The organism is Salarchaeum japonicum, from assembly GCF_020614395.1.
In the GTDB taxonomy this organism is placed as follows: domain Archaea; phylum Halobacteriota; class Halobacteria; order Halobacteriales; family Halobacteriaceae; genus Salarchaeum; species Salarchaeum japonicum.
The window spans coordinates 484,719-538,697 of sequence record NZ_CP085324.1; the positions used below are offsets into that span (position 1 = coordinate 484,719).

Consider the following 53,979-nt stretch of genomic DNA (forward strand, 5'->3'; position numbering starts at 1 on the left):
GCATCCTCGACGAAGCCGAATCCCGCGGCATCATCGACCGCGACGCCAGCGAACTCACGTTCACCAAGGGCGGCTACGGCGGCTTCGACCCCGACATCGTCACGAAGGACGGCGACTTCACGTGCCGGCGCTGCGGCACCGCCATCTCCACCGGCTACTTCCTCGACCTCGACACGGGCGAACTCGGCCCGTTCGGCTCCTCCTGCGTCCGCAAAGTCACCGGTCGCGAATAGTCTCCCGCAGGGCCTCGATGCGCTCGCGCTGCTCGTCCAGCAACTCCGACTGCCGCGCGACGAGCGCCTCCTGCTCCGCGATGTACTCCGCCTGCTGTTCGACGGTCTCCTCCAGGTCGTCCAGTTCCGCCCGGAGTTCCTCCACATCCACCGACGGCTCCGGCTCGGACTCCGACTCCGCCACCTGCGCGCTCGCCTGCCCGCCGTTCGTCTGTCCGCCGTTCGCCTGCCCGTTCGCGTCCGCCTCAGCTGGGGCGTCCACCGGTTCGCTCGCGTCGTCGCGGCCGCCGAGCGGTTCGATGTCGTCGTTGTCGAACGCCACCGCGCTCCCCGGGTCGCCCGCCGGCTGGTCGCTCGCCACCGCGCGCCGGAACTCCTGGTAGGTGTCGGCGTCGTGCGCTGCGAACAGCGCGTCCTCCACCGTCTCCCGCACGTCCCGGAACGAGTCGTTCGGGGCCTTGATGCGCTGCGTGCGCCCCGTCGTTTCGAGGACGAGCTGGCTCGCCACGCTCCCCTCCTCCGTGTCGATGTCCGTCACCTCGTCGAAGACGATTTCCTCGTAGTCGTCGTCCCATACCGCCGCGCCGACGTGCTTCACGAGCCGGTCGCTCGTCACGATGAGCGTGAGTTCGCTGAACCGATACGTCCGCTTCACCGTCTCCCCCGGCGCGGTCACGTCCGCGTGGTTCAACACGCCCGCAATAATCGGGTGGAGCGCGTCGTCCAGCTTCCCCGCCGGCACCGTCAGCGTCTCCTCGCCCTCCAACCCGTAATCGAGGGTCACCTTCGACTTCCGCCGGCCCTCCGACACCGTGATGCGCTCGGCGGCGTGCGGGTACTCCTCCACCGACTCGTCGCTCAACAGCCCGTCCGCCCGGTACGCGAGCGTCCGCGTCGCCGTGACGAACAACGCGTCCTCGCCGCGGAGCGGGATGCGCGCCGCGACGCTCTCACCGTCGAGCGCCGCGTCCACGGCCGCAGGTACGTCCATACCCCCGAAAAACGCACCTGCGGACATAAACCCGGCGGGTCACCCGGCCCAGATGAGAACCTTAATAGGCGACAGCCGTCTACCGGAAACCGAGCCCGGGTGGCTTAGTCTGGTCATAGCGCCGCACTCATAGGGTTCCGAGATTCGGTGCGGCAGCCATTCGGTGGCTGTGCGTGTCCCCCGAGGCCCGCCGAGCCTCGAACCTGGGACATGCGGAGGCCGAGGGTTCGAACCCCTCCCCGGGCACTTTCTGACGAACCGACGAGCGTTAGCGAGTCGTTCGTCGAAACGCCCCGTGAGGGTTCGAACGAGACGAGTCACAGCGACCGACCCGTGGGAGACCGACCGTCTCGGCGTAGTTCAACGCGAGCGGGGTGAGCGTGCAGAACCCCCTTCCCGGGCATTTTCCCGTCGTCGCTCGCATCGGTGAGCGACAGCCCCGTGAAACTAACGGGGTGGTCTCACCGGGTGGGCGTCGGCGGGTGTTTTTATCTGGTGTGGGCGTGTCAGTACGCGTGATGTACGACCGTATCCTCTTGGCGACTGACGGAAGCGAGGCGTCCGCGGACGCTATCGAACACGCTGTGGCGCTGGCGGAGGCGACGGGTGCGACGCTGCACGCGCTGTACGTGGTGGACGAAGACGTGTACTCGGCGTACTCGGGCGACGAGTACGTCCAGGAGCACGAGGGATTGGAGAGCGGGCTGGAGGAGGCCGGCGAGGACGCGCTCGCGGCCGTCGAGTCCGCGGCCGACGACGTGACCGTGGTGACCGAGCTGGTGCACGGGCGACCGTCGGACGAGATTCTCGCGTACGGGAACGACCACGACGTCGACCTCATCGTCGTCGGGACGCGCGAGCGGTCGGCGGCGTACCGGAACCTCCTCGGGAGCGTGACGGAGCGCGTCGTCCGCATCGCGTCGCGGCCGGTGACGGTCGTGAAGACGCAGGTCGAGGACTAGAGTCGCCGGCGAACCGCTGTTTCTATCTGCGGACTCCAGTAGAGGGTGGCGAGCGCGACGACGTAGACGAGGGTGGAGGCGTCCCACGTGTACGCGGTCGCGCCGGCGAACGTGCTCGCGCCGAGCAGGGGGACGAGGAGGCTCATCGTGCAGCCGACGCAGGAGAACAGGCCGAGGACGGCGGACGCGACGATGCGGGTGGCGTCGAGCAGGCGGGCGTAGAGGACGTACGCGAGCGCGAGATACCCGATTAGTTTGAACGGGACGAGGGTGAGTTGGACGCCGAGCGCGCGGGCGGTGACGATGGGACCCCAGCCGGGCATCACCCAGGAGACGGAGAACGCGGTGCCGGCGTGCGGCGGGTTGACGACGGGGAGGAAGAGCAGGCCGCCGACCGCGGCGAGCACGGCGAAGTAGCCCGCGGCGAGCGCGCCCGAGACCCGTCTGGTTCGCGCGCTCGGGTCGCGTTCGCGAACCCAGCGGCGGGTGTGGACGACGGCGAGCAGACCGAGGTTAATCCAGACGAACGGGTAGACGACGTACCGGGGTTCGGTCACCCAGCCCGGCGTAATCGCGAGGTAGAAGACGACGAGCGTGAGTTCCGACCAGACGACGACCCCCCAGGCGGCGAGCGTCTGGGGGTCGAATCGGTCGAGGACGCCGGACGCGCGCGTTGCCATACTCGTGGTTCGCGCTCCTGTGAGTAAAGCGGTGTGGAGTTCAGACCGGGGCCGCGGCGGCGGACGGCCGCACCGCGTCCGCCTCCGCCCGCCACGCGTCCGCCTTCGACGCCGCGATGTCGTCTACGACGCGGTCGATGCGCGCGCCGCCGGTGTGGAACTCCGTGAACAACCGCATCAGGTCTTCCGCGACGTGGTGGGCGTCCGCGAGCGACGGCACCGCGGCTATCTGGATGGTCGTCACGTCCTCGGGGCCGCTGCCGTGCCGGAGGTCGACCCGGTAGCCCTTGTTCGAGTCGTCCACGCGGTCGGGGACGCGGCCGGGCGCGAGCACGACCCAGATGTCGCGGTCGATGTGCTCGTACTCGATGACCGGGTGCGGGTCGTACTTGCGGCCCACGTCCTCCTCGTACTCGGGGTCGTCGTGTCGCCAGTTCGGCGGAACGGTCAACCCATCAGACATGTCTCGTCCTTCACGCGGCCCCACTAAACCACTACCGGCCCCGAACTCCGCGCGGGGCGTCGGCGGACGAGAACGTTCGATAAAACGTCTCGCGCTCGCTCGCCGGCCGATAAAACATCGCGAGTCGCGCTCGTGGAGCGTGTGAAACGTCCTGAAACCACGCCAACGGTTGACCCGTTATATGGGGATGGGTGGTGTAGGACGGGATGTGATGTCGAGCCCTTCAACCGCTCACGATAACAGCCGCGTCGGGTCGCGAACGCTTCCCCTGGGCGTCCCGAAACCCCTCGAAGCCGTCGGGTTCTGGAGCGCGGTCGCCCTCCCCTTCCTCTACGTCCCCCTGTTCGTCGCGGGACTCCCGTCGGCGGACGCGCAGGTCGCGTTCGCCGCGCTCGTCCTCGCGCACGCCGTGACCCTCTTCCTCGGGCACGGCTACGAGGCCTAAGCGAACGTTAGTCTCGCCGCACGGCCGGGTTCGTCACCGCGCCCTGGGCGGCCGAGCCGAACAAGTCCCCGTACTTCCGCAACACGCCGGAGTCGTACTGCTGGTCGGGTTCCTCGCGCTCCCGGACGCGCTCTTCTACCTCGTGGCGGTCGAGGTCGACGGAGAGTTCGCGGTTCGGGATGTCCACCGTCACGGTGTCGCCGTCCTCGACGCCCGCGATTGGGCCGCCGGCCGCCGCCTCGGGCGCGACGTGCCCTATCATCGGGCCGCGGGTCGCGCCGCTGAACCGGCCGTCGGTGAGGAGCGCCACGTCGTCCTCGTGGCCCTGCCCGACGACGGCCGCGGTGACGCCGAGCATCTCCCGCATCCCGGGGCCGCCCTGCGGGCCCTCGTTCCGGATGACGATGACGTCCCCGCTCGCGATTTTCCCGGTCTGGACGTACTCCATCGCGTCCTCCTCGTTCTCGAACACGCGCGCCGGTCCCTGGTGGTAGAGTTCGTCGTCGCCCGTCACCTTGAGAACCGCGCCGTCGGGCGCGAGGTTCCCCGTCAAGACCTTTATCGCGCCCTCCTCGTGGAGCGGGTCGTCCGTCGTGTAGAGGAAGTCCGTCTCGATGTCGTCGTCCGCGGGCAGGTCGAGTTCGTCGAGTTCCTCCGCGATGGTGCGGCCGGTGACGGTCATCGCGTCGCCGTGCATGTACCCGCCCTCGACGAGGCGGCGGACGATGATGGGAACGCCGCCGACGGCGTGGAGGTCGTTCATCACGCGCTCGCCGCCGGGCTGGAGGTTCGCGATTTTCGGCGTGCGGTCGCTGATGGTGTTGAAGTCCTCGATGTCGAGGTCGATACCGGCTTCGGCGGCGAGCGCGAGCAGGTGGAGGACGGCGTTCGTCGAGCCGCCGAGCGCGACCTGGAGCGCGATGGCGTTCTCGAACGACTCCCGGGTGAGGATGTCCGAGGGTTTCCGGTCGTTCTCGACGGCGTCGAGCACGAGGTCGCCGGCGTCCCGCGCCACGTCGTAGCGCTCCTCGGACTCGGCGGGCGCGCTCGCAGACCCGAGGGGGGCGAGGCCGAGCGCTTCGCTGATGGACGCCATCGTGTTCGCGGTGAACATCCCGCCGCAGGAGCCCGCGCCCGGGCAGGCGTGACACGCCATCTCCTCGATTTCGTCCTCGTCCATCTTCCCGGAGGACACCGCGCCGACCGCCTCGAAGACGTTCTGCACGGTGATGTCGCGGCCCTCGTGCTCGCCGGGCATGATGGAGCCGCCGTAGAGGAAGACGGTCGGGAGGTCGGTGCGGATGGCCGCCATCATCATCCCGGGGAGGTTCTTATCGCAGCCGGCGACGGTGACGAGCGCGTCCATGCGCTCGCCGAACGACACGAGTTCCACCGAGTCCGCGATGACCTCCCGGCTGATGAGGGAGGCCTTCATGCCCTCGTGGCCCATCGAGATGGCGTCCGAGATGGTGATGGTGCCGAACTCGATGGGCATCCCGCCCGCGTCCTCGACGCCCTCGTAGGCCGCGGCCGCCACGTCGTCCAGGTGGACGTTGCACGGCGTGATGTCGGCGGCGGGGTTGGCGACGCCGACCATCGGCTTCGAGAGGTCGTCTCGGTCGTAGTCCATCGCGTAGAACATCGCGCGGTGGGGTGCGCGCTCCGGGCCCTCCGTGACTTCGGCGCTCCGAAGCCCCGGGTCTTTCGTGGGGTGGTCGCTCATACCACGAACTGGCGCTCGGGACGAATAAACCCACCCGACCGAACAGACGTTGCCGGACGACCGGAAGCTACACCCGCCGGGAGGTTCGACACCGCAGTATGCACGTCGCGGTCGCACACTACCCGGAGGGCGCGGGCCACGCCACCCGAATGCTCGCGGTCACGCGCGAACTCGAAGCCCGCGGCGCGCGCGTCTCGCTCGCGGGCGGCGGCCCAGGCGAACGCTTCGCCGACCTCCTCGGGTACGACGAGTACGTCCCCACGCGCGTGGACTTCATCGGGGACTACCAGGACGGCGGCGGCCTCGCGGACGTTCTCACCGGCAGTCTCCCGGACAGCGCGCGCCGCGTCCGCGACTTCTACCGCTGGCTCCGCCGCGAGAACCCGGACGCGCTCGTGACGGACGACATGTTCGCGGCGATGGCCGCGCCGATGGCGCGCGTCCCGCTCTACGTCTGCACGCACAACGCGCCCGGCCTCTACGACGACACGGTCGAGCGCGCGGGCGCGTGGGCGCTCACCGCCTACCAGGTCGCGGCGGCCCGCGACTTCCTCTTCCCCGCGGTCTGGCCGCCCGGGGACGCCGACCCGATGGGCGTCTCGCGGATTCCGCCGCTCGCCCTCGACGCGGACGCGCCCGTCGTCGGCGACCCGGACGTGGTGATGGTACCGAGCACGTACTCGGACGAACTCGACGCGGCCGCAGACGGCCTCCGCGAGAACGGGCGGCGGGTCACCGTCGTCGGCGGCGACGGCTGGGAGCCGGTGGCGTCGATGCTGCCGACGCTCCGCGCCGCGAACCTCGTCGTCTGCCCCGGGTACTCGACGGTGATGGAGGCCGCCGTCGCCGGCACGCCCACCCTCATCTATCCGTTCACGAGCGAGCAGCGCGGCGTCGCCCGCCTCGCCGCCCGCGCCACCGGCTTCCGCACCGTCACCAGTTCCGGCGAGGTCGTCGCGGCCGCCGCCGATCCGCCCGACCCGCCCGCGTTCGAGAACGGCGCGGGCGTCGTCGCGGACGCCGTGCTCTCGTAGGCGTTACCGGTGTCGAAACCGGCTTTTCCGTACTCTCCGAGGTGTCCGTATGGCCGTTCGCGTCTCCGCGCCCGCCCGCCTCCACTTCGGGTTCTGCAACCTCTCGCTCGCCCACGAGCGCCTCTACGGGAGCCTCGGCGTCGCGCTCGCCGAACCCCGCACCGTCGTCACCGCCGAACCCGCCGATTCCGTCGTCTGCGACCACCCGACCGCCCGCGAGCACGCCGCCCGCGCCACCAGTCTCCTCGACGTGTCCGGCGCGCGCGTCTCCGTCGAGGACGAACTCCCGCGGCACGTCGGCCTCGGGAGCGGCACCCAGCTCGCGCTCGCCGTGCTCGCCGCCGTCGCACGCGCGCACGACCGAGAGCCGCGCGTCAGGGAGCGCGCGCCGGCGCTCGGCCGCGGCGGCCGGTCCGGCGTCGGCGTCGCCGGGTTCGAGTCCGGCGGGTTCGTGCTGGACGCCGGACACCCGACCGAGCGGTTCACCGCGGAAGCGCCCGACCCAGGCGGCTGGACGGTTCCCGGCGTCGCCGCGCGCCACGAACTCCCCGACGACTGGCGGTTCGTGCTCGCGCTCCCGGACGCCGACCCCGGCCGGCACGGCGACGCGGAGGAGACGAGCATGCGCGCCGCCGTCGAGGACGCCGACCCTGGCGTCGCGGACGCCATCGCGGGCCTCGTCGTCCGACGCGTCCTCCCCGCCGCCGCGGACGGCGACCGCGGACGGTTCGGGCGGGCGGTCGCGGAACTCGGCCGCCTGAACGGGCAGTGGTACGCGGACGAACAGGGCGGCGTCTACCGGCCGCCCGCGGGCGCGGTGGTGGACAGCCTCCGCGCGTCCCCCGCGGTCTCCGGCGCGGGCCAGTCCTCGTGGGGGCCGGCCGTGTACGCGGTCACGGACGCGACGCACGCCGCGGAAGCCCGGCTCGCCGCGCGGGACGCGCTCGACGACGCCGACTGCGACGGCCGCGTGCGCGTCGTCCGCCCCGACGACGACGGCGCGCGCGTCGAATCCAACCCCAACTCGTAAGCACTCCCCCGCCGTCTCTCCCGTATGGCTCGGATTCCGTTCGGTATCTCCCGGCTGGACGACCAGATCGGGGGCGGAGCGCCCGGCGGGAGCGTCGTCCTGCTCGCGGGCGAAGCGGGTGCCGGCGCGCGCGAGTTCCTGTTCACGAGCGCCGTGATGAACGGCCTCGCGTACAACGACACCGACCTCTTCGACCTCCACTACGGCGACGTGGGGCCGGCCGCCGAACTCCCCGAGGAGGTTCACTACGTCTCCTTCACGGCGAGCGGGAACGAACTCCACCGCGAGGTGTCGCTGACGATGGACGACGACATCGTGGACGCCGGCCTGCAGTCGGTTCGGTTCGAAGACCTCTCGCCCGAGTTCTTCCAGTTGAGTCCGGTGCCCCGGGAGTGGTACGTCGGGCACACGCGCGCCATCACGGAACTCGGGAAGGACGCGGAGCGCCGCGACGTCATCGAGGCGTTCGCGGACTACCTCGACGCGAACGCGGAGAACAGCCTCGTGGTCGTGGACTCGCTCACCGACCTCGTGGGCGCGCAGACGGGCGACCTCCCGTTCAGCGACATCGTGTACGCCCTGAAGGGGTTGCGGAAGGCGGCGCGGTCGTGGAACGGCCTCATCCTCATCCACGTGAGCCAGGAGGCCCTCACCGATGTACAACTCGGGAACCTCGTGACGAGCGTGGACGGCACCATCCAGTTCGAGTGGGAGACCGGCGGGAACGAGCGCGTGCGGACGATGTTCGTCCGGGAGTTCCGGGGCGTGCTCTCCCAGTTGGAGGACGACGACATCATTCGGTTCGAGACGGAGATTCACGAGGCCGGGTTCGACGTGAGCAACGTCCGGAAGATTCGTTGACTCTCCCCGACACCTCGCGGCACGAATTTTACTATAGCAGTCAAACACGTTAAGGCATCCGCCCGCCAACTAGGGACGAATGCCCGACGGGACGAGTGAGACCACGGGGGAGGTGTCGGTCTCCGGGGGCGCGGCGAAGTGGCTCGAAGCCCGGGCCGCCGAGTCGAACCTGGACCCCGACGCCTTCCTGATGCGGCTCGTCGCCGCGTTCCGCACCGTCGAGGAGTCCGGAGAGGTGTCCTTTGCGACCGAGAGCGACCTCGACTCGGTCTCCGAGGAAGTCGAAGCGCTCTCCGGGGACGTGGACTCGCTCGAAGACGACCTGGACGCGCTCCGGCGCGAGACCGAGGCCGACGTCGAGGACGTGCGCGAGCGCGTGGTGCAGGTCGCGGAGGCGCTCGACGAGACGGCGGACGCCTCCCACGACCACCCCGAACTCACCGAACGCATGGACACGGCCGCGGAGACGGTGAAACACCTCCGCGCGGAGACCCGCGCCGTCTCCGAGGAGGTCGAAGACCTCCGGGAGTGGGCGACCGAGGGGTTCGAGAACTACGAGGACGTCCTCGAATACCTCACGGAGACGACGGAAGACCTGGACGAGAAGGTCGGGACGCTCGCGCGCGTCCTCGTGGACGTGCGGCGCTCCACGCGCGCGCTCGCCGCCGCGGAGGAGGAGCGCGCCGCCGCGGGCGCGCTGAAGCACATGGCGAACGAACAGGGCGTCCGCGAGGGCGTCTGCGAGGAGTGCGAGAACGCCGTGGACATCGCGCTCCTCACCGACGCGACGTGTCCGTTCTGTCAGAGCACGTTCTCCGGCGTGGAGTCCTCGCGGCGCTTCGGGTTGTTCCAGTCCGCGACGCTCACCACGGGCGAACGCCCCGCCCTGGAAGCGCCGGACGTGGAGGACAGCCTCGACGACGAACTGGAGGAACTCGTCGATGAGTGACGACGAGCAGGCGGACGAGCGCCGGGCGGACGACGACCCCGACGTGAACCTCGTGGACGACGCGCCCGGCACGCGCGAGGACTCGGACGCGGCACGCGAGCGCGAGGCCACCGAGCAGTCCGTGGACGAGGCCGCGCCCGCCGAGCGGGCGTCCGCGGAGCCGACCGCGAGTGAAGAGTCGGACGACGCGGACGACGATGCGCGGAGCGCACCGCTGTCGGAGCTGGCGACGGGCGTGCGCGAACGCGAGGCGTCCCGGGAGAGCGACCAGGAGTTCGACGAACTGTTCTCCGAGGTGGACGTGGGCGAACTGGACGGCGAGCAGGCGTGGCGGGACTTGCTCGCGGAGGAGGAGGGCGAACCGCTCGCCATCGGCGAGCGCGTGCAGACGGACGAGGACAGGGACGTGCGCGTCATCGAGAACCGCACCTGCCACAACTGCCAGTACTTCGGGGAGCCGCCGGAACTCCACTGCACGCACGAGGGCACCGACATCCGGCGGGTCGTGGACACCGACCACTACGAGGTCGTGGACTGTCCGATGGTCGTGGACGAGGAGGAGTTCGACCTCCCGGACGCCGAATAACGAGGATTTTTTCGCCGCCCGCCCGTAGCCGGGGTATGCAGTTCTGCGACGAGTGCGGGTCGATGATGCGCAAGGAGGACGGCGCGATGGTGTGTTCGTCGTGCGGGCACAGCGAAGCCCAGGACGAGGAACTCGCGGCGGCGTTCGTCTCGACGGACGCCCAGGACACCTCCGACGTCATCGAGTCCGACCCCGAGAGCGGCGACGAAGGCAAGCCCACGGCGGAAGTCGAGTGCGACGCCTGCGGGAACGGCACGGCGTGGTACACCATCAAACAGACCGGGTCGGCGGACGAACCGCCGACGCGCTTCTTCAAGTGCACCGAGTGCGGGCACCGCTGGCGGAGTTACAGTTAGGCGATGAGGAGCCAGGCGGCGAACACGGCGACGCCGCCGGCGAGCACGCTGACGACGGCGTGTTTGCGGAGGCGGTCGAGGGTGTGGTGGGCGTGGTCGTCGAGGTCGGCGGCGTCGTGGATTTCGCTCCCGACCTCACAGCGGGGGAGGAAGTCCATGGCGATGTGGAGGAAGATGCCGGCGGCGAACCCGAAGACGATTCCCCTGAACTCGGGGCTGGCGGGTATCTGGAGCGCGCTGGCGGCGATGGCGGCGATGCCGACGCCGGCGGCGGGGAGGAGGAGCATGCTGAGGGGGCGGCCGTTGCGGCGGAGGCGGCCGGCGGCGGCGTAGCCCGCGGGGCCTTTGTGGGAGACGATTGCGAGGCCGAGCAGAAGGCCGAGGTCGGGCATGGAGCCGTAGATGATGCCGATGATCGCGCCGGCGGAGAGCGCGTGCGCGGCGATTTGTGCGGTGGTCGTGTCCAGGGGGAGGTCGCGGTGGGTGAGTTCGTGGCCGACGGTGTGCGCGGCGAACCCGGCGAGGATGCCGGCGGCGATGCCGAACCCGCCGAACTTGGGGTGTTGGCCGATGGCTTGCGGGACGATGAACGCGGCGGCGCTGGCTATCATCGCGCCGGCGGAGAGGCCGTACCCCCAGACGAGCGCGGTGGGGTTGCTGGAGGGGGCGCGGTAGCCGACGGCGGCGAACCCGAGCATCCCGACGAAGGCGACCCAGGAGATGCCGAGTAGTTTGTACGATTCGGCGGTGACGGCGTACGCGGACGCGGCGAGGAACGCGAGGACGCTGAGCGCGCCGAGCACGACCGCCGGACGATAGTTGTGATTCGAGGTGGCTCCGGAACTCATTCATTAACAACATTGGGAGTTGGGTTATTAACATTGTCGATGGCCGCCGGGTAGAAGGCGCTGGCCACCGCACTGTCCGTATGCGCGTCATCGACATGGACTGGGAGCGCGTCTGCTTCGCCAGCTGGCCCGTCGACCCCGCGCTCGTGGAGCGCTCGCTCCCCGACCGCCTCACCGCCGACACCTACGACGGCCGCGCCTACCTCTCCGTCGTCCCGTTCCTCATGGGGCGCGTCCGCCCCCGCCATGCCCCCCGCAGAGTCGGACTGGACTTCGCGGAACTCAACCTCCGCACGTACGTCGAACACGACGGCGAGCCCGGCATCTACTTCTACAACCTCGACGCCGCCGACCCCGTCGGCGTCGCGCTCGCCCGCACGCTCTTCAGCCTCCCCTACTACCGCGCCGACACCAACGTCGAGCGCGCGCCCGACGACGGCACCCGCTTCGAGTCCACGCGCACCCACGGCGGCGTCCCCGCCTGCGAGTTCGCCGCGACCTACCGCCCCACCGAGACCCCCGCGAGGCCCGACTCCGGGAGCCTCACCGAGTGGCTCGTCGAACGCTACCGGTTCTACACTGAGGGCCGCAGTCGGCTCTGGTACGGCGACGTGGAACACCCGCCCTGGCGGGTCGCGGACGCCACCATCGCGTTCGACGACAACGACCTCTTCGCCGCGAACGGCTTCGACCACCCCGGCGGCGACCCCCACGTCGCGTACAGCCCCGGCGTCCCCGTCACCGCCCACCACCTCCGCCCCGCGTAGGCCGTCGCGCTGCCTGTCGTTTTATTGTCCGCGCGCCCCCTCTCTCCGGTATGACTTCCCCCACGTCCGCCGTCGTCGTCGGCGGCGGGTTCGGCGGCCTCTCGACCGCCTGCTACCTCGCGGACGCCGGCCTCGACGTCACGCTCCTGGAGAAGAACGACCAGCTCGGCGGCCGCGCGAGCGTCCTCGAACGCGACGGCTTCCGGTTCGACATGGGGCCGTCGTGGTACCTGATGCCGGACGTCTTCGAGTCCTTCTTCGCCGACTTCGGGCACGTCCCCGAGGACTTCTACGACCTCCAGCCGCTCGACCCCCACTACAGAATCTTCTTCAAGGACGGCGACCGCGTGGACATGACCGGCGACCTCGACCACGTCCGCTCCGTCTTCGAGTCCTACGAGGCGGGCGCGGGCGACGCCTTCGAGGACTACCTCGCGAAGAGCGAGCGCAACTACGACGTGGGCATGGAGCACTTCGTCTACGAAGACCGCCCCCGCCTCCGCGACTACCTCTCGCTCGACGTGGCGCGGAACGCCCGCGGCCTCACCCTCCTCGGGTCGATGGAAGACCACGTCGAGAACTACTTCGAGAACGAGAAACTCAAGCAGATCGTCCAGTACTCGCTCGTGTTCCTCGGCGGCAGCCCGCAGAATACGCCCGCGCTCTACAACCTCATGACGCACGTGGACTTCAACCTCGGCGTCCACTACCCCGAGGGCGGGATGCGCGGCGTCGTGAACGGCATCGTCGCCCTCGCCGAGACCCTGGGCGTCACCTTCCACACGGACGCCGCCGTCGAGCGCATCCAGCCTCGCGACCCCGGGTTCACCGTCGCCACCGCCGAAAACGAGTACGAGGCCGACGTGGTGGTGAGCGACGCCGACTACGCGCACACCGAACAGGAACTCCTCCCCGCCCAGTACCGCCAGTTCGACGAGGCCTACTGGGACTCCCGCACCTACGCGCCCTCCGCGTTCCTGCTCTACCTCGGCGTCGAGGGCGACGTTGACCCGCTCGCCCACCACACGCTCGTCCTCCCCACCGACTGGGACGAACACTTCGCGGAGATATTCGACGACCCCGCGTACCCCGACGACCCCGCCTACTACGTCTGCGTCCCCTCCGACACCGACGACACCGTCGCGCCCGACGGCCACAGCAACCTCTTCGTCCTCGTCCCAATCGCCCCCGGCCTCGACGACACCCCGGAGATTCGCGAGGAGTACCGCGACCTCGTCCTCGACGACCTCGCCGAGAACACCGGCGTCGACGTGCGCGACCGCATCGCCGTGGAGGAGTCCTTTTCGGTGAACGACTTCGCGGAACGCTACAACAGCTACGACGGCACCGCGCTCGGGATGGCGCACACGCTCACCCAGACCGCGCTGTTCCGCCCGCCGCACGCGAGCGAGTCCTGTGATGGCCTCTACTTCACGGGCGCGAACACCACGCCCGGCATCGGCGTGCCGATGTGCCTCATCTCGGGCGAACTCACCGCCGACTACGTGCTGTAGATGACCCTCCGGTACCTCCTCACGCTCTCCCGGCCGCGGTTCTGGCTCTACCTCGCCGGCCCCGTCCTCGTCGGCGCGACCTACGCCGCCGCCGAACTGAGCGATCTCACCGCGCCCGTCGTCCTCGCGCTCGCCGCGTACTTCCTCGTGCCCGCGAACGTCTTCCTCTACGGCGTCAACGACATCTTCGACCGCGACGTGGACGAACACAACCCCAAGAAGGAGGCGCGAGAAACCCGGTATCGGGGGTCGCGGGACGTGCTCGTCGCCGTCGCCGCCTCAGGGGTTCTGGGACTCGGGACGTTCGCCGTCACGCCAGCCGTCGCGTGGCCGTGGCTCGCCGGCTTTTTCGCGCTCGCTGTCGCGTACAGCGCGCCCCCCGTCCGCTTCAAGACTACGCCGCTCCTCGACTCCGCCTCGAACGGCCTCTACGTCCTTCCCGGCGCGGCCGCGTACGCCGCGCTCACCGGCCACCACCCCCCGCTGCTCGCCGTGCTCGGCGGGTGGCTGTGGACGATGGGGATGCACACCTTCAGCGCCATCCCCGACATCCAGCCCGACCGGGAGGCCGGCATCCAGACCACCGCGACCTGGCTCGGCGAACCCCGCACGTACGCGTACTGCGTCGCGGTGTGGGCGCTCGCCGCCGCCGCGTTCGCCCTCCTCGACCCCCGACTCCTCGCCGTCTTCGCCGTCTATCCCGTCTTCTGCGCGTGGGTCGCGCGCTCCGCCGTGCCGGTCGAGCGCGCGTACTGGTGGTTCCCGTACCTGAACGGACTCGCCGGCATGACGCTCACGCTCGCCGGCCTCTGGAGGCTCTATGGATAGACGCAGTCTCGAAGCACGGCTGGAGCGCCTCGTCCGCGAGAACCGCTTCACCATCGCCGTCGTCTTCCCGCTCGTCGGCGCGCTCACGCTCGTCGCGAGCGAGACGGGCGTCCTCCCGCCGCCGCTCGCGTTCAACCCCGCGTTCGTGCTGTTCGGCACGCTCGTGATGCGACTCCCGCTCGTCGCCGGCTTCCTCCCCCTGGTCGGCCGCCGCGAAGCCGTCGCGCTCGCCGGCCTCACCACCTACACGTACCTCGTGGAGTACGTCGGCGTCCACACCGGCCTCCCGTACGGCGAGTTCGAGTACCTCGTCAGCCTCGGCCCGATGCTCGCCGGCGTTCCCGTCGGCCTCCCCGTGTTCTTCTTCCCGCTCGTCCTGAACGCCTACCTCCTCGTCCTCCTCTTACTCCGCGCGAACACCCCCGGCTGGGTGCGGGTCGCGCTCGCCGTCTTGGTGGTGGTTCTCGGCGACCTCGTCCTCGACCCCGCCGCCGTCAGCCTCGGGTTCTGGCGGTACGCCGACGGCGGCGTCTACTACGGCGTCCCCGTCTCCAACTACCTCGGCTGGGTGGTCTCCGCCACCGTCGCCATCGGGTTCGTCGAGTACGCGTTCAGCCCGCGCGCGCTCGCCGAACGACTCTCGCGTTGCGAGTTCATGCTCGACGACCTCGTGAGCTTCGTCCTGCTCTGGGGACTCGTCAACCTCGTGTACGCGAACTGGATTCCCGCGCTGCTCGCCGGACTCGGCGTGCTGGTGCTCGTCAGAACCGAGCGCTTCGACTTCCGCGTCCGCTAGAGGGTCGCAATTCCTTCCTCGCGCTCCCGGTCGTCCTCGGGCGCGCCCGCGCGGTCGGCCGGCACCGCGCTCACCGCGTCGAACACCGCCTCCGGGTCGTCGTTCCGCCACCACCGCCAGCTCGTCTTCGCCGTCACGTACAGCTTCCGCGGGAGGCTGAGACTCGGCGGGTCGGACAGCACGTCGAACCCGCGTTGCCGGATGAGACGGTGGTGCTCCGCGTACAACACCGCGGCGAGCAGGACGGGAAACTGGCAGTCCCGGGGGAGGTACTTGATGCCCGCGACGCCCTCCCGGTAGAGCGACTCCGCGCGCGACAGCTCCGACTGGAGCGCGGTCGTCAACCCCTTCGACGACTCGTGGTTCCGGAGCTGGTCAATGGTGACGCCGTTCGACCGCAGGCGCTCCATCGGCACGTACACGCGGTCGAGGTCGTCGATGTCCTCTCGCACGTCCCGGATGAAGTTCGTGAGCTGGAACGCCTTCCCGAGCGCGCCCGCGTGCGGCAGCGCCGCGTCCGCGTTCTCCCGCTCCGGATCCATCAGGTACACCATCATGTGGCCGACTGACACCGCAGACCCCCGCATGTACTCGTCCAGGTCGGCCGCCGTCTCGTACGTCCGCTGTTCGATGTCGGCCTCCATCGCGTCCAGGAACACCTCGACCTCGCCGTCCGGGATGCCGTACTCCTCCTTCACGTCCGCGAACGCCGCGAGAACGGGGTCGTCGGGCGTCGCGTCGCCGAGCACGCCCTCGCGGATGCGTTCGAGTTCCGCGCGCTGCTCGTCGGGCGAGCGGTCTTCGTCGCCGTCCACGACCTCGTCCGCGACGCGGAAGAACCCGTAGAGGACGTACGTCCCGCGTCGCACGCGCTCCGGGAGGAGGCGGGTCGCGAGGTAGAACGTCTTCCCCGTTCGTCGGTGTATCGACTTCGCCGTCGCGACCTGCTCCCGGGAGACCATTGGTACCTCGAAAACACGGCCGCCGGCGACTTAGTTGTGCGGGGCTACCGGAGCGCGTTCTCGATGAGGGCGGCGTGCGCGCGCCGCAACCGCTCCGAGAGCGACTGGTCGGAGATGCCGAGCGTCTCCGCGAGTTCGACCGTCGTCGTGTCCCGCGGCACGTCGTAGAACCCGGCGTCGAGCGCGGCGAGCAGGGTCTCGTGTTGGTCGTCCGTCAACCCGAACGCCGCGTTCTCCCGCAGGCCGTCCTTCTGGAGGCTCAGCACTTCGAGCGGGCTGTCCCGGGCCTGACGCTGGTCGCTGAACGCCGCGAGGTCGTCCTGCGTCTGGAACCGCGTCTCGAACTCCCAGTAGTCGCCGTTCCCGCCCGCCGACAGCACGTGCGCGCCCGCGTCCCGGAGGTCGGCGAACATGCTCCCGGCGTCGTTCGTCCACGACAGCGAGTACCGTCGGCTGTCCTCGTGCTCGTCCAGCACCGAGAACTCGGAGACGTTCCCGGTCGCGTGCAGTTCCTGTTCGAACGTCGCGAAGTCGGCGTCCGCGGCTCCTTCGACGTGAATCGACCGCGTCCCCGACTCCAGCGGGACGAGCGGGTCTACGGTGACGCTCACGCCTGCCGCGCGCGCGGCACGACCGAACGAAATCGCGTCGGAGGGCACGCGAAACGTGAGGAGGACGCTCATACGTGCCGTTACACCCGTTCGGGGATAAGCCTGTTCGCCTACGAACCTACAGGTCGAACACGTCGTCCAGCACGCCCGCGGGGGTCGCGTCACGGAACTCGATGCGGTAGGACACGTCCACGATTGGCGCGTCCACGTCCACGACGCGTTCGAGCGCGATGGGCGTCCCCGCGACCACCGCGTCCGGACTGACCGCGTCGATGGTCGCTTCGAGGTCGGCGACCTGAGCGTCCGAGTACCCCATCGCCGGGAGGACGCGGTCGAGGTGGTCGTACTCGTCGAGCACGTCCGCGATAGACCCGACCGCCGCGCCGCGCGGGTCGAGGCGTTCCGCCGCGCCGCACTCCTCCGCGGCGACCGTCCCCGCGCCGTACGCGGCGTCCCCGTGCGTGAGCGTCGGCCCGTCCTCCACCACGAGCACCGACGCCCCCCGAATCGGGTCGGGGTCGTCGGCGGTGACGACGGAGTCCGCGTGATAGACGGGCGCGTCGGAGTTCGCGTCCCGCACCCGGGAGACCGTCTCCGCGATGTCGTCCTCGCTCGCCGCGTTCTCCTTGTTCACGACGACCGCGTCCGCGGCTCGGAGGTTCGCCTCCCCCGGATGGTAGGTGTCGGTGTCCCCCGGGCGCAGGGGGTCTGCGAGCACCACGTGGGCGTCCGGCCGCACGAACGGCAGTTCGTTGTTCCCGCCGTCCCACACCAGCACGTCGCTCTCGTCGCTCGCGCGCGCCAATATCGCCTCGTAGTCCACGCCCGCGTACACCGTGTGGTCGCGCTCCACGTGCTGTTCGTACTCCTCGCGCTCCTCCACGGTCAGACTGTCGAGGTCGCCGACGGTGTCGAAGCGCTGCACGCGGTTCGCGGCGAGGTCGCCGTACGGCATCGGCTCACGAACCACGCCCACGTCGAACCCCCGCTCCTGGAGTTCGTCCGCGAACGCCCGCGAGAGCTGTGACTTCCCGCACCCGGTTCGCACGGCGTCCACCGCCACCACCGGCACGTCCACGGCGAGTTGCATCTCGTCCGGGCCGACGAGCCGGAACCCCGCGCCAGCGCCGAGCGCGCGCGACGCCGCGTGCATCACGCGCTCGTGTGAGACATCGGAATACGAGAAGACGACCGTGTCCGCGTCCTCCTCGCGCACGATGTCCTCCAGCTCGGCTTCGGGGCGAACGGGGATGCCGTCGGGGTACCGGGGGCCGGCGAGTTCGGGCGGGTAGCGGTCGTGTCCCGCGTCGGTCTCCCCGAGGTTCTGGCCGGGCGCGCGCGTGAACGCCACGACCTCGACGGACTCGTCACCGCGGAAGACGGTGTTGAAGTCGTGGAAGTCGCGGCCCGCCGCGCCCATGATGACCACGCGTTCTGCCATACGGGAACGAGGGCGGGGACGCCCAAAAGTCCGGAGGCCGCCTAGAGGAGGACGGCGGGGAGGTAGCAGAGGAGACAGGCGAGCGCGCTCCGCCGCTCCATCGCGCCCTCCCGCGCGAGCAACGCGAGCACGACCGCCGACACCCCGGTCATGTACGCGATTGGGAGGAGGACGTTCCCGGAGACGGCGAGGCCGCCGACGGCCGCGCCGACGCCGAGCGAGAACAGCGGGTCGGTGATGTTGCTCCCGAGGAGGGTGCCGACGGCGATGCCCTCGCGGTCGCGGCGCACCGCGAGCACGGCGACCGTAATCTCGGGGAGCGTCGTGCCGAGGCCGGTGACGACGCCGACGAGGTACGCCGGCACGCCGGTCTCGACGGCGAGCGCGCGCCCGCTGGACACGAGAACGTGCCCGCCCGCGACCACGAGCGCCAGCCCGACGACGGTGCGGAGCGCGGCGCGGGCGCGCGTCGTGTCGCTCGTGCGCTCGGCCAGCCCCCCGTAGTCCTCGTGTTCGTAGAGTGCGGCGAGGAACACGACGTAGAGCGCGACCGCGAGCACGCCCTCCAGGTGGCTGACGCCGCCGCCGGTCGCGACGAGCGCGGCCATCACCGTCATCGCGGCGAGCATCCCGCCGCCGTACGCCGCGACCTTCCCCCGGGAGACGACGAGCGGGCCGACGAGCGCGACCACGCCGATGCCGAGCGTTATCTGGGACGTGGCGGAGCCGACGATGTGGCCGACCACGAGGTCGCCCGCGCCGTACAGCGACCCGTATATCGCGGTCGCTATCTCGGGGAGGCTGCTGCCGACGGCGACGACGGTGATGCCGACGAAGAACGTGGAGACGCCGTACCGGCGGGCGAGCGCGCTCGTGCCCTCGACGGCGCGGTCGCCGCCGAACACGAGCATCGCGACGCCAACGACGAGCAGGGCGACGGTCGCGAGCACGCCCGGGCTTCGCCCGCCACCCCGAAAAAGAACGGTCTATCCGGTGACGGTGCCGGCGACGAGGTCGGCGAGTTCGCCGGTGACGCTGTACGCGGGCGTGTCCACCCGCACCGTCGTCGCGTCCGTGATGTCGTCGAACCGGAGGTGGAGTTCGTAGAAGCCGTCGTCGCCGATGGGCGCGGCCTCCTGCTGGCCGGACTCCACGGCGGTCGCCCACGCGTACTCGCCGCCGTACGCGGCGTCGACGCGGCCGTCGATGTGGTAGGCGGCCGGTTTCTCGAAGTCCGTGCCCGCCATCGGATAGCTCTGGTCGTGCCACGTCCAGAACCCCTCGTCGATGACGTACACGTCCGTGTAGTCCGCGGACTGGAGGGCGGACGCCCGGATGGAGGAGAGGTGGTGGGGACAGCCGCAGTAGGCGACGACGCGGTCGTCCGTCGGCCAGCCCTCGACGGGGCCGCCGGACGCCTGCGTCTGCGCGGGACTGTTCACCGCGCCGTAGATGTGTGAGTGCTCGTACTGGGTCTTCGGGCGGGCGTCCACGAACCGCGCCTCGCCGCGGTCGTACCAGTACTTCGCCACGTCGATGGGCGCGAGTTTCACGGTTTCGCCCTCGACGTCCAGCGTCTCGAACGCGTCCGTGTCGATGGAGCGCTCCGCGGGCGGGTCGTCGAACTCGGGCGGCAGGCCGTCCGCGGGGTCGGGGTCGTCGGGGTAGTCGCCGTTCCGGACGAACGTCGCCTCTAGGTTCCCCGCGTGGTAGAGCGCGGACGTGCCGCTTCCACTGCTCCCGCCGAGACAGCCGGCGAGTCCGGCGGCGGCCGCGCCGCCCACCGCGCCGAGGAACGCGCGTCGGTTCATACCCATGTCAGGGACTCGGATAAGTTAGGGTTGACGCAGTCGGCTACGCCCGCGCTACGTCGGTGACGACGCCGAACGTCGCCCAGCCGTCGCCCGCGTTCCGTCCGACCACGAGGTCGTCGCCGTCCGTCACCAGGCGGTAGTCGGCGTCGTCGTCCACTCGGGCGGCTTCGCCCTGGAAGTCCTCCTGGAAGAACTCCGCGCTCTCGATTTCGAACTCGTGCGTCTCTCCGTCGGCGAACGTCAACGCGACGGGGTCGGGCGCGACGTTGTACACGCGTTTCGCGTGCTCGTTCAGGCTCATACTCGCCGGGAGGGCGCGCACTGGCAAGGCGGTGTCGGGAGCGCAACGCCTACGGCGGCCTCCCGCGAACCCGAGCGCATGAAACTCGCTCGCGCCCGCATCGACGGCGAGGTCGTCGAGGGACGCTACGAGGACGGCGCGCTCGTCACCGCTGACGCCGAGCACGACGTGCCCACCGAGGACTTGCTCGCGCCGTGTTCGCCGTCGGCGCTCTACTGCGTCGGCCGGAACTACGCGGCGACGCTCGACCAGATGGAGTACGAGCGCCCCGACCAGCCCGACTTCTTCATCAAGCCCCCGGTGTCCGTCATCGGCCCCGGCGACGAAATCCCGTACCCGAGTTTCTCCGAGGAGGTGACGTACGCCGGCGAACTCGCCGCCGTCATCGACGAGGAGTGCACGAACGTCTCCGAGGACGACGTTCCCGAGGTCGTGCGCGGGTACACCATCATGAACGACGTGGACGCGCTCGACCAGCCCGGCCGCACCGCCCGGAAGGCGTTCGACGGCTCCGGCCCGCTCGGCCCCTGGATAGAGACCGACCTCGACCCCACGAGTATCGACATGCACACCGTCGTGGACGGCGAGCGCCGCCAGGAGTCCAACACCGAACTGATGCTGTTCGACCCGCACGAGATAGTATCCTTCCTCAGCGAGCGGTTCACGTTCAAGCCCGGTGACGTGGTCGCGTTCGGCAGTCCCGCGAACCCCGGAACCGTCGAACCCGGGAGCGAGGTGTCGATTACGTACGAGGGCGTCGGCACCCTCGAAAACACCGTCCGTTAGAGCCGCTCCGGGTTCTCGACGGTTCGCTCGGACGCGTCGGCGTCGCCCGTGTTCAGGGTGCCCGCGGGTTCGACGAGGAGGACTTTCGCCTCGCCGTCGCGCGCGACCGGTCTGTGTTCGACGCCCGCCGGCACGACGACGAGTTCGCCCGCCGCGAGTTCGACGGAGTCGCCGTCGCGGAGCTCGATGGTGAGGCGGCCGTCGAGGACGTAGAACAGTTCGTCCGCGTCCTCGTGGGCGTGCCAGACGAACTCGCCCTCCAATCGCGCGGCCTTCACGTGCTGGTCGTTCGCCTCGGCGAGCACGCGCGGACTCCACTGCTCGCTGAACGAGTCGAAGGCGTCGTCGAGACTGACTTTCTCCATACGCTCCGATGGGCGGCGGCCGGAATGAGGGTTCGGGACGCGGAGCCATGGCACGGCCGGGCGTATCCGGGGGGTTCTTCCGTCCCCGTCGCGTTCTCCCGAACCCAATGGGCTTCGGAAGCTACGACGAGTCCGAGCAGAAAGACCAGAGCGCGAACGTGGACGAGGACGCGGGCGTGAACGTCCACGAGAACGACCACGAGGGCGAAGTCGCGCTGGAGGGCGGCGACGACACGGACGCGCTCGTGGACGCGCTCAGCGACATGAAAGACAGCGACGACGACTAACGCTCGGTTCTTCGCCTTCTGGTAGCGAGTGACACGCCACCGGGTGTTTCAGAACCCGTTTAGGCGCGAATCGTCTCTTTCGGGTAATGAGTTACAAGATCGGTCTCGTGGGCAAGCCCTCGGTGGGGAAGTCCACGTTCTTCAACGCGGCGACGATGGGTGACGTGCCGGAGGGCGCGTACCCCTTCACGACCATCGACCCGAGCCTCGGCGAGGCGTACGTTCGCGTGGACTGCGCGGCCCCGGACTTCGACGAGACGTGCGAGCCGAACACGGGCTACTGCCGGGACGACAAGCGCTTCGTCCCCGTGAAACTCGTGGACGTGGCGGGCTTGATTCCGGGCGCGCACGAGGGGAAGGGCCTCGGGAATCAGTTCCTCACCGACCTGAACGAGGCGGACGTGCTCGTGCACGTCGTGGACTTCTCCGGGGAGACGGACATGGAGGGCGAACCCACGGAGGGCCACGACCCCCGCGACGATATCGACTTCCTCGAAGCGGAACTCGACCAATGGTACCTCGGGATTCTGGAGAAGGGTATCGAGCGCTTCGAGACCCGGCACATGGCCGAGACGGAACTCGAAGTCGAACTCGCGGAGCAGATGAGCGCGTTCGGCACGAACAAGGACGAGATCAAACAGGTAATTCTCTCGCTCGGCCTCGAACTCGACCCCGAGACGTGGGACGACGCGGACGAACTCGAACTCGCCCGCGAAATCCGCAAGCGCACGAAGCCGATGGTCGTCGCGGCGAACAAGATGGACACGCCCGAAGCCCGCGCGAACTACGAGGAGATTACGAGCGACCCCGACTACGACCACCTCACCATCGTCCCGTGTAGCGCGCACGCCGAGAAAGCGCTCAAGACCGCCGAGGAGAACGGCGTCGTGGAGTACACGCCGGGCGCGAGCGACTTCGAGATCACGGGCGACGTGAGCGACGAGCAAGCCGCGGGCCTCGAACAGATTCGGGAGTTCGTCTCCGAGTTCGACGGCTCCGGCGTCCAGCGCGCGCTCGAAGCCGCGCTGTTCGAGGAACTCGACGCCGTCGCCGTCTTCCCCGGGAGCGCGAACGGGAACTGGACGAACGGCCCGTTCCCCGACTGCTTCGTCCTCCCCGCGAACGCGACCGCCGAGGACTTCGCCTACCACCTCCACTCCGACATCGGCGACGGCTTCCTCCACGCCATCGACTGCCGGACCGACCGCCAGATCGGCGCGGACACCGAACTCGAAACCGGCGACGTGGTCGAAGTCATCTCCACGAACCAGTAACCACCAGAAGACACTTCCGCCTACTGACTGTTTCTCCGGGAAGATGCCCATCACCCGTCGGTGGTTCGTTCGAACCGCGCCGCTCGCCGCACTCGCACTCGCCGGGTGTAGTTCGTCGCGGGAAACCGGCGTCACCGACCTCTCCCTGACGAACCACACCTCAAGCGAGGTGACGGTCACTGTTCGGGTCGTTCGCAAGGACGACACGCGAGTACTCGCCGACACGGTTTCGATAGCCGTCGGGGCGACTCGAACGTACGAAAACCCCGTCGACGGGTCGACGGTTCGCGTCAGCGTCGATGTCGAGAACGGGCCGGAAGGGACGCGTGAGTGGACGGAGTGGGCGAGTGATTCGTCCGGGCTGTTCGTCGATATCCGCGAGCGGGACGTGTCGTTCTCCGTGGTCGCCGCCTAGTACTCTTCTTCGAGGTAGCCGCCGATGTAGCCGCCGGCGGCGCTCAGGGCGGCCGTGATGCCGACGACGAATACGACGACGAAGAGGACGGCGACGATGCCGAGCGCGGCGAATTCGATGGGGACGAAGGGGAGCGCGGCGGAGAACACCGCGAGCACGAGAATGATGGGGAGGGAGGCGACGAGTCCCGATATCGCGCCGACGCGCGCGCCGTCTCCCGGGCCGTTCGCCTGGAGGTAGCCGGCGGCCGCGCCGCCGAGGACGGGTGAAACGCCCGTGAAGGAGAGGACGACCGTGACCGCGGCTCCGATGAGGGCGTTGATGAGCGTGTTGTCGTTCGCCATACGCGTCAGAACGCGGCCCCGGGATAAGTCGGTTGTGTCGGTTAGGCGCGCGCGGCGGTGACGGTGCGTTGCCACGCGGCGAGCCAGTCGTCGAGGGAGGCGGCGAGCACGTCGTAGGCGGGGTTGACGGTGGCGTCCGGGGTGCGGACGTACTGGTCGAAGTCCTCGGGGAGCGCGGCGTCCTCGATGACGGGGAGCGCGCCGGTGAGCACCGCGAGGCGGCCCTGGACGTTCGGTTCGAGGAGGAACTCCGTGAAGGCGTCCGCGTTCTCGGGGTTCGCGGCGTCCGCGAACCGGCCGACGCCCTCGACGTGTCGGTAGGCCGCCCCGTCGAGGAACTGCACGCGGTAGCGTTCGAGGTCGAGGCGGTCGCGCGCGGCGAACAGGGTCGTAGTGGACGTGCCGACGAGGAGCGCGCCGAGGCCGTTCCGGTAGGCGGTGCGGGCGGCCGTGCTCGACGCGACGAGGTGGGCGCCCGCGTCCAGGAACGCGCGCCAGCGCTCGCAGGCGTCCGCCAGGCCGAACTCGCGCACCGACCACGCGAAGAACGCGCGGCCGAGCGCGTCCGTCCGGGGGTCGGGGACGAGCGTGAGCGGCGCGTACTCCGGGGAGAAGAACGACGCGAACGACGCGGGCGGGTCTATTCGCGTCTCGTCGTACACGAGACACACGTCCGAGCGCGTGACCGGGAGCACGCGCTCCTCGGGGTCGAACTCGTACGCGTCCAGCACGCGGTCGTAGCCGTTCGCGGCCGCGAACAGGCCGTCGGTGCGGTCGCGCGCGGTGGCGAGCGCGGACGGCGTGACGCCGAGGAAGGCGTCCGCGTCCACCGCCGCGCCCTGGAGGTGGCGGGCGACGTACGCGGACAGCGCGCCCGGCGGCGTCTCCCAGGAGAGCGAGGTTTCGGTCTGCGCTCGGAACTCCTCCGCGAGCCAGTTCCCGGCGACTTCGGCGTCGGGACTCGACGCGACGAACTCGCGGGTCGCGCCCGCCGTCAACGTCTCTGCGGGCGTACTGGAGTCCGCGCACCCGGCGAGGCCGGCGAGCGCGCCGGAGGCGAGCGACGTGAGGAGGGCGCGACGACGCATCACTCGGTTCTCGTCACACGACGACCTTAGGCTTTTACGACCTACACGCCGCCGTACATCGCGTGGTTCTCCTCGTCGACGAGGTTGTGGAGGCGGCGTTCGGAGGAACCGAACTGGTGTTGACAGCGCTCGACCCACGAGGTCGCGTCCTCGATGGTGGGGTGGTCGGTCGTCGATGCGGGCGTCGCGGTCGGTGTCGTGCTCTGACTCATCTGGGTGGTGGTGACTCGGGTGGATAGCGGGCGGGGCTGTCGGGGGCGTGCTGGCGTGCGAGTGCGTGTACGGATAACATCACGAGTACTCCCACACGCGAGACTATCATAAATGTTCATGTTTATACTGGGTGTTGCCACTACGAGCCGTGCTACCACACATATCGGATGACTTTACCGTCTCCCCACCCAAACTAAACTGTGAGTGAAGAAAGTGGCCGCCGGAACCTCCGGATGCCAAACGACGACGAAGTCTTCGCCGTGGTCTCCCAACACAACGGGGGCAACCACGTCGAACTCCAGTGCGCAGACGGCAAAACACGCATGGGCCGCATCCCCGGCCGCATGAAGTACCGCGTCTGGATCGAGGAGGGCGACGTCGTCCTCGCCGAACCCTGGGACTGGCAGGACGAGAAAGCCAACGTCGAATGGCGCTACGACGACCAGGCAGCAGAACAGCTCCGCGAAGAAGGCCACATCGACTAACAGACTTCTCACGTCGTTTCCCGCCGCACAGCCACGGGTATCGCGAAAACGGCCTCGGCACTCGAACCAGTAATTATTACCGACTCACAAAATTATTTATAGATGAAATTCAGTTCTCATTCAAACCGACAGACGACGATGGGATACGCCGGACGATGCGCCCTATGTATTGGAACCCGTTTCGACTGAAGGCAGCAATCCACACTACCCAAACAAAGTAAACTGCTTTGCACGCTTTTTGGACGAACACGCACTCGAACCAGTAACTATTACCGGCTTACGAAAGATTTTATAGAAGAAAATTCGATTCTCACTCAAATCGATAGACTGCGAAGGGATGTCCTCTCAGATGCGCCCTATGTTGTGGAATTCCTCTCCAGCTCTCGGGAGTGTTGCACGCTACCGAAAAGTAGAGCCACAGTTTGCTGGAATCGTCATTCATCCGTAGAATAATAATACCGTGGTGGTTTTGTCCAGTCGACAAGAGTGAATATATGTCTCTCAGGCCCATACAACAGGTGGAAGACGATTATTTCGATAATTTAGGTGTTGTCGCTCGGGATAATCCAGAAGATATCATCGAATTTCTCGAAGATATTTACGAACACGTGGAGCAAGGTGCGCTGCAAGAGGGTGGATACGAATACGAAAATTATCTCACTAGATTTGCTAGCGATACGTTCTGGGATACTATAGACGACCTGCTAAGCGCAGATTCTATTGAAACGGACGCTGACACGGATGACATCAGATTCGGGCTGTTCGTCTTGATGATAAAGCGTGCAATACACCCAGACCCTTCCGACTTCAACACGCTCTCTGGGCTAGATGAAGATTATCGGGACTTAGTTCCAGACAGACCCACGAAGCCGTATTTCCGCTCACTACTGTATCGCTACGGGTATGAGCGTGGACATCGGCAGACAGGGATTCAGTTAGCGTATGAAGCGGTAGATGCGCAAATAGAGAATCCATCTATTTACGATAATTTCGCAGCTCAGGTAGTCGAAGTTGACGACCAATTTGGCATCGAATCCATCGATTTGGACATAGGCGATAGTGATGTTAGCGAACTCGCACTAGAGTACGCCGAGAAAGCTGTTCGGCAGGATTCTACCGAAGCCGAATACTATGCGACACTGGGGCGGGTGTATTCTCTTCGTGGCGAGTTGGACGAAGCTGAGCGGAATGTTCAACGAGCTATCGAACTCCGACTAGATGAAGAAACACAAAGACGACCTAATACGGCCTCCTTTAGGAGTATCCTGAGAACAATCAAGTCGAAAAGGAAGATACAGAAGATAGAATCTCAATACGAGAAGGCCCAAGACCAACTTGAGGAAATCTCAGAGAAGCACGACTCTCTCGAAGAGCAATACGAATCTCTGGATGAGAAATACAATAGTATAGAATCTAAACTTGAGGATGCGGTAGAAAAATATCGCACTCAGACGTTACAGTTCATTGGATTCTTTACAGCCCTTCTCGCTGTCGTAGTGACCTCTGTCCAAGTTACAGAAATCACGAGCTCAGTTTCCGAAGCGAGGTCGCTCATTATCACACTAATCGGTGGTATACTCGTTTCATTTGGCGGTTTCAGTCTTATGCTGCCTGATAAGGAAAGTGGATACTCGAAACCGCTTCGGATTGGAGGTCTAATACTAATTGGGACTCTCCTCTTATTGGCCTCTATCGTAGATGTTCCGTACCTCAGTGGAATTTGACAGGTTACATAACGCTATGATATACTCAGTTTCTTTGCCTTCTCAGGCGCGTCTCGCAATTGTTCAAAATGCTCCTCGTTCCTGATATTCTGTGCTAAGGTGAGTAATTCTCTCCCTCTCAGTTCAAGCCACGTTGTCCCAAGGCGACTCCGCTCTTCCTCAGTCGCCGGCATCCAGTAACAATCTCCGATGAATTTCTTGCTACCCTTGGACGCAAACGCGAATGCAGTAGTTTCCTCCGGCACCGAGGCTAACGCGTCCTGAGCAGCAATCAGATACTTGGTCCCCAATGCGATGAAGACCAAGTCGTAGCCTTTGGCAAGGATTTGCCGGAGGTCTTGAGGGATATTCTTCTCTCGACTGACGGCGTCTATCAACTCGTTGTTGGTCATCTCACCTACGTCAAATCCGAATCCCTCCGCTCGTTCTCGAACCTGCTCAATCTCGTTAAATGTGCGCTCGTAGGAGGGAATCTCTGTACTGGAGGAGGGCACTCCAAATCCGGCGGAGATGATACACCAATCAACGTTGGCGACCTCCGAAAGCCGCTCTACGGCAGACTGGGTATGTCCGTGTTCCCTCCCCGTGTACATCTCAGCCGCCGGAGCCACAGACTCGGGGAACTCCTCAACCAATACCTCCCTTGACTTCTCGTCGACCCGTCTACAGTCAGCTACTGCCTCGTATCGCTTGCTTCCAGAGCAAGGTGACACGACGAGGACGTCCAGTTCCATGATTTCAGTTGCTACCGGGTGAATCGTACATCCTACGGTTTCTTGAAGATTCACCGGAACATTCAGCTAAGCATGGACTTTCGCGCTCTCCCTGATTTCCCGCGATTCAATCTCGGGGTGAGTCTCCTTATTGGACTACTTTCATCCGGTCTCTTGTTGATTCTCCCTGCCGACTCCATCTCATCGTTGTTCCAAGTCTTAGCACTCGCACAGGCATCCCTGTTAGCGATTATCGTCTCGGTCGGCCTATTGAGTGTCCAAATCGCTGCTAACCAGTTCACTCCCCTAATTGGACGACGCTTCGAAGAAGACGAATTCCTCACGAGTACGATTCTGCGTTTCGGAGCTTCAATCGCTCTTGCTCTGATTGCTATGCTTCTCATTCCTGAATTGTACCCACTCACGGGGCGACTCCCCTTATTCGGACTTGTTCTGCTCATCGCTGCCGGAACCGGTGGTGCGACGTTCAGTTTCCTTTCGGTTATTGAGGTCAAGGACGATATGCTCAATTATTTGAACCCTGAATCGATACTCGATGATTTGCTTGAGGACGTGTCTTTTGAAGCGTATCGGAGTTTTTCCGAAGAACTGCAAGAGAACGGTCCCACCGCCCGGAGCCCTGTATTAGAGATTTTCCAGATTGGTCAACGGGCGTTCGAGGACAACGATAATCACACGGCGTTATACGCTATCCACACTTTGGACAAGGCTAGCCAGAAGATACTGACCGAATACGGCGAACTCACTGAAGAGGAACGTCGAGATGTTAGTTTCCATCAGCGGGACCTGTTCGACTACTGGAAGCGACTTATTGACTCTGCCGTCGAAAACGGGACCGATAAAACACTCTATCAGATTGTCCTCAGTCAAAAGGAGATAGCAACAGTAGCAGCAGAAAATCGATTGTCTAGTGTGGGCGGTGAAGCAGCGAAAACACTCCAGTACCTTTGTGAACAAGCGTATCAGCGGGACAGACTGGATAAAGGCTACTACGCACGATTCAAGCATATCCTCGAAGCCAGCATCAAATACGACGTTCCAGGGATTGCCAACTCGACGGTTATCTACATGAAATCGTTTGCCTTCACCATCACTCGAGATTTCGAGCACGAGGGCGAACACCGGAGTTGGGAGGAAAGCATCGTCGACAACCTATTTGCGTACCTTCGAGACACTTGGTCGAAGGTGTTTGAGGAAAAGAGCGGCCAAATTAAGGACGGAGAGTATCGGGACCTTCACGACCGGTTTGAGAAAACTATCGGTCATTACGTATCTACCTGCTGGGCGTTCGACCGTCCGTATCCCTCGAATTTAGAATCAGACTTGACCTCTGTAGCTATCTCGGCAGCAGAAAATGACGAACAGTGGGCCGTCTCGCGCATTACTCGAATGCTCATTGAGCTGTGGGTTATCACCGAGCGCCGAGATAGTCGACGAATTAACGGCTTGGCGAGGATAATCGATTCTGGAGGTCGTAAAGGTGTTGAGGATGCATTCGACCATATTCTGTCCTACGAGCACGTAGACCCGGATGATATGGGAGAACCGGTAGTTATTGGGGAAGATGACTGGGAAGAGAAAATGGAACAGCAGAGTTCGAAAATGTACGACAATGTAGTCGAGGGCATTGGTCGGCTGAATTCAGTACCGGACTTCAGAGAGCACGTAGTTGGGCTTAGAGAACAGATGGAAACCCGCTATAACGACTTTTTCGCTGATTCAGATACGCAGAGGTAGCCGAAGCGAGATACCAGACTAACCTCTTTGTATCATCGTCCGAGTATCTACGCCTATTCAATATGGAACGTCAACGCGATATCGACCGATTGTACCATCTACTCGAAAAGCTTGAGGAGACTGTCGGCGGGAAACAGAAGCTCAAGGACTGTACCGGCTATATGGACTGGCCCGACCGAGGGGTCTACTTTTTCTTTACACCAGACGAACACCGCGACGCCGACGACCAACTCCGAATTACTCGCATCGGGACTCACGCTGTCTCCGAGGGAAGCAGTACCTCGCTCTGGGACCGACTCAGAACACATCGCGGAGCAAAGCGGGGAACCTACGAAGGCGGCGGGAACCACCGAGGCTCCGTCTTCCGGAAACGAGTCGGTGAGGCATTCGTTGAGCGTGCTTCCCTGAATGATGAGTATCCCCATTGGGGCAAGGGGTCAAGCGCAAAGCGGGAACGCCGACTTGATGAACTTGAGATGGAGCGGCGAGTAAGCGGCTATCTTCGGGACCTGCCGTTCCTCTGGCTCAACGTTGACGACGAACCAAGCGCCGAGAGTCAACGGGCCTACATCGAACGAAACACGATTGCGCTCCTCAGTAACTACCAGCGAGAGGCCGTTGATGCTCGCGCAGATAATTGGCTGGGAAATCATAGTCGGAGCAAGAAAATCCGCGAATCCGGACTGTGGAATGTGAACCACGTCGATGAAGACTACGACCCTGATTTTCTCGACCTCCTCCGCGACCAGATAGAGGAAACTTCGTCAGTCTAAGAATCGACCGCCATCGTAGCGACAGGACACTATTATAATGGTAATGTCTGTACAGCAATAGTATGGCAATCTACGTCGATGACCCTCTCAATTCGAATGACGAAGACTGGGACATCAGCAAGTTCCACAGCGATAGCGAATACTTCGTTAAGCGGCCACCCTACCAGCGAAAGACCGTCTGGGATACCGGAAAGAAGAAGGAACTAATCGATAGCTTCGTTCGCCAACTCTACGTCCCGCCTGTTGTAATCCGACAAGTTGTCCTCGACGGTAACGACCTCCGTCTCGAAGTCGTCGACGGCCAACAGCGAATCACCGCGATTCAAGAGTTCTTCGAGGACGAATTCTCACTCCCCGATAGCCCCGAACTCCGTGAACTCAACCCGGAACACGAGATTGCTGGGAAACGATACTCCGAACTTAGCGAGGACGTCCAGGAGTATATCGACTCTCAGTGTTCGCTCAAAGTCATCAAGCTTCGGGGTATCGACGACCCCGACGACAAGCGCCACCAGGAGTTAGCGACGAAGGTATTCTGGCGACTCCAGCAGGGCGAACACCTGACCAACATCGAGAAGAACCACAGTAAGACCTACAGCCCCGTTCGGAACTTCATCGTCCGGACAGCCGACGACATCAGCTTCGACCGAGAGAATTACGAAAGCCGCAACGACAACCCAAATCGCCACGAGTTCTTCACGCTTCTCGCTCGGAACAACGACCGACTTCAGCAACTCTCACTCCTTGCTCGCTTCATCCTGATTGAGATTGATGAAGGCCCGACGAAGGTCACCGGGAAGGAGGTCACCAAACTATTCGATTGCAAGCGAGAGGGGTTCACTGTCCACGAGGACTTAGAGGAGTTCAAACAACGCGATGAGATTCAGCGCGTTCAGCGGATGCTCGACCTCCTTACGGAACTGTACCGAGATACCGACCTGAAGAACGGGAACGGAGAAATAGAGTTCCTAAACAAGGAGTACTTCATCCTCAGCCTGTATTCGCTCATCCGTGAGTTAGAGTACGGCGATTACAACTTCGGGCGAGACAACTACGACGAGGTTCGGGACTTCACCGAGGAGTGGTTCAAGCGGTTCGAAGTTGAGGATACAGACGACAGCGAAATGCTCCAATTCAAGGAGGCTCGCCAGCAGAACCGAGGAGCAGTCAACAAGCGACACTACATCCTCGAAAACGCCTTCTGGGAGACAGAGCCCGATATTCAAGAGACGGACAGCCAACGGGCATTCTCCCGAGCGCAGCGAATTAAGCTCTTCATCGAGAGTGACCGTATCTGCGAGATGTGCGCAGAGGAAGGGAAAACCGAAGAGGAGGCAAAAGTGTCTTGGAGTAATTGGGACGCCGACCACATCGAGGAACACTCACAGGGCGGCCAGACTGTTCTCGAAAACGCACGGGTCCTCTGTCCCCATCATAATCGGAGCCGATAGCGTCCTGCAGTATCATTAACATCCTGACAGCTATCTGGTTAAATGGCGATTCTCGATGACTGATGCACCATTAGCGCCCCGTCGACCGATGGACGACAACAAAGGATTAGGCGAGGGGATGACCAGCGTCGACATCTACTGTCACCGCCAGCACAAAGGTCAATGGCAGCAAGAAGCCGAAGAACAAGGAATCAGCCTGAGTCGGTATCTGGTCGAACTCGTCCAGGAAGCTCGCTGGCAGCGCCATAACGACGACTGAAACGAACCATTCCGAAAGTCTGTTTTCCCCCGAAATCGGGACATAGAACGCGTTTCTACCGGTAATCTCATTAACCTAACAGACAAATGATTATTTGGCGATTTTCGTATGACAGAAGCATCTCTAGCCAGCTCTGACGACGAACAGAGCTTCCAAACACTCCACGAAAACACGACGAGAGCCGAACTCTTCCCCGCGAAACAGCACAAAGAAGAATGGTGGGAAGAGGCCGAACACGAAGGGTCCAGCCTCAGTGGGTACCTCTACGACCTGATTCAGGAAGCCAGGATGTACCGAGATAGCGGCGCACCCTTCATCCAAACGCAAGACCAGACGGTCAAGCAACTCCAGAACAAAATCGACGACCTCCAAGCTCAACTCGAACAAGCCCAACAAGGGGGAGGCGGTCGAACTCACCTCAGTATCGATGACCTCGTAACCCGAATTCTGAACGAGCAGTATCAATCGCTAGACGAACTCATCGAACGAATCTCTGCCAGCGACGATGTAGCCAATCATCTGCAAGGGCAAATCGAGAATCGACTGTACTCTCTGGCAGAGAACGGGCAAGTAGAATATCAACGCGGTCACGGATGGCGGCTCAAGGAGGAGAACTAGCATGGGTGCTGAACCCGGTTCATCGAAAATCTATGAGAATAAGCACGACGAGGTCAACTACTTCATCACCCGGAAGAAGGCAACAGACCGCAGTACGAGAACACTCAACTCGTACAGCCGGGTTCTCCGTGAGTTCTATCACGACCAATTCCCAGACCTCAATCCCGACGAAATCAAAACAGGACACGTCGAGAATTACGTAATCGCCTTAGACGAACGAGGTGTCTCGCAGAACTCGAAAAAGAAGTATCTCGAAGTCCTCTCCAGCTTCTACAATTATATGCTAAAACGGGACGAGTTCGAGTCTATCACGAGTAACCCCGCTGCGGTCGTGATGGAGGAGATATCTCGAGTTCGCCCTGACCGACCGGACTGTGCGACGTGGGAGAATGCCTGTAAACTCATCCATGCCATTCCAGACCCACGAGACAAAACTGTAGCCATCATCTTAGCGAAAACGGGAGCCCGTCTCCTCGAAGCTCTCTCAATCGAAGAGGACGACGTAGACTTAGAGAAGGGATTCATCCGACTCCGAGAACGCAAAGGCGGAGGTCAGACTGTAGTACCCATTGACGACGAGACAATCTACGCTATCAAACGCTATCAGTTCATCAACGTCGATTCCGATTCTCCGTATCTCTTCACGAGCAATCTGGGAGGGCGTCTCAGTAAAGAAAGAATCCGACGAGAAGTAAAAGCCGCAGCAGACCGCGCTGGCGTCGCCCCCAAGGAAGAACGGCGGTTCGAGAAGAAGTTCACACCTCATACGTTCCGAACGGTATTCACGACCCTGATGCGCAAGCAGGGGATGAAGCCGTACATTCTGAAATACATCCGTGGTGACGCCAAGACCGAGACGATGGACATCTATACTCGCATCGACCGGGATGATGCGAAAGAGGAGTACCTGAACTGCATCAAAGAAATCGGGTTGTAGAAGGGAGAAGAATGGTCGAAGTCATCATCTACAGAAAGCCGTGGGAGGACCCTGAGGAGGTCGCCCGAGTCACCATTGAGGGTGAGGTAAAAGGCGAGACGCCAACGGCTGAGTCTCTACGAGGCCGGATTCAGGATGAACGTGACCCAATCATCAGCGAGTACACGGATGGCCGCGAACTCCTCCGCTACATTGCTTCGTCGTACTCGAATGGCTATGTCATGGCGAACTACGATAGCGATGAGTCCCGGCGAGTCGTTGAGGGCCTGAGCGAAGGAGCATACCGCGACTGGGTTCAAGACTCCGGGCTCGACACCCGACTCTGAATCTCTCAGACTGTACGCTGGTGGTAATCCCTCAACAGCTCACACATTTCTGAGCGAATCGAATAGATTGGCTCATAACTTTCACCGAATGATTCTGCGAGCCCATTGGTTACGTTGAGTTCCTATCTTCACCAGCCGTCTCAAACAAAGGGAGGGCGAAGATTCTCGAAGTATCTTGGAGAATCTTTAAGCATCTCTACTACATGGCATACAACGACGATGGATGAAATCGAATTCAGGGAAGACGGGATTGCGTTATTAGAAGAATCATTCGGCGGGCTGAACACCAGCGAATTTTTTGTTCGGTACGATGGGCTGGATGACTTCGAGATACGTGTTAATTCGAATGGGTTCGTTCGGCTCGATGAGCTTCTAACAATGGAAGATGATGGATATCCACGACTCAATCTGGCTGTTCTATCTGATGGTGACGCTCGGATACGGAAGGTCGAATCTAGTAAAGAGACTCAGGAAACCGAGGAGAAGAAAAAGACGGACGGCATCAGCTCTAGAGTATCGCTCAATTCACGGCCTGAAAGTATGCCTTCTGTCCCAGAGGTTAATTCATTCAAAACGGGAACCGATGAGAGACATTACAAGCGACTCAAAAACAACCCAGATTCACAACCAGCTGTTTATCGCCGGCTCATCAGGAACGAAGGTGAGATAGTGAGAAGGCAGTTTGACAATTGGACAGAGAGACACGGATTCGACCCGACTGGTGGAAGCCATAATGCATCGTTGCTTGTTCTCGACCGTGTGACGAATGAGATTGAGCGACACGGACGGGGCGATGACCAGCGCTTGGTATGGATAGGGGAGTAGTAGAGCCGGTCTCGAACACTCGTTGAAATCTCAGCCCCATGTTCTCGTGATTGCTCCAGAGAACGGATTGTTGTTCTCGATGATGATTGGTATTCGATTGATGATTGACGCGTTCTCTGTTCTTTCAGCTTGGACCTTCACGCCATTGCAGACCAAGATATGCTGAATCAGTCCGCTGCTCGGGAGTCTTATGATGGAACAGAGTAATTACTGAATACGGTGATTCGACGTGGCATTGCTCTTTCTGGGACTCAACGAAGACAGGAACGGCTGGGATGTCCTTGGGAAGATTGCTGACGGCGAGATAGTCGAGGACCCAACCGGCGAACTTGAGGAAACGGTGCAGGGAGCGTATGATTTGGACGATGAAGACCACCTGAGGAGAGCGTTCAATAACCACTACATCAACGCCGTTCCGCTGGCAGAGGACGGGGAGTAGCTAATGCGGATTCTTTTTCAGATGTACCACGACGGCGAGCTACACGACCTCGGAGTAATCGAAGACGGTGACGTAATCGAAAGCATTGAGGAGGGTTTTGAGGACTGGATTCGATGGGAGTTGAGCCAACCGACGACTCCCGACCTCGATGACTCAGATGGAATCTTGGCAGCGTATGAGGGACCACATCTGATTACGAAAGTCGTTGACGAGTGACTGTAGTAAATATAGTATAAATGGGGGAACCCACAGAGCGACTCTTTTGTTTCGTCCAGTATGGGTGTTCGACCTGAATTGAAGAACATCCTCGCTCTCCGTCCGCGCCTGCTTGAGAATTTTACTCTGGATTACCAATCCATCGCGTCACCGGGCTGTTCTGGTTCTCGTTGGTTGACCCACTTGGTAGACTCAGGCTTCACCTTCACTCGCATGGTCGTTCTATCCGGGAGGCTGAAAATTCGCTCTCCATCCAGATAATCAGGGTACTCATCGCGGGTGAGGAAAGCCAGCGCAGGCTTAGTACATTGTTTGCGGCCACAACGAATTGCTGTTTCTGGATAGCCGACCGGTTCAATTCCTGCGACATACGTATATTCCGTCCCGTTTGGTGGTCCGTGAGCCTCACATCTTGGGAGGATACGTGATGCTCTCAGAGACCTATTATGAGTATTAGCATCTCAGCCGTTATCAGCGACAAGAGAGACAGTTTCGATACCCCGGAAATGAGGCTCTCATTAGATTTTATCTATAATTCCTGACAAGAGTTAAATCGGTGAACGACCTAGCCGTGAACAACGCGAACGATGATAGAGGAATGGATAGTCTGTAGAGGGGAGCGCTACAGACGGGGCTGCTGGGCAAAGCAGTCGGGGAGGCCGATGACACTCCCTGTCGTTGTATCGCGTGAGGAGTTATCGTATGCCACCGACATCTGACAAGAAGCCCCGAACCCATAATAAGATACCGAGTGACCCCTCAGAGTCCGCAGAACAAGCGATTGATGACTCAGGCTGGGAGGAATCAATTCTTCACCCTGGATTTGATGATGATATCTATTATCCACATATCAGATACGGTCGTTATACAGACGGAGAGTTCCATCAAACAGCACTTCAACACCTAAGCGAACCAATCCCAGAGAGCGCTACGACAGCCAGTACAGGAATTTACTTTCTCACCCGGAAAGAGCAACAACGGGTAAAGTTCGGGGTCAGCGCAAAGACAATTCAAGAATCCTGCGAACAAGACGGGCGCGTCGCCTATACTATCGTTGCAGAGAGTGACGCACTTGAGAAGAAAATCCCAGCCCAAACAATCGTTAGCTGGCTGATGACCTTTGCTCAGGAAGTCTTAGCAATTGAGCAAGACGAATACCAATTACTCTACTCAGGGGGACGCTCAATCCATCTTCATACGGATTACTATGTCGCTCAGAGATGTCTAGAAGACCTCAAAGCGGATGTCATCGAGTTCAACCAAACCGAGAACGCCGAACTTGACGTTAGTCTGTATAAGCCAAAAAGCCAATTCCGGCTAGTCGGTGCTCGCCACCGTGATACTGACCTTTCCAAGGTCTCAATCCAATCGGATGCAAAGAGGGCTGACCTGACATCGGCTGGAAACCAATCTCATCCTCTAGCACTACCTCATACTATCCCACATAAGAGGAAAAAGAATAGTCTTGTTGCAGGGAATGCCGATAGAAGCGTTTTACCTAATGAATACGAGACCCGGCTGCACCCTGCCTATATAAAGCAAAATTATTCAGTGGAGACTGTAGCGGTTCCAGAGTTCGATGAAAGCTACACAAACCGCTATTTCTCACCGTACGCCCTCACCGAAGACGGAGAACGCTCGGTCTGTATTCTGGAACCTACTGGTGGACCATATACGAAGCTTGAGAGTCAGGAGATATATGTCCCGAGTTATGTTTACGCGGCTCGTGGTGCTGACGGAGAGTATGAAATGTTTAGGCGCAAAGCGCCGGTTCTCCTCTCAAAACCTGACTTTGATAAGTGGAACTACCAGCTGGGCGACCGAGTTGTAATCATCGGTGGGCAGAGTCGGAACTCTCGCATTTTCACCGTCGATAAATTCGATGCGGAGGCCGCTGCTGGAACACTCGCATTAGATGGCGACAATCGAGAAGATGCGCTGCGCTGGTTAGAGATTCAAGAGTATGATATCGGTGCAAGCGGGATGCACGGCGAGCGAAAATTCAAGGCAACGTCCCAGGACGAGAAGATTCGCCAAATACAATCTGAACTTGAGCGAGGCGAACGAGAGCCCCGATATCCTGAGGTCTTGAGCGTCTCCTGTTCGCTACTTCAAAATGGAGGCTGGCAGCGAGCGTGGGATTGGAATAAGAGTGTTTGGGACGACAAATTCGACCCTGAAGAGACTCATAGATTGTTATCCGATGTCATACAACGATACCCAGAAGATTACGGACATATCGAAATTCCACCGAGATAGAGTCAACGCGTTTTCGCGCCCGGTGTCGTGCGCCCCATTATTTGTATAAATTAAACTTGAAATAATCCGCATTAATTATTCTTTCCCATTCCAAAGGTTTGGAGAGAGTTTTAATCTTGGTTATGAGTTGTGAATAGTATTTCCAAACCTTTGGAATTGTCACCCCGAGTTAAGCTTATATCCGGTGAAATTCTCGTTTCTAATGGGTCGTGAGAGGAGTAGCGGCCTGCTGACAGCACCCGATTTCGGCTTAGAACGGCAGAATCTAACTGAGAGACACCACCGTCTCTGAAAAACGACATAAAAATGACTAAAACAACATAAGTAGACGTTGGAGAATATTTCGAGAGCCTTCGAGAGGAACAGGATGTCCCGCAGCACATCTGCAATCGACTCCCACCAGAGGGGAATTACGGGAGAGTCGCTGACAAAGAAGAGCTAACAGAGGGATTGCTAAACCTGGTCACAGATGAAGTCAGGATGGAAGCCTCTGCTGATAGTGGGCATATCTATCTGGATGAACCCGAGGCGTTTCTCCTCAAGGTGGAATTCTTAAAACGAGGGGACATCGATGAGGTCAAAGAATATCGAATGAAAGCGCCTGGGCTCGACGATATGCTTCTCAACGAGAACTGTATTCTCTGCGGAGAAGACCACTTCCATGAGGTGAAGCCAGAAGTCATGCTTGGTGGTATTGCAGAGTATGAATGCCCCTGCAACAACAGCTACGCACCAGACACCTACTATCTGATGCTATTCCATATGCGAGTATCAGTCCCCCCACGACATGATAAATTGGGCGCGTGGAAAGCTAATGGACAACGATGGGTGGTTAAAAACGCCGCTACTTCCAGAGGAGGTTACTGCCGAGGATATGCAAATGAATGTGATATGTGGATGGTGATTGATGCTGAAATGACCTTCACTGATATTCGGTGATTGTGCGTGAGTTTTGGGCAGGTACGCAATTACTGCGTACTTGTACTGGTCGGAGTCTGTGGTGAAGCGGATGGAGGCCGGGTTTCCTCGGTCAAGTTCGATCTGGTAGAGGGTAGAAATGCTGTTGGATTTGTGGTCTACGGAGACGGTGGTGTTCCCGGTGCTGTACAGTGCGTTGAATAGGAGTGGCAGCTGTTCCCTGGTGATCTTGTAGACATCGTCGGTGGATCCGTGATCTCCTGGACCGGTAAGATCAAGATCTGAGTTTTCCCGGTAGTCGATGAGGTTCATTTCTGGCCGGGGAATCATCGGGTAGATTGTCGATTCCAGGTTTGCTTGGTCCGGCCCTTCCAGGGTGTAGAGATGGTCGAGTTGGAACTGTTCAAGTTGGTTGCTGGCTCCGATGAGGCAGGCGTTGATTAGCCGTGAGCCGCTTGAGATGCTGACTGCGTTCGTATCCCCTTGTTCCTGAAGTGTCTCTGAGACGTGCTGTGAGAGGGCTTTCGGGTTATTGACGCTGGGTGTGGTGGATAGATTGAGTTCTGCGTCTGTGTCGTATTCGCGGCAAATGGTTTCGACGCGTTGCCGGATGGTGGAGAGTATCTCTTTGTCGTCCTCGGGTACGAAGATCAGGATTTTCTCGGGTTTGTAGCCGCTTTCGATAGTTGCGATAAGCGAGTTCAGGAGTGGGGTGGGTCGGCTGTCGGTGACGCCGATCCATGTATCTGCCATTATTGCGGGAGATGAGCCCTTACCAAATATAACTGATTGAGTTGGCCAACGGGTTTTCCACGGGAAAGTGCTACCTGGTTCCCCGGTTTCGTTTGAAGGTTTTAAAATTGAGTGTTACTCAACACGTTTCTATGAACTCAGCCAGGGTGGTATCGAATCGCAGATCTGACGACGGATTCTGATTACACCCACCACGTCGACCCCATTTCCTCTTGGATGTTGAAAGCGGTCTCCAACAGGTGGAGTCCCGAGAAGATGGCCGACCACCTCACTGAGTATACTGACGACGAGTTTTCTGCTACTACTGTTCGACGCCGTCTGAAGGGGTTGTCCGGCGAGAAAAAGAATGTTCCAAAGAAGTACCATACCGAGCAACGCTTACTGAAGAAGATTCCCCATCATCCAGATAATGCTATTAATTATGCCGTGACCGATGACGGAAGGGCCGTGGTCCGGGAGGTTGACATACCTCTAAATCTGAATATGCTCTCGGATTCGGGTTCGTTGGGCCGTGGTTTTGCGGTTTCTGGTTCTGAGGGTGGTGTTCGTCCGCATAAGTGCTGGTCGAGGGAGTTGGTGAGAAGGGGGTCTGGAGAGGCTGAGGGTGGTCTTTCTTGGGGTGATCGGCGTGCTGTCTTGGGTGCGAAGGATATTCACTGGGAGGAGGTGAGTAAGGAGTTACCTCACAGGGAGCAGTCGGAGGTCGGGGAGTTGGTGCATCACGGGTCTGTCCGTTTGATCTTGTTCGAGAACTCGGTTCTTGTCCGATTCAGTCTTCCTGAGTCCGAGGATGGTATTTTCGAGGTCTTGGATGAGTGGTGGGAGACGCGGCGGGAGGCGTTGGATTGGCTGGAGTCTGTGTTTCCGGTCAGTGTCCGTAGTGCGCCGTTGGATGTATCGATGCCGTTGAGTACGCAGGAATGGGGTGATGTCAGGAACGAGTTCGCGGAGTGGATTGAAGATAATCCGGAGTTCCAGGACGACAGCCCTAATTCATTGTTTGAAGTGAAGAATGACTGTGGTGAGCGGGTTTTCCACGTCGACACATCCCCGAGTGATGAGTTAGGTAATGATATTGCTGAAGGGGAGTTTCCGCATAGTCAGTTCGGTGCCGGGCACATCACGAATATGAAGCAGGCGGTGAAGTGGTTGGCCACACTGGGTGTGAAGCCTCAGGATTTCACCGCAGCTCAGTGGACCCGGCGGAACCAGAGTGAGTTGGAGAAGGTTGTCGAACTGGATGCCGAGGATCTCGTGGACAGGGTCGACGGCTTGGAGGTTTCTGTCGATGGTCTGCAGGAGGACGTTGATTCTCTTGAGTCTCAATTGACCAGGGTGAATGGGATGGTTGATGGGATCTCGGAGGGCGTGCAGAGTAACCGGGAGTGGATCAATGACGTCGAGGACCGTGTAGATGATGCTGTGAACCGGGTGGATGCGAGTAGAGAGGAGTTCCATGGTTTCCGTAGTGATGTAGTGGAAGAGGTGCAGAGTGTGGAGCAGGAACTGGAGTCTGTGGAGAAATGGTTCAGTGAGGAAGTCCGTGATACGCAGGACCTGGTTCAGGAACGGGTCGGTGACGTCGAGTCTGAAGTAGGGAGTCTTAGGGAGACTGTTGAACAGGGTAATCGCCGTCAGGATCAATTGCTTGAAGCGATTTTACGGGAGCAGCGGAAGACTCGTAGGCTGCAGGAGAGAACGGTGTTGGACAAGGCCAGGGATACAGTTCAGTCGGTGAAGGATCTGGTCGATACAGGGAAATCTGCAGTGAAGACGAGGCTCAGGAAGGCTGGAAGCGTGTTGGGTCGTCGAAGGTAGTGTTCTCGTCTGAGAAGCTATCTATCTCGATAGAATCTGTTTGGAAATCTTCCTCCCAGGGCTCTGCAGCAGGTTCTGTGAAGTCAGTTGGCGGTATCTCAGTCTGCGGCTGAAGGGGATCTGGCTCACGTATGCTTGTATGGTTCACTCGTTTTTGGGAGCCGAGTTTTTCGTCTACAGCGCAGTACCGCTTTCCGTCCGGTCCCCTGAAGCAGTTTTCAAGATTCACATCAGGGGATTTCTGGTTAGCTGCGTTTTGGAGCCTGTGTTGTGTCAGTGTGCCGGCGATTCCTTTTGCTGCGCCTTCGACGGCCTTTCCGGCGAGGTAGATTTCTACTCCAGTCATACTGTGTGTTTATTAGTGGCACGGGAAGTGCTTTCCGCCGATGGGAATCTGGACTGGTTTATTCGTCTTTGAGGCCGTCGACGATCTTGTCACGCATTTCGGTGGAGCGTGTTGGTACGTCCGGGTACTTTGATCGGTAATCTTCGACGTCGTCGACTTCGCCGGTGCAGTTCTGGCTTTGTAGGTGGCCTTTCTCGATGGTTTCGAGTTCTTCGCCGCATTCTCGGCATTTGATCGGGGCTGGGGCGTAGATTGTGCCGGTCATGGTTCGTATTTGTTGAGGTTGTTAGTAATAGGTCTCGGTGACGGTTCCGCCGAGTACGCAGTCGCAGCTGGGACAGACTACGAGTCCTGACGATCCGTAGTCCCCGCTCTGGTAGATATCAAGCCATTCACGACTGGCTTCCTCTGTGTGGCCGCATTCGGGGCATTTAGGCATAGCTGTATGCGGGATGTGATTTCGCTGTTACAAAAGTTGGTGGGGGCCGGGTTCGCCTGAGTTATTTAAATCGGGTTTGGTAATTCTGGTGTATGAAGTGTATAGACTATGACTGACGACGATGAGAAGTGCGTGGCTTGTGGCGATGGTTCTGATTCAGCTGAGGAACTCCAGGAGGCCTTGGAAGAAGAGGAGTCCTCAGATCCGGGGTGAAGATTCTGGAGAAGCGGTTTAACGGGCAGTCTTACTCTTTGTCGTATCACGCTGATCTCCGGCATACGATGCGGATTGACGCTGAAGCCGTGTTTCTCAGGATGTTTTGGAGGAGGCGGTACCGTACACACTGGCTCGGGGGTATGAGCGTGGTTTCGTGAACTTCGAGGAAGAGATTGTGTTCCTGGTGGCGGGTGATACGATTGCCTCCACGATCCCGCTGGAGGGCTTTGATTTCTCCGAGGATGACCTTGAGTGTGAGAACTGCGGTGCCAGGATCCAGTGTAGCTGTAGGAAGCCGGTGAAGTGCCGTTTCTGCGGTGAACGTGTCCAGGGTGGTATTCCGTGACTCCTACGTGTGAGGGCTGCGGTAGCGACCTTCACGTCAGTTCTGTGGAGAGGCCGCATATTGACTGGGTGAAGGTTGTCTGCAGCGAGTGTGGGCACATTACTGATGTCTCGATGATCCGGTTGGTGGCTGAGCGGAAGATGGGAGGTGAAACCCGATAGTGGGCCTTACAGAGGAAGAACTTGAGAGAAACGAGGACGGTGAAATCATAGGTTATGAAGGTGATTGGATGCCAGTTGCCCTCGGGGTATTCTTCGGAGTATTAATCGGTGTTCTCACCACGGGATTGATAGTTAATACAGGTACATCCAGTACCTCTGTGTCCGATATCAGTGTGAATGGCTCTACTGCCTACGATGTATGTCTCAGCAGGAACTACGATTCTGAGCAGTGGACCTCGAGCCATTTCATGCACTGTGAGGATACCCTGGAACTCTGCCATGAATCTGAGGAGTGCTTGATTACGTACAAGGAGAACAGGAGTACGGGTGAGTACGCTCATTTCTACGCTGAGGGCGATCCACTGTTTCTAGGTTGGCAGATCAGGCTGTTGGAAGACGAGCTGCCTGGAATGGTTACCTTGGGCACGAACTACCCGAACGCCAGTAACTACGAGGAAGGTACAGTAGGGTGGCAGATCTGGAAGGAAGGTCAGGAGAAGCGAGCGAAACTGAGGGGTGGAACCCGGTAGTGGCAGGTAGAACTGATCTGAATGGTTTTCAGGTGTTCTTCGCGGTCGCCCTGTACTTCATCGGCGGAGTGACCGTACTTCTCAGCACTGGATATCGTTACCTGCCTGGTGTCGCTATCGGATTTTTGCTGATTATTGGATCCTTCACGTACGAGAGAATCTGTATCCGGGAGAAGCAGCTGGACGATGAGGTGGTCGGTAATCGAGAGTGATGCCCCGTTTGCGGTTCACGCTGTCGACCGTGTAGAGCACTACATGGAACTGATGAGTGTTGACGAGGAGGACTTAGGCCTGATTTTGGCTCCTTGGCTGCGACAGTACGACGATATCTCGACAGGCGAGCTCCTGGAGGAAGAGGATCAAGTCTTCGAGATGCACGTCCACGGCCGGGATGTCGATGCTCTCCGCGATCCCGATGTTGATGCCAGCTATGATTTTGACGCGGTAATCGAGTTCGACTACGACGATCTGGATGTGGAGGAGTTCGTCGACGTGGAGTAGAGGACGTGGATCAGCGTGTTCGAGGAGGAGTTTCCGGACGCGGAACTATATTACCCTGATCCAGAGAACCACTATTAGAACGAAGACGGGTGGTGACTCAGTCTTCCAGGTCGTCGAGGAAGTCGTAGTAGAGTTCCAGGAACTCGTCCAGCTGGGGCTGAGGTTTGATCTCGCTTCTGATCAGCCGAGAGCCTTTCTCGGCGTAACAGTTGAGCACCTGAATACCGTTATCGGAGAGTCGGGTGTTGCTTTCGGAGTCCAGCAGGTTCAGCATGAGTTGCCGGATTTCCTCTTTTTGACCCCAGGGGATCCCTTCGCGTTCAACCTCGGCTACGATTAGGGAGCCGTAGATCTCGTATTTCTGGTCGTCGTAGGCTGGGATGACGTAGTCAAGGAATTGCTGGCTTGCGGGTGGTTCTTCGTCGTCTGGGACGCGGCTTCGGGCTTTAATCCCGGCCATGGCGGAGAGGTAGTATTTGTCCCAGTCGGTTTCCAGTTCGTTGAGTGAACTGGCTTTGTTGATGTTCCCGAAGTAGCTGCGGGCCTCTTTGCTGAGTCTGAAGGACATTTTAGGCCACCTCCTCCAGTTCTTCCTCTTCGGATTGGAAGTCCATGAAGTACTCTTTGTCCAGGCTTTTCTCGACTGCTCCCGGTGTCTCGGTTTTGTGAACGGTACAGTATTTGATGTCGCCAGAGTCCAGTTCGTCGACGAAGCGTTCCCGTTCCGAGGAGATCACGAAGATCACCAGTTGGTCGAACAGGTCGGAGATGATGGGTGCGACTTCTGCTCGTTTCTCGTAGTCAATACTGACTGCGGGGCTGTCGATGATGAATGGGACGTCGATAGCGGAGTCCTCGAATAGGGTGGAGAGGTATGCGTATGCGATTGACAGGCTCTGGCCTTCGGAGACGTCCTCTTTCCCCTTGATTTTGATCGAGTTGTCGATGTCCTCGATCTGGACCTGTGAGAGACCGAGGATTTTCTGCAGGCGCTGATTGGTTTCGTCGATCTGGTTTTGCTTCAGGGTGGAGAGGTATTCGTCGATGAAGTCGTCGAAGATGTCTTCGAGGATATCTGCTCGTTTCCCGAAGTTGACGGTGTTGCTGGCTTCTCGGACCCGTTCCTTCCGCTCCTCGACTTTTTGCCGGCAGAGGTGGATGTTGTTCTTCCAGTTCAGCCCGAGTTCCTCTCGCTCGTTCTTGTCGGTACTGGTCAGCTTCCGGAGTTCCTCTTCCTTCTGTTTCTTGTTCCGTTTCTCCTCCTGTTTCTCCTCGGTGATCTCTTGGAGGCGTTCGTTCATGTCCGGGTCGTCGAGGTCTACCCGGCCTTTCTCCTGCTTTTTCTGCTCCAAGTCCCCGCGTTTGTCTTCCAGGTCTTCGAACTTGTCTTCGTAGTCCTCAAAGTCAGGGATTCCACGCAGATCCTCCTTGAGAAGGTTGAGTACACCGATGTCTTCCTCAGAGAGGTAGTGGTCCGCGTTCTCCAGGATTTTCTCTGCGTGCTCTTCGTCGATCTCTCTTCCGCAGATGCATTTCGGTCGCTCAGATAGCTCGGTGAAGAACTCCTGGGAGGTCGGCTTAGGTAGTCCTATCACGTTCATTTTCTTCACCAGTTTCTCCATGTCGTCGTTGAAGTCTTCGTGGAGCTGACTGGGGTTCCGCATCAGGGATAGGACTTCGTCGGTAGAGTCTTCTATGTCGTTCCGGAGTTCCTGGATCTCACGGTCGAGGCGTTTGTCCTTCTCCAGTTGCTCTTGGTTCTCTGCCAGGATTTCACTGCGTTCTGTGCTGAGTGACTGGATTGCTTTGTCGTGCTCTTTGATCTCTGTCTTGAGGGTTGATTCGCGTCGTTCCAGCTCATCCAGTTTCTCTTTCGCAGTGTCCAGCCGGCCCTTCACGTTCCGGTACCCTTTCTCGCTGTTGACGCTGTCCTCGTCCTGACGTTCCTCAACCTCTTGCTCGATCTTGTTCCGCTGGTCTTCGAGACGGTTGAGGTAATTGACCGTCTTCAGGGCGTTCTCTGCTTCATCCTTCCCGGTCTGGATAAAGTCCTGCGTGAGCTCGCCGTTGAAGACGAACAAGTTGGCGAAGGATTCGTTGATGACTGTCCGGAGCTGAGTTGGCAGGGAGTGGCCCAGCATGTCTCCTCCGCCTACTTCGCTTGGACGGATGGTCCGGTATTCGTATTCGTAGGTTTCATAGTCGAGATCTAAGCGGAAGGTGAACTGATCTCCGTTCGATTCAAAGTCTACCTCGAACGAGCCTTCGATTGCGTCGAACTCTTCGGGTTCAAGTGATTCAACAGTGAGTCCATCGTCCTCGTTGAGTTCCTTGCCGACAAGCACCGTCCGGATCAGATCCATGGTGGTGGTTTTCCCGGTGCCGTTCGGCATCTGGACAAGGGAGATGTGATGGGTATCTCCGTCTTCTCGGGTTAGGTCAATCTCCAGATCGTTGAACTCCCGGATGTTCTTGTACCGGATTCCTTTGATTCTAAGATCCATCAAGCTCCTCCTCGTCTTCGAGTTCGATTGTGTTGATCAGTCCGTGTAGGTCGTTTCCACCGAGATTGTTCTCCACGGTATTCTCGTAGAAGTTGAGAAACCGTTTCTTGACGTCGTCAGACTGATCATATTCTTCCATTACTTCCTCTGCGATTCGTTCGACTTCAGGGCTTGCCATAGTTAGTTGTCCTCCGTCTTTGTGACCTTGCTAAGGTTTGTGAGCCAGTCATACCGGATTTTGTCTGGGGGGATATCCACTTCGTCGTCTTCCGGTTCTTCTTCGATGTCACTTCTAACCACAAAGTCGACTATGTTAGCTGTTTTCCCAGGGTTCTCGGGATTGGTTCTGAGAGCTCTGCCGATGCGCTGGATGGTGGTGCCTTTGGAGCGGTTGGATGTGAACAGGATAATGTTTTTGACTGATTTGATGTCGATGCCTTCGGAGATCGCTTTACTGCTGACGAGGGTGCCAATTTCTCCGTTCGAGAAGGCTTCGAGTGTTTCCTCAGGGTCTTCTCCGTAGTAGGTCCTGTAGCTCTTGGTGTGGTCGTGGATGATTTTCTGGACCTTGTGTCCGTATTCCTTGGTTTCGACGAATACGAGGGCGTCTTCCAGGACATCAGGGTTCTTCTCTAAGTATTCCCTGAAGACGGGGAGTTTCTCCTCCGAGGTTTTCCGGACCTTAGCCAGCATGATGTACAGCTGGCTTTTCGGGATGTTCGGGTTCTTCTGTTTGAGGCCTTTGAACTTCCCGAACGCTGCTTTCTGCTCCTCTTTGTCTTCTTCTGAGAGTTCGTAGAACAGGGGTGTGTAGTCGGTCTCGCAGAGGATTCCCCTCCTGATTGCGTCTTCAGCGGAGAACTCGTAGACTACAGGACCAACTTCGTCTCTGAGGAAGTCGTTTCGATCCGGGTCGTAGGGATCGAAGGGTGTGGCGCTGAGTCCGAGACGGTGTTTGAAAACGTCAAGCTCCCCGGTGAGGTTGGCTTGCCTGGTGTCGCTGCCCATATTGTGGACTTCGTCTGCGATGAGCAGGCTTTGCTGAAGCTTGTTGTTGATGTCACCGTCGATGGCCTCGTGGAGATTGTCGTAGGAGATTATCAGTGCCTCGAGCTTGTCCCTGTTCTTTGTCAGGAACTGCCCGAGGTCGTGGTTTCCTCCGTATTCCTGGTAGATCCACATCTCATCGGCGCTGAAGTTTTCGGAGAGGGTGCCGTACCATTGATCCAAGAGATCGTTTCCTCTGGTGGCGACGACGACGTTCTCTACGCCCCCCTGTCTAAGAAGACGGTTCAGGATTTTGAGGGAGGTCCGTGTTTTCCCTGTACCGGTCGCCATATCGAGGATCCCGTGACCGCTTTCCAGGAACTTGTTTACAGCTACCTCTTGGTGCCTCCATCGGTAGGCACTGGTCATCTTCTTGGACTCCGAAGGGTTGTCGTACGGCCGGTCGTCGCTCCGTAGTTCCGCTATGTCGAGGGAAATGCTGTCGGGAAGTGAGATGCTGTGTACGCCCTGCTTCGCGTTGTCCCAGATCTCGTCGAATCGTTTTTCGTGTTGGTCGATTCTCTGAGCTTCTCTGTCGGACATCCAGGAGGCGAATACGGAGTAGGATTCGTAGTTGGAGAATCCTTTCCTACTGTCGTTCTGTGACCCGTGGAAGGCGATTTTGTCGTCGTTGGGGTCTCTGACGATCCCCCATTTGTCGTGGAAGTCGCCGGACAGGTTTTCCCCGGTAATTGCGATCCGGATGTCGAGGAGTCCGTCGGCGATCATCCAGGCGATGGTGTTCTGGGTTTCTTTTTCGAGTCCTTCCTCGATGTCGGAGACCATGTGGTTCAGCCGGTCGTACAGCTCCTGGTCTCGCTTTGCTTCTTCTCCTTTTTGTAGTGCTTCCCAGTCACCTTCCTCCAGGATGGGGCTGATGATCCATTTGGCTGTTCCGCCGTTTTCTGCAAGTCCTTTCAGCCCTCTTGCTGCGAACTGGAACCAGGAGCTGGTGAAGTAGCCGACACCTCGTTTGTATTCTTCTGCTACGCTCAGAGCGGGGTTGTAGAAATCCTCCGCGAAGTCAACATCGGATGTTTCTATCAGTAACGGGAGATCGAGGTCCCTCAACCCTTTGGGAGGGTCTGACATCTAGTGTGATGGACGCTTACTGACCATTTGAATCCTTTGCCGCCCTCCGGTTTTACAGACGGCGATTAATACAGTAGAAGAGTTAGTACAGCAATTAGTTGTATCAACCAATCAGTTGCCAGGTGGGGGCTGGCTATTCCCCTGTCAGGCTTTTTAGAAGGTGAGGTTGCGGAGCCGGTTGACGATCTTGATTACTTCGTCAGTCGCGTACTCGATTTCTTCTCGGGTGTTGTCTTTCCCGAGTCCGAACCGGATTGCGTGGTGCCAGACCTCTTCGTCGTCGGTGATTGCCTGGAGTACGTGTGAGGCTTCGACTGTGCCGGTGGTACAGGCTGATCCTGCGGAGACGGCGATGTCCGGCTGCAGGTTTTTGACCAGGGCTTTGTTCTCTACTCCGGTGAAGCTGATGTTGAGGTTGTTAGGGATCCGGTCTTCCGGGTGGCCGTTGAGGACGACGTCGTCCAGTTCGTCGTTCAGCCGGTCCCACATGTAGGAGGTGAGTTCATCGACGTGCTGACTCCGTTCCTCCAGTTTTTGATCCGCCATTTGCACGGCTTTTCCGAATCCGACGATTGCAGGGACGTTGAGCGTCCCGGAGCGCCAGCCTCGTTCGTGGCCTCCTCCGTGAAGTAACGGGTTGAGTTTGACTTTCGGGTTCCGTCTTCTGACGTAGAGTGCGCCGACGCCCTTCGGCCCGTAGATCTTGTGTGCGGAGATGGACATCAGGTCGATACCCATCTCTTCGACGTCGATAGGGAGGTAACCGAGTGCCTGGACTGCGTCGGTGTGGAAGAATACCTCGTTCTCTTTGGCGACTTCCCCGATCTCCTTTATCGGAGCTATGGTGCCAATCTCGTTGTTGGCAGCCATGATGGAGATCAGGATGGTTTCGTCCCGGATTGCGTCCTGAATGTCTGCCGGGTCTACTTTCCCGTTTTCGTCGACGGGTAGGTAGGTGACGTCGAAGCCGTCTGTTTCCAGGTCTTCGCAGACTTCGAGTACTGCTTCGTGTTCGGTGACGGCGGTTATGATGTGGCTGCCTTTGTCGTTGTCATCTGCGTAGTCTGCTGCTCCTCTAATAGCCAGGTTGTCGGACTCGGTTGCTCCGCTGGTGAAGATGATTTCTTCTTCGCGGCAGTTTATTGCCTCCGAGACTCGTTCTCGGGCCTGGTTTACGGCCTGCTTCGCTTTTGCCCCGAATATGTGGTCTTCGCTGGCTGGGTTGCCGTAGCTTTCTGTGAAGTAGGGGGTCATCTCCTCAACGACCTTTTCGTCGACGGGTGTGGTGGCGTGGTGGTCGAGGTAGATGGGTGTGTCCACGTCAGAAGTCATTAGCTATCCTTCCTGTTTGGCTTCCAGTCCTTTTATCTCTCCGGGAACGAGGTCGTAGAAGTCGCTTAGGTCGCTTACGTTACCTGCTACTCGTTCGACGCCTCGGTTGAGGTGTGCGACGAACTCTTCGTACAGGTCCTCTTCGGGGTCTTTCCCTTCCTGGATGAGTCGTTCTTTCAGGAGGGCCATGTAGAGGGTGTCGTGTTCTCCGAGCAGGGTGTACCGGTTGAAGGTTTGCCCGTCAGTGTCGTACTGCTGCGGGTTTGGTGGCCGTGGCTCGTTGAGGGAGTAGCAGAAGCCAATTCTGCCGAGGTAGTTGGGTGTCATCCCGGTGTTGGCTTTCAGCATTTTCAGCTGGTTGGTGGCGTCGCTGTCGATGGTGATCCGGTTGAATTTCTGGCTCATGATGTGATCTCCCCGAGTAATCGCTGATCTTCGTCGTCTTCGGTCCAGAAGTAGCCTTCCGAGGGAACGGTTTTCCCTTCCTCTTCGTCGTACTCCAAGCGGTATGCCTGGGAGATGTAGCCTTCCAGTTTCTGGTACTGGTGGTCGTCGATCTCCGTGTCGGTGGAGAAGATGATCACCTGGTGTGCTGCTTCTGGGAAGAAGTGGGTGATCAGGTTGTCTCTGTGATCGTTGTCGAGGCGGCCGAGCGGTGTGTCGACGATGAAGGGTAGTGGCCGGTCGGAGATCTCTGCCAGTGCCCAGAGGAGGGATGTGGCGAAGATCTGCCGTTCTCCGGCTGAGAGTTCTGTGTGCGGCTTGCTGTTGCCGTGGATGGTCTTGATCGTGATGTCGAGGTTTTCTTCGTCGATCTCGATTTTGTCGTAGAACTCGCCTTTGTTGGAGAGGGTGATGTAGCGTTCGCTGAGTTTCGACTCCAGTTTCCGCAGCTTCTTCTTGGCGAGTTCTTCGCGGAAGTCCTTTACCGTGTTCCGGACGTCGGAGGCGAGGTCTGCTCGTTCGGAGACATCTTCGACACGGGACTTCTGCTCAAGCTTGTTTTCGACCTCGTTCTCTTTCCGCTCTAACCGGGTCTGTGCTGTACTGATTTCTTCCTCCAGTTCTTCCAGCCGCGATTTGATGGCTCCCTTCTCCTCGGTAAGCTCGTTGAGGTCGTCGATCAGCGGTGAGATGACTTCCTGGTCAGGTGCCTTGTTGAGGCCGGATTCGACCTCTTGGAGTTCCCTGGTTTTGTCTTCCAGACTCTCGGTTAGGTCCGCAAGCTGGTCTGGGACATCGTTCAGGGCTCTGTCGGTAAGCGAGTAGATCTCCTGTCGCTGTGCCTCCGAGAACTGGTGGGCGAGTTCCGGCTCCTCGTCTTCGATTTCCAGCCGGCTTTTGAGTTTATCCTGGATGCGGTCAGAGAGCTGGCCGACTTGGTCTTCCGGCATATCCATCTCTTCCCAGACATCCTCGTCACCGAGTACGTCGTCGAGTTCGTCGGTGAGCTCGTTCCTGGCGGTCGCCCGGTTCTGCCGTTCGGTCTCAGTCTTCAACCGGTCAACTACGGACTCACAGAGATCCGGTGCCAGGGTGAACGGGTACGCGCCTTCCGCAAGATCCCGGATCTGGTCTTCGAGTTGCTCGATACTGGCGTTCAGTTCAGCTCGGCGCTCCTTGAGTTCCTCTCGTTTGTCGGCGTAGGATCCACCCTCTTGGGCGATCTTCGATTCCTTGCTGTCGATCTCGTCCTCCAGCTCTGCCAGTCTTTGCTCCTTCTCTGCTCTCTCCTGTTTCAGGTCCTCAAACTCCTGCTCGATTTCGTCTCGCTGGTCCTGAAGCTCCTGGATTTCGTCGTTGATGCCTTCTACACCGCTTTCTTCGAGCTTCTGGGAGATGTAGATGGATAAGTCGGTGTCCAGGCGTTCAATCAGGTCGAGGCCGAGGAGTGAGTACATCGAGTCCTCAAAGTCGGCGTCAGATTCGACTGCTGACGCAAGTTCCTGAATTTTCTCCCCGTCGAAGAAGAACAGTTGGGAGACTCCTGGTGGAACCAGTTCTTTCAGGAAGTCCTGCCACTGGTCCTCGTTGAGTTCGGATGGGATCTCTCCGTTCCTCCGGACTTTCAGGTCCTCGACGATGCTTTTGCCACGGTCGCGCCAGGAACGCTCCACGGAGTAGTGGTCCACTTCGCCCATGTGGGAGTACTCGAACTCGAGTCGGACGGCTGCTGTATCCGCTTTGCCGTCTGGGTATTCGTGGAGCTTGCTGCGGATTGCTTGTTCGTAGTCTTTCCTGGCGGTGCGCCGGCCGAGGGAGGATTTGCCGTGGAGGCAGAATCCGATTGCTTCGAATAGCGTGGTTTTCCCTGCCCCGTTTTTCCCGCCGAACAGTACGATGGGAGAGTCTTCAGTTGAGCTAAGCTCGATTTCGTTGCGTCCTCGGTAGGGGCCGAAGTCTGTGATGATTAGCTTGTTGATTCTCATGTAGCCTTGTCCGTTAGACGTCTACTCCGTCGTATTCCCACGCTTCTATACGGTCTTCACCTTCGAGTTCTGCGACGATTTCCGACATGTCTCGCCAGTCTTCTCGCATGACTTTGTCCAGCTCGCTGTAGATGGATGCGCGGCGTTTCATGCCGTAGTGCTGGAACTCGGTGTCGAGGAGGCGTTTGACGAGTTCGGCAGGGACGTCGTGTTCTTCACAGACCTCGTTGAGGACTTCTGCTTCCAGCTCGCCGAAGGAGCCGAGGTCGTCGTGGACCCAGTCTAGGTCGTCGTCCATGACCTCGTTGTAGATGTTTGGTACGGAGTCCGCCCAGTCAGCTCGTTCTTCGCGCCAGAGACGCCGGATCTCTCTGAGTTCTTCCTCCCTGATCAGATCCATTTCCTCGTCTTCAGGGATTTTCTCGTTGACCTCTTTCTGGGTCTCCAGGAGTTTCCGGAGCAGGTCTTTGCAGAACTCGAACTTGTGGGCGCGGGGGATGATGCCGTCACTGCCGTTGGTCTTCTCTTTGACGTAGCCGTGTTGACGGCCTTTGACCATCCGGTAGTTCGGCTTCTTCTCGGGGTCCTGCGTTTCTTTGAGGAAGTCACGGAACTCGAGGAGGGGTTCCATCCATTCGTCGCCCTCGTCGATCATGTTCTCCATCGCCTTGTCTTCGGAGACGACGGTGCAGGTCCAGCAACCGAATCGGCTGTTACCACAGGATGGGGTTTTCGTGTCGATCACCATCGGGCACTCGTCGTCCGCTTCCTGGTAGAGTGCGGCGAGATCTCGGTTGTTCTTACCCCAGGGGTTGTCGACGGCTTGGATGAGGTAGGTCCAGACGTCGTCGACGATCCAGTCCTCGATAGGTGTGTAGACGAAGGCGTTGGCGAACTTGTTGTGCCGTGAGAGGACGGTGCCGTCGATGCTGTGCATCTCCATTACCTGTTCTCGGGTGGCGGATTCTGCTTTCCGTGCTCCGAGAATCACCACTACTTCGCCGTGTTCGGAGACCTGGTTCTCGATGAATCGGTCTGCAGGGTCGATTTTGAGGCGTTCCGTACACCAGCGGAAGTTCTGGTTGGGTGCCGGGTAGCCGCGTCCGATGAGGTTGACCCAGAAGGAGTCGTCAACCTTGGGGGTGACCTTGTGGGCGGTGAAGGGCAGATTTTTCTTTTCTGCGTACTCGTTGATATTTTCCAGAGTAGAGATGATGTGGTTGACGATTTTCGGCGTCTCCACTAAAGTATCACTTGAGATAACATGGATCGGTTTCTGCCTCTTCTCTTCTGGAAGGTCTTCGATTGCGTACCAAATTAGCTGGAGGGCAGTGGTGGAGTCCTTGCCGCCACTGTAGCCGATAACCCAGGGGCGGTCATCCGCCAGATAGGTTTCCTGTATCTCCCCGTAGATGTCTTCGAGAGAACGGTTGTCGAAAACGGACTCGCCTTTTTCCTGGCCAGTCTTCGCAACCTCTAAATTATCTGTACTCATGATGATATCCTCTTGGTAAGATTGCTGTTCGGGAGATACTTGTATCTACCCGTACCTACCGGCAGATTGACGAGTGGCCCCGCTATGATCCGTTGGTTTTCCATTCTATATTCCCTGCGTTGACCTCCGATTTTTCTACCCTAATAGCGCCCTGCTCAACGGCTTGCTCGAGTGATAGTTTGTCTTTCATTAGGTAGATATCGTGGTTCCGGCGTTGCTTTCTCATTACTGAGTTGCTTAGTATCGCGTTTGAATCTGTTTCTTCGTCTGCGACGACACAGTACTCCTCTGGGGAGTCCTCT

At 60.3% G+C, this 53,979-nt stretch carries 63 protein-coding genes and 1 tRNA gene (2 of these 64 running past the window's edge); 36 read left to right on the forward strand and 28 right to left on the reverse strand.

The window, feature by feature from the left end; translation table 11 throughout:
* On the forward strand, positions 1-233 hold the 3' portion of the coding sequence (locus LI334_RS02745; RefSeq protein WP_227261643.1) for a DUF5830 family protein. Its footprint begins 118 nt before the window's first position; the window shows 233 of its 351 coding nt (coding positions 119-351); its start codon lies off the left edge, out of view; the stop codon is at positions 231-233.
* Here the strand turns inward: LI334_RS02745 and LI334_RS02750 are convergent.
* Positions 217-1,224, reverse strand: coding sequence for a DUF7115 domain-containing protein (locus LI334_RS02750; RefSeq protein WP_227261644.1), 1,008 nt, complete (start codon positions 1,222-1,224; stop codon positions 217-219). The two genes, LI334_RS02745 and LI334_RS02750, sit on opposite strands and share 17 nt — an antisense overlap.
* A gap of 93 nt (positions 1,225-1,317) precedes the next feature.
* Here LI334_RS02750 and LI334_RS02755 point away from each other — a divergent pair.
* A tRNA-Met gene (locus tag LI334_RS02755) sits at positions 1,318-1,470 on the forward strand.
* A gap of 272 nt (positions 1,471-1,742) precedes the next feature.
* Entirely contained in the window at positions 1,743-2,186 is a 444-nt protein-coding gene (locus LI334_RS02760; RefSeq protein WP_227261645.1) for a universal stress protein, read from the forward strand.
* Here the strand turns inward: LI334_RS02760 and LI334_RS02765 are convergent.
* Positions 2,183-2,866, reverse strand: a complete 684-nt coding sequence (locus tag LI334_RS02765) for a DUF7546 family protein (protein WP_227261646.1) — start codon at positions 2,864-2,866, stop codon at positions 2,183-2,185. The two genes, LI334_RS02760 and LI334_RS02765, sit on opposite strands and share 4 nt — an antisense overlap.
* A gap of 40 nt (positions 2,867-2,906) precedes the next feature.
* Entirely contained in the window at positions 2,907-3,329 is a 423-nt protein-coding gene (locus tag LI334_RS02770) for a hypothetical protein (RefSeq protein ID WP_227261647.1), read from the reverse strand.
* Positions 3,330-3,540: 211 nt separating this feature from the next.
* Here LI334_RS02770 and LI334_RS02775 point away from each other — a divergent pair, with 211 nt between their 5' ends.
* Positions 3,541-3,774, forward strand: coding sequence for a hypothetical protein (locus LI334_RS02775; protein WP_227261648.1), 234 nt, complete (start codon positions 3,541-3,543; stop codon positions 3,772-3,774).
* 7 nt (positions 3,775-3,781) lie between these two features.
* Here the strand turns inward: LI334_RS02775 and ilvD are convergent, their stop codons facing one another.
* Positions 3,782-5,497 (reverse strand): dihydroxy-acid dehydratase, encoded by a 1,716-nt coding sequence (gene ilvD, locus LI334_RS02780; RefSeq protein WP_227261649.1) that lies wholly within the window; start codon positions 5,495-5,497, stop codon positions 3,782-3,784.
* A 98-nt stretch (positions 5,498-5,595) separates the two neighbouring features.
* Between ilvD and LI334_RS02785 the strand changes: the two genes are divergently transcribed.
* From LI334_RS02785 to LI334_RS02810, 6 genes are all read left to right on the forward strand, one after another.
* A complete protein-coding gene (locus LI334_RS02785) occupies positions 5,596-6,531 on the forward strand; it encodes a glycosyltransferase (protein ID WP_227261650.1) in 936 nt (311 codons plus the stop codon).
* A gap of 49 nt (positions 6,532-6,580) precedes the next feature.
* Positions 6,581-7,561: a beta-ribofuranosylaminobenzene 5'-phosphate synthase family protein gene (locus tag LI334_RS02790; RefSeq protein ID WP_227261651.1), complete on the forward strand. Its 981-nt coding sequence runs from the start codon at positions 6,581-6,583 to the stop codon at positions 7,559-7,561.
* Positions 7,562-7,585: 24 nt separating this feature from the next.
* Positions 7,586-8,422 carry an RAD55 family ATPase gene (locus LI334_RS02795; RefSeq protein ID WP_227261652.1) on the forward strand — a complete coding sequence of 279 codons (837 nt, stop codon included), beginning with the start codon at positions 7,586-7,588 and terminating at the stop codon, positions 8,420-8,422.
* Between the two features lie 79 nt (positions 8,423-8,501).
* Positions 8,502-9,371, forward strand: coding sequence for a hypothetical protein (locus LI334_RS02800; protein WP_227261653.1), 870 nt, complete (start codon positions 8,502-8,504; stop codon positions 9,369-9,371).
* Positions 9,364-9,957, forward strand: coding sequence for a hypothetical protein (locus tag LI334_RS02805; RefSeq protein ID WP_227261654.1), 594 nt, complete (start codon positions 9,364-9,366; stop codon positions 9,955-9,957). The genes LI334_RS02800 and LI334_RS02805 overlap by 8 nt, the downstream gene beginning before the upstream one ends.
* 35 nt (positions 9,958-9,992) lie before the next feature.
* On the forward strand, positions 9,993-10,313 hold the full coding sequence (locus LI334_RS02810) for a transcription factor S (protein ID WP_227261655.1): 321 nt from the start codon (positions 9,993-9,995) through the stop codon (positions 10,311-10,313).
* Here LI334_RS02810 and LI334_RS02815 read toward each other — a convergent pair.
* Positions 10,310-11,161: a ZIP family metal transporter gene (locus LI334_RS02815; protein WP_227261656.1), complete on the reverse strand. Its 852-nt coding sequence runs from the start codon at positions 11,159-11,161 to the stop codon at positions 10,310-10,312. The genes LI334_RS02810 and LI334_RS02815 overlap by 4 nt on opposite strands.
* Positions 11,162-11,241: 80 nt before the next feature.
* Between LI334_RS02815 and LI334_RS02820 the strand changes: the two genes are divergently transcribed.
* From LI334_RS02820 to cruF, 4 genes are read left to right on the forward strand one after another with little or no spacing between them, the layout of a single operon-like run.
* On the forward strand, positions 11,242-11,928 hold the full coding sequence (locus LI334_RS02820; protein WP_227261657.1) for a YqjF family protein: 687 nt from the start codon (positions 11,242-11,244) through the stop codon (positions 11,926-11,928).
* 50 nt (positions 11,929-11,978) lie between these two features.
* Positions 11,979-13,442, forward strand: coding sequence for a phytoene desaturase family protein (locus LI334_RS02825; RefSeq protein WP_227261658.1), 1,464 nt, complete (start codon positions 11,979-11,981; stop codon positions 13,440-13,442).
* The gene (locus LI334_RS02830) at positions 13,443-14,270 is read left to right on the forward strand and encodes a prenyltransferase (RefSeq protein ID WP_227261659.1); all 828 of its coding nucleotides are present in this window, start codon (positions 13,443-13,445) and stop codon (positions 14,268-14,270) included.
* Entirely contained in the window at positions 14,263-15,066 is an 804-nt protein-coding gene (gene cruF, locus LI334_RS02835) for a bisanhydrobacterioruberin hydratase (protein ID WP_227261660.1), read from the forward strand. The genes LI334_RS02830 and cruF overlap by 8 nt, the downstream gene beginning before the upstream one ends.
* On the opposite strand, the gene LI334_RS02840 is transcribed toward cruF, so the two are convergent.
* From LI334_RS02840 to LI334_RS02865, 6 genes are read right to left on the reverse strand one after another with little or no spacing between them, the layout of a single operon-like run.
* Positions 15,063-16,028 carry a phytoene/squalene synthase family protein gene (locus LI334_RS02840; RefSeq protein ID WP_227261661.1) on the reverse strand — a complete coding sequence of 322 codons (966 nt, stop codon included), beginning with the start codon at positions 16,026-16,028 and terminating at the stop codon, positions 15,063-15,065. The two genes, cruF and LI334_RS02840, sit on opposite strands and share 4 nt — an antisense overlap.
* 44 nt (positions 16,029-16,072) lie before the next feature.
* Positions 16,073-16,711, reverse strand: a complete 639-nt coding sequence (locus LI334_RS02845; RefSeq protein ID WP_227261662.1) for a helix-turn-helix domain-containing protein — start codon at positions 16,709-16,711, stop codon at positions 16,073-16,075.
* A gap of 46 nt (positions 16,712-16,757) precedes the next feature.
* Positions 16,758-18,080 (reverse strand): GTPase, encoded by a 1,323-nt coding sequence (locus LI334_RS02850; RefSeq protein ID WP_227261663.1) that lies wholly within the window; start codon positions 18,078-18,080, stop codon positions 16,758-16,760.
* A gap of 41 nt (positions 18,081-18,121) precedes the next feature.
* Positions 18,122-19,030, reverse strand: a complete 909-nt coding sequence (locus LI334_RS02855; protein ID WP_227261664.1) for a sodium:calcium antiporter — start codon at positions 19,028-19,030, stop codon at positions 18,122-18,124.
* A gap of 36 nt (positions 19,031-19,066) precedes the next feature.
* Complete coding sequence (locus LI334_RS02860; protein WP_227261665.1) at positions 19,067-19,891, reverse strand: rhodanese-like domain-containing protein; 825 nt, start codon at positions 19,889-19,891, stop codon at positions 19,067-19,069.
* 43 nt (positions 19,892-19,934) lie between these two features.
* Entirely contained in the window at positions 19,935-20,195 is a 261-nt protein-coding gene (locus LI334_RS02865; RefSeq protein WP_227261666.1) for a hypothetical protein, read from the reverse strand.
* A 78-nt stretch (positions 20,196-20,273) separates the two neighbouring features.
* Here LI334_RS02865 and LI334_RS02870 point away from each other — a divergent pair, with 78 nt between their 5' ends.
* Positions 20,274-20,981, forward strand: a complete 708-nt coding sequence (locus LI334_RS02870) for a fumarylacetoacetate hydrolase family protein (RefSeq protein ID WP_227261667.1) — start codon at positions 20,274-20,276, stop codon at positions 20,979-20,981.
* On the opposite strand, the gene LI334_RS02875 is transcribed toward LI334_RS02870, so the two are convergent.
* Entirely contained in the window at positions 20,978-21,346 is a 369-nt protein-coding gene (locus LI334_RS02875; protein WP_227261668.1) for a cupin domain-containing protein, read from the reverse strand. The genes LI334_RS02870 and LI334_RS02875 overlap by 4 nt on opposite strands.
* A gap of 107 nt (positions 21,347-21,453) precedes the next feature.
* Between LI334_RS02875 and LI334_RS02880 the strand changes: the two genes are divergently transcribed.
* The 3 genes from LI334_RS02880 (at position 21,454) to LI334_RS02890 (ending at position 23,322) form a co-directional block, all read left to right on the forward strand.
* Complete coding sequence (locus LI334_RS02880) at positions 21,454-21,633, forward strand: DUF5786 family protein (protein ID WP_227261669.1); 180 nt, start codon at positions 21,454-21,456, stop codon at positions 21,631-21,633.
* A gap of 86 nt (positions 21,634-21,719) precedes the next feature.
* Positions 21,720-22,907 carry a redox-regulated ATPase YchF gene (locus tag LI334_RS02885; RefSeq protein WP_227261670.1) on the forward strand — a complete coding sequence of 396 codons (1,188 nt, stop codon included), beginning with the start codon at positions 21,720-21,722 and terminating at the stop codon, positions 22,905-22,907.
* Between the two features lie 43 nt (positions 22,908-22,950).
* Complete coding sequence (locus tag LI334_RS02890) at positions 22,951-23,322, forward strand: hypothetical protein (RefSeq protein ID WP_227261671.1); 372 nt, start codon at positions 22,951-22,953, stop codon at positions 23,320-23,322.
* Here LI334_RS02890 and LI334_RS02895 read toward each other — a convergent pair.
* The 3 genes from LI334_RS02895 to LI334_RS02905 are packed head-to-tail and all read right to left on the reverse strand — an operon-like array spanning position 23,319 to position 24,966.
* Positions 23,319-23,666, reverse strand: coding sequence for a DUF5518 domain-containing protein (locus LI334_RS02895; protein ID WP_227261672.1), 348 nt, complete (start codon positions 23,664-23,666; stop codon positions 23,319-23,321). The two genes, LI334_RS02890 and LI334_RS02895, sit on opposite strands and share 4 nt — an antisense overlap.
* Positions 23,667-23,707: 41 nt before the next feature.
* Complete coding sequence (locus tag LI334_RS02900) at positions 23,708-24,754, reverse strand: extracellular solute-binding protein (RefSeq protein WP_227261673.1); 1,047 nt, start codon at positions 24,752-24,754, stop codon at positions 23,708-23,710.
* Positions 24,755-24,795: 41 nt separating this feature from the next.
* Entirely contained in the window at positions 24,796-24,966 is a 171-nt protein-coding gene (locus LI334_RS02905) for a hypothetical protein (RefSeq protein WP_227261674.1), read from the reverse strand.
* Positions 24,967-25,167: 201 nt separating this feature from the next.
* Between LI334_RS02905 and LI334_RS02910 the strand changes: the two genes are divergently transcribed.
* Positions 25,168-25,452, forward strand: a complete 285-nt coding sequence (locus tag LI334_RS02910; protein ID WP_227261675.1) for a translation initiation factor eIF-1A — start codon at positions 25,168-25,170, stop codon at positions 25,450-25,452.
* A gap of 518 nt (positions 25,453-25,970) precedes the next feature.
* On the forward strand, positions 25,971-27,176 hold the full coding sequence (locus LI334_RS02915) for a tetratricopeptide repeat protein (RefSeq protein ID WP_227261676.1): 1,206 nt from the start codon (positions 25,971-25,973) through the stop codon (positions 27,174-27,176).
* 14 nt (positions 27,177-27,190) lie between these two features.
* On the opposite strand, the gene LI334_RS02920 is transcribed toward LI334_RS02915, so the two are convergent.
* On the reverse strand, positions 27,191-27,910 hold the full coding sequence (locus LI334_RS02920) for a hypothetical protein (RefSeq protein ID WP_227261677.1): 720 nt from the start codon (positions 27,908-27,910) through the stop codon (positions 27,191-27,193).
* 72 nt (positions 27,911-27,982) lie between these two features.
* On the opposite strand from LI334_RS02920, the gene LI334_RS02925 reads away from it, so the two are divergent.
* The 11 genes from LI334_RS02925 to LI334_RS02975 all read left to right on the forward strand — a co-directional run bounded on the left by LI334_RS02925 (position 27,983) and on the right by LI334_RS02975 (position 37,750).
* On the forward strand, positions 27,983-29,647 hold the full coding sequence (locus LI334_RS02925; RefSeq protein WP_227261678.1) for a hypothetical protein: 1,665 nt from the start codon (positions 27,983-27,985) through the stop codon (positions 29,645-29,647).
* 62 nt (positions 29,648-29,709) lie between these two features.
* Positions 29,710-30,420, forward strand: a complete 711-nt coding sequence (locus LI334_RS02930) for a hypothetical protein (protein ID WP_227261679.1) — start codon at positions 29,710-29,712, stop codon at positions 30,418-30,420.
* A 62-nt stretch (positions 30,421-30,482) separates the two neighbouring features.
* Positions 30,483-31,871 (forward strand): GmrSD restriction endonuclease domain-containing protein, encoded by a 1,389-nt coding sequence (locus LI334_RS02935; protein WP_227261680.1) that lies wholly within the window; start codon positions 30,483-30,485, stop codon positions 31,869-31,871.
* 88 nt (positions 31,872-31,959) lie between these two features.
* Positions 31,960-32,130: a hypothetical protein gene (locus LI334_RS02940; RefSeq protein ID WP_227261681.1), complete on the forward strand. Its 171-nt coding sequence runs from the start codon at positions 31,960-31,962 to the stop codon at positions 32,128-32,130.
* 108 nt (positions 32,131-32,238) lie between these two features.
* The gene (locus LI334_RS02945; protein WP_227261682.1) at positions 32,239-32,748 is read left to right on the forward strand and encodes a hypothetical protein; all 510 of its coding nucleotides are present in this window, start codon (positions 32,239-32,241) and stop codon (positions 32,746-32,748) included.
* 1 nt (position 32,749) lies between these two features.
* Entirely contained in the window at positions 32,750-33,685 is a 936-nt protein-coding gene (gene xerA / locus LI334_RS02950) for a site-specific tyrosine recombinase/integron integrase (RefSeq protein ID WP_227261683.1), read from the forward strand.
* Positions 33,686-33,696: 11 nt separating this feature from the next.
* Entirely contained in the window at positions 33,697-34,011 is a 315-nt protein-coding gene (locus tag LI334_RS02955; RefSeq protein WP_227261684.1) for a hypothetical protein, read from the forward strand.
* A 219-nt stretch (positions 34,012-34,230) separates the two neighbouring features.
* Positions 34,231-34,836, forward strand: a complete 606-nt coding sequence (locus LI334_RS02960; protein ID WP_227261685.1) for a hypothetical protein — start codon at positions 34,231-34,233, stop codon at positions 34,834-34,836.
* Between the two features lie 229 nt (positions 34,837-35,065).
* Complete coding sequence (locus LI334_RS02965) at positions 35,066-35,275, forward strand: hypothetical protein (protein WP_227261686.1); 210 nt, start codon at positions 35,066-35,068, stop codon at positions 35,273-35,275.
* A 21-nt stretch (positions 35,276-35,296) separates the two neighbouring features.
* Complete coding sequence (locus tag LI334_RS02970) at positions 35,297-35,491, forward strand: hypothetical protein (protein ID WP_227261687.1); 195 nt, start codon at positions 35,297-35,299, stop codon at positions 35,489-35,491.
* A gap of 702 nt (positions 35,492-36,193) precedes the next feature.
* On the forward strand, positions 36,194-37,750 hold the full coding sequence (locus tag LI334_RS02975) for a hypothetical protein (RefSeq protein WP_227261688.1): 1,557 nt from the start codon (positions 36,194-36,196) through the stop codon (positions 37,748-37,750).
* 771 nt (positions 37,751-38,521) lie between these two features.
* On the opposite strand, the gene LI334_RS02980 is transcribed toward LI334_RS02975, so the two are convergent.
* Entirely contained in the window at positions 38,522-39,421 is a 900-nt protein-coding gene (locus LI334_RS02980; protein WP_227261689.1) for a hypothetical protein, read from the reverse strand.
* 255 nt (positions 39,422-39,676) lie between these two features.
* Here LI334_RS02980 and LI334_RS02985 point away from each other — a divergent pair, with 255 nt between their 5' ends.
* Positions 39,677-41,239: a hypothetical protein gene (locus LI334_RS02985; RefSeq protein ID WP_227261690.1), complete on the forward strand. Its 1,563-nt coding sequence runs from the start codon at positions 39,677-39,679 to the stop codon at positions 41,237-41,239.
* On the opposite strand, the gene LI334_RS02990 is transcribed toward LI334_RS02985, so the two are convergent.
* Positions 41,202-41,585 carry a hypothetical protein gene (locus tag LI334_RS02990; protein ID WP_227261691.1) on the reverse strand — a complete coding sequence of 128 codons (384 nt, stop codon included), beginning with the start codon at positions 41,583-41,585 and terminating at the stop codon, positions 41,202-41,204. The genes LI334_RS02985 and LI334_RS02990 overlap by 38 nt on opposite strands.
* Positions 41,586-41,643: 58 nt before the next feature.
* On the reverse strand, positions 41,644-41,850 hold the full coding sequence (locus tag LI334_RS02995) for a hypothetical protein (RefSeq protein WP_227261692.1): 207 nt from the start codon (positions 41,848-41,850) through the stop codon (positions 41,644-41,646).
* Positions 41,851-42,394: 544 nt separating this feature from the next.
* Between LI334_RS02995 and LI334_RS03000 the strand changes: the two genes are divergently transcribed.
* From LI334_RS03000 to LI334_RS03015, 4 genes are all read left to right on the forward strand, one after another.
* Positions 42,395-42,586: a hypothetical protein gene (locus LI334_RS03000; protein WP_227261693.1), complete on the forward strand. Its 192-nt coding sequence runs from the start codon at positions 42,395-42,397 to the stop codon at positions 42,584-42,586.
* Between the two features lie 160 nt (positions 42,587-42,746).
* Positions 42,747-43,277, forward strand: coding sequence for a hypothetical protein (locus LI334_RS03005; protein WP_227261694.1), 531 nt, complete (start codon positions 42,747-42,749; stop codon positions 43,275-43,277).
* Positions 43,277-43,489: a hypothetical protein gene (locus LI334_RS03010; RefSeq protein ID WP_227261695.1), complete on the forward strand. Its 213-nt coding sequence runs from the start codon at positions 43,277-43,279 to the stop codon at positions 43,487-43,489. Before LI334_RS03005 ends, LI334_RS03010 begins: the two co-directional genes overlap by 1 nt.
* Positions 43,490-43,532: 43 nt before the next feature.
* Positions 43,533-43,778 (forward strand): hypothetical protein, encoded by a 246-nt coding sequence (locus LI334_RS03015; RefSeq protein WP_227261696.1) that lies wholly within the window; start codon positions 43,533-43,535, stop codon positions 43,776-43,778.
* A gap of 97 nt (positions 43,779-43,875) precedes the next feature.
* Here the strand turns inward: LI334_RS03015 and LI334_RS03020 are convergent, their stop codons facing one another.
* The 9 genes from LI334_RS03020 to LI334_RS03060 all read right to left on the reverse strand — a co-directional run.
* Positions 43,876-44,346, reverse strand: coding sequence for a hypothetical protein (locus LI334_RS03020; RefSeq protein ID WP_227261697.1), 471 nt, complete (start codon positions 44,344-44,346; stop codon positions 43,876-43,878).
* 1 nt (position 44,347) lies between these two features.
* A complete protein-coding gene (locus LI334_RS03025) occupies positions 44,348-46,282 on the reverse strand; it encodes an ATP-binding protein (RefSeq protein ID WP_227261698.1) in 1,935 nt (644 codons plus the stop codon).
* The gene (locus tag LI334_RS03030; protein WP_227261699.1) at positions 46,272-46,460 is read right to left on the reverse strand and encodes a CxC ATPase DNA modification system associated small protein; all 189 of its coding nucleotides are present in this window, start codon (positions 46,458-46,460) and stop codon (positions 46,272-46,274) included. The genes LI334_RS03025 and LI334_RS03030 overlap by 11 nt, the downstream gene beginning before the upstream one ends.
* A gap of 2 nt (positions 46,461-46,462) precedes the next feature.
* On the reverse strand, positions 46,463-48,421 hold the full coding sequence (locus LI334_RS03035; protein ID WP_227261700.1) for a DEAD/DEAH box helicase family protein: 1,959 nt from the start codon (positions 48,419-48,421) through the stop codon (positions 46,463-46,465).
* A gap of 153 nt (positions 48,422-48,574) precedes the next feature.
* Positions 48,575-49,753, reverse strand: a complete 1,179-nt coding sequence (locus LI334_RS03040; protein WP_227261701.1) for a cysteine desulfurase family protein — start codon at positions 49,751-49,753, stop codon at positions 48,575-48,577.
* Positions 49,754-49,756: 3 nt separating this feature from the next.
* Entirely contained in the window at positions 49,757-50,158 is a 402-nt protein-coding gene (dndE, locus tag LI334_RS03045) for a DNA sulfur modification protein DndE (RefSeq protein ID WP_096396433.1), read from the reverse strand.
* Positions 50,155-52,182 carry a DNA sulfur modification protein DndD gene (gene dndD / locus LI334_RS03050; protein ID WP_227261702.1) on the reverse strand — a complete coding sequence of 676 codons (2,028 nt, stop codon included), beginning with the start codon at positions 52,180-52,182 and terminating at the stop codon, positions 50,155-50,157. The genes dndE and dndD overlap by 4 nt, the downstream gene beginning before the upstream one ends.
* A gap of 13 nt (positions 52,183-52,195) precedes the next feature.
* Complete coding sequence (gene dndC / locus LI334_RS03055; RefSeq protein WP_227261703.1) at positions 52,196-53,677, reverse strand: DNA phosphorothioation system sulfurtransferase DndC; 1,482 nt, start codon at positions 53,675-53,677, stop codon at positions 52,196-52,198.
* A gap of 82 nt (positions 53,678-53,759) precedes the next feature.
* Positions 53,760-53,979, reverse strand: partial view of a hypothetical protein gene (locus tag LI334_RS03060; protein ID WP_227261704.1) — the 3' portion only. It continues 206 nt past the right edge of the window; 220 of the gene's 426 nt are visible here — the last part of the coding sequence; its start codon lies beyond the right edge, outside the window; it ends in the stop codon at positions 53,760-53,762.

Bases quoted from the DNA above. Each gene is read 5' to 3' on its own strand.
- LI334_RS02750 (WP_227261644.1), bottom strand. From the start codon at position 1,224: ATGGACGTACCTGCGGCCGTGGACGCGGCGCTCGACGGTGAGAGCGTC.
- LI334_RS02760 (WP_227261645.1), top strand. From the start codon at position 1,743: ATGTACGACCGTATCCTCTTGGCGACTGACGGAAGCGAGGCGTCCGCG.
- LI334_RS02765 (WP_227261646.1), bottom strand. From the start codon at position 2,866: ATGGCAACGCGCGCGTCCGGCGTCCTCGACCGATTCGACCCCCAGACG.
- LI334_RS02770 (WP_227261647.1), bottom strand. From the start codon at position 3,329: ATGTCTGATGGGTTGACCGTTCCGCCGAACTGGCGACACGACGACCCC.
- LI334_RS02775 (WP_227261648.1), top strand. From the start codon at position 3,541: ATGTCGAGCCCTTCAACCGCTCACGATAACAGCCGCGTCGGGTCGCGA.
- ilvD (WP_227261649.1), bottom strand. From the start codon at position 5,497: ATGAGCGACCACCCCACGAAAGACCCGGGGCTTCGGAGCGCCGAAGTC.
- LI334_RS02785 (WP_227261650.1), top strand. From the start codon at position 5,596: ATGCACGTCGCGGTCGCACACTACCCGGAGGGCGCGGGCCACGCCACC.
- LI334_RS02790 (WP_227261651.1), top strand. From the start codon at position 6,581: ATGGCCGTTCGCGTCTCCGCGCCCGCCCGCCTCCACTTCGGGTTCTGC.
- LI334_RS02795 (WP_227261652.1), top strand. From the start codon at position 7,586: ATGGCTCGGATTCCGTTCGGTATCTCCCGGCTGGACGACCAGATCGGG.
- LI334_RS02800 (WP_227261653.1), top strand. From the start codon at position 8,502: ATGCCCGACGGGACGAGTGAGACCACGGGGGAGGTGTCGGTCTCCGGG.
- LI334_RS02805 (WP_227261654.1), top strand. From the start codon at position 9,364: ATGAGTGACGACGAGCAGGCGGACGAGCGCCGGGCGGACGACGACCCC.
- LI334_RS02810 (WP_227261655.1), top strand. From the start codon at position 9,993: ATGCAGTTCTGCGACGAGTGCGGGTCGATGATGCGCAAGGAGGACGGC.
- LI334_RS02815 (WP_227261656.1), bottom strand. From the start codon at position 11,161: ATGAGTTCCGGAGCCACCTCGAATCACAACTATCGTCCGGCGGTCGTG.
- LI334_RS02820 (WP_227261657.1), top strand. From the start codon at position 11,242: ATGCGCGTCATCGACATGGACTGGGAGCGCGTCTGCTTCGCCAGCTGG.
- LI334_RS02825 (WP_227261658.1), top strand. From the start codon at position 11,979: ATGACTTCCCCCACGTCCGCCGTCGTCGTCGGCGGCGGGTTCGGCGGC.
- LI334_RS02830 (WP_227261659.1), top strand. From the start codon at position 13,443: ATGACCCTCCGGTACCTCCTCACGCTCTCCCGGCCGCGGTTCTGGCTC.
- cruF (WP_227261660.1), top strand. From the start codon at position 14,263: ATGGATAGACGCAGTCTCGAAGCACGGCTGGAGCGCCTCGTCCGCGAG.
- LI334_RS02840 (WP_227261661.1), bottom strand. From the start codon at position 16,028: ATGGTCTCCCGGGAGCAGGTCGCGACGGCGAAGTCGATACACCGACGA.
- LI334_RS02845 (WP_227261662.1), bottom strand. From the start codon at position 16,711: ATGAGCGTCCTCCTCACGTTTCGCGTGCCCTCCGACGCGATTTCGTTC.
- LI334_RS02850 (WP_227261663.1), bottom strand. From the start codon at position 18,080: ATGGCAGAACGCGTGGTCATCATGGGCGCGGCGGGCCGCGACTTCCAC.
- LI334_RS02860 (WP_227261665.1), bottom strand. From the start codon at position 19,891: ATGAACCGACGCGCGTTCCTCGGCGCGGTGGGCGGCGCGGCCGCCGCC.
- LI334_RS02865 (WP_227261666.1), bottom strand. From the start codon at position 20,195: ATGAGCCTGAACGAGCACGCGAAACGCGTGTACAACGTCGCGCCCGAC.
- LI334_RS02870 (WP_227261667.1), top strand. From the start codon at position 20,274: ATGAAACTCGCTCGCGCCCGCATCGACGGCGAGGTCGTCGAGGGACGC.
- LI334_RS02875 (WP_227261668.1), bottom strand. From the start codon at position 21,346: ATGGAGAAAGTCAGTCTCGACGACGCCTTCGACTCGTTCAGCGAGCAG.
- LI334_RS02880 (WP_227261669.1), top strand. From the start codon at position 21,454: ATGGGCTTCGGAAGCTACGACGAGTCCGAGCAGAAAGACCAGAGCGCG.
- LI334_RS02885 (WP_227261670.1), top strand. From the start codon at position 21,720: ATGAGTTACAAGATCGGTCTCGTGGGCAAGCCCTCGGTGGGGAAGTCC.
- LI334_RS02890 (WP_227261671.1), top strand. From the start codon at position 22,951: ATGCCCATCACCCGTCGGTGGTTCGTTCGAACCGCGCCGCTCGCCGCA.
- LI334_RS02895 (WP_227261672.1), bottom strand. From the start codon at position 23,666: ATGGCGAACGACAACACGCTCATCAACGCCCTCATCGGAGCCGCGGTC.
- LI334_RS02900 (WP_227261673.1), bottom strand. From the start codon at position 24,754: ATGCGTCGTCGCGCCCTCCTCACGTCGCTCGCCTCCGGCGCGCTCGCC.
- LI334_RS02905 (WP_227261674.1), bottom strand. From the start codon at position 24,966: ATGAGTCAGAGCACGACACCGACCGCGACGCCCGCATCGACGACCGAC.
- LI334_RS02920 (WP_227261677.1), bottom strand. From the start codon at position 27,910: ATGGAACTGGACGTCCTCGTCGTGTCACCTTGCTCTGGAAGCAAGCGA.
- LI334_RS02925 (WP_227261678.1), top strand. From the start codon at position 27,983: ATGGACTTTCGCGCTCTCCCTGATTTCCCGCGATTCAATCTCGGGGTG.
- LI334_RS02930 (WP_227261679.1), top strand. From the start codon at position 29,710: ATGGAACGTCAACGCGATATCGACCGATTGTACCATCTACTCGAAAAG.
- LI334_RS02935 (WP_227261680.1), top strand. From the start codon at position 30,483: ATGGCAATCTACGTCGATGACCCTCTCAATTCGAATGACGAAGACTGG.
- LI334_RS02940 (WP_227261681.1), top strand. From the start codon at position 31,960: ATGGACGACAACAAAGGATTAGGCGAGGGGATGACCAGCGTCGACATC.
- LI334_RS02945 (WP_227261682.1), top strand. From the start codon at position 32,239: ATGACAGAAGCATCTCTAGCCAGCTCTGACGACGAACAGAGCTTCCAA.
- xerA (WP_227261683.1), top strand. From the start codon at position 32,750: ATGGGTGCTGAACCCGGTTCATCGAAAATCTATGAGAATAAGCACGAC.
- LI334_RS02955 (WP_227261684.1), top strand. From the start codon at position 33,697: ATGGTCGAAGTCATCATCTACAGAAAGCCGTGGGAGGACCCTGAGGAG.
- LI334_RS02960 (WP_227261685.1), top strand. From the start codon at position 34,231: ATGGATGAAATCGAATTCAGGGAAGACGGGATTGCGTTATTAGAAGAA.
- LI334_RS02970 (WP_227261687.1), top strand. From the start codon at position 35,297: ATGTACCACGACGGCGAGCTACACGACCTCGGAGTAATCGAAGACGGT.
- LI334_RS02975 (WP_227261688.1), top strand. From the start codon at position 36,194: ATGCCACCGACATCTGACAAGAAGCCCCGAACCCATAATAAGATACCG.
- LI334_RS02980 (WP_227261689.1), bottom strand. From the start codon at position 39,421: ATGGCAGATACATGGATCGGCGTCACCGACAGCCGACCCACCCCACTC.
- LI334_RS02985 (WP_227261690.1), top strand. From the start codon at position 39,677: ATGGCCGACCACCTCACTGAGTATACTGACGACGAGTTTTCTGCTACT.
- LI334_RS02990 (WP_227261691.1), bottom strand. From the start codon at position 41,585: ATGACTGGAGTAGAAATCTACCTCGCCGGAAAGGCCGTCGAAGGCGCA.
- LI334_RS02995 (WP_227261692.1), bottom strand. From the start codon at position 41,850: ATGACCGGCACAATCTACGCCCCAGCCCCGATCAAATGCCGAGAATGC.
- LI334_RS03015 (WP_227261696.1), top strand. From the start codon at position 43,533: ATGGAACTGATGAGTGTTGACGAGGAGGACTTAGGCCTGATTTTGGCT.
- LI334_RS03020 (WP_227261697.1), bottom strand. From the start codon at position 44,346: ATGTCCTTCAGACTCAGCAAAGAGGCCCGCAGCTACTTCGGGAACATC.
- LI334_RS03025 (WP_227261698.1), bottom strand. From the start codon at position 46,282: ATGGATCTTAGAATCAAAGGAATCCGGTACAAGAACATCCGGGAGTTC.
- LI334_RS03030 (WP_227261699.1), bottom strand. From the start codon at position 46,460: ATGGCAAGCCCTGAAGTCGAACGAATCGCAGAGGAAGTAATGGAAGAA.
- LI334_RS03035 (WP_227261700.1), bottom strand. From the start codon at position 48,421: ATGTCAGACCCTCCCAAAGGGTTGAGGGACCTCGATCTCCCGTTACTG.
- LI334_RS03040 (WP_227261701.1), bottom strand. From the start codon at position 49,753: ATGACTTCTGACGTGGACACACCCATCTACCTCGACCACCACGCCACC.
- dndE (WP_096396433.1), bottom strand. From the start codon at position 50,158: ATGAGCCAGAAATTCAACCGGATCACCATCGACAGCGACGCCACCAAC.
- dndD (WP_227261702.1), bottom strand. From the start codon at position 52,182: ATGAGAATCAACAAGCTAATCATCACAGACTTCGGCCCCTACCGAGGA.
- dndC (WP_227261703.1), bottom strand. From the start codon at position 53,677: ATGAGTACAGATAATTTAGAGGTTGCGAAGACTGGCCAGGAAAAAGGC.